We start from the raw sequence: 55,542 nt of genomic DNA, 5'->3' as shown, positions 1-55,542 counted from the left end.
CGCCACCCGCTCGAACAGCGCCGCGAGACCCTGACCCCCGCCGACGCACATCGTCTCCAGCCCGTACCGGGCGTCCCGCCGCACCATCTCCCGGCTCAGGGTGGCGAGGATCCGGCCTCCCGTCGCGCCGACCGGGTGGCCGAGCGAGATGCCCGATCCGTTGACGTTGAGCCGGTCGAAGTCCGCCGGGGTGAAGCCCCACTCGCGGGTACAGGCGAGCACCTGTGCCGCGAAGGCCTCGTTGAGCTCGATGAGGTCGACGTCTTTCAGCGCGACCTCCGCCGCATCCAGGGCCTTCTCGACGGTCGGGACCGGGCCGATGCCCATCGTCTTCGGCATGACGCCGCCCACGGCCCACGAGACGAGCCGCACCAAGGGACGCAGGCCGAGCTCCTCGGCCTTCTCCGGCGTGGTGACGAGGCAGACGGCCGCGCCGTCGTTCTGCCCGGAGGCATTGCCGGCAGTGACCGTGGCGTCGGCATCGGTCCTGACGAGGATCGGCCGAAGCCCGGAGAGCACCTCCACCGAGGAGTCCGGTCGGATGTGCTCGTCCGTGTCGACGACGACGTCGCCCTTCCGGCCCCGCACCGTGACCGGGATGATCTCCTCGCGAAACAGACCCGCGGCCTGCGCCGCAGCCGCGCGATGGTGCGAGCGGACCGCGTACTCGTCCTGTTCCTGCCGGGGGATGGAGTAGTCGCGGCGCAGGTTCTCCGCGGTCTCGATCATCCCGCCCGGAACCGGGTGGTTCACCCCGCCCGCGGTCGTGCGACCGCGGGGGAGGGAGTCGTGGAGCATCACGCCGGGGCCCGCCTTGGCTCCCCAGCGCATCGCGGTGCAGTAGAAGGGCGCGTTCGACATGGACTCCGCACCGCCCGCCAGGACGACCTCCGACGCACCGGTCTGCACTTGCAGCGCTGCGTAGAGCACGGCCTGCAGGCCCGATCCGCAGCGTCGGTCGATCTGCAGTCCGCAGACCGTCACCGGGAGGCCCGCGTCGAGCGCGGCGACCCGACCGATCGCCGGCGCGTCCATCGACGGGTAGCAGTTCCCGAGCAGGACGTCGTCGACGACGTCGGGTGCGAGGCCCGTCCGGTGCAGGAGCGCCCGGATCACGGTCGCGGCGAGCTCGTGCGCGGGCACGCTCCGCAGCGACCCGCCGAACCCGCCGACCGGCGTGCGGATCGGCTCGCAGATGACGGCATGACGCATCAAGGGTCCTCCACTCGGTGGTCGGTGGCGGGTCAGAAGACCCGGCGCATCAGCTTCTTCTCGCGCTCGCTGTAGGGCGGGTAGAGCAGGGCCGGGTCCGGCTTCGCGGGCTTGGCCAACACCGACTTGCGGTGGCTGAACGTCTGGAAGCCCCATTCGCCGTGGTAGGTCCCCATGCCGCTGTCCCCGACCCCGCCGAAGGGCAGTTGGGGCGCGAGGCAGTGCATCGCCAGGTGGTTGATCACCACGCCGCCGGAGCTCGTTCGCGCGAGCACGGCCTTCTTCACCGTCGACGACCCGGTGAAGAGGTAGAGCGCCAGCGGCTTGGGCCGCGCGTTCACGAAGTCGATCGCGTCCTCCACCGAGCCGACACTCAGCACCGGGAGGATCGGGCCGAAGATCTCGCCCTCCATGACCGCCGAGTCCGGCTCCGGGTCCACGACGACGGTGGGCTCCAGCGCGGGCGGCTCGGACTGCACACGGCCGCCGAGCGCGATCCTCCCGCCGTGCCCGTCGAGCAGCGAGCCGAGCCGTGCCAGCTGCCGCTCGTTGACGATCGGCTGCAGCTCGGGCTCGCCCTCCTGCATGGCCCCGACAGCCTTCACGATCCGCGACACGAACTCGTCCCGGACCGACTCGGCGACGAGGACGTAGTCCGGGGCGATGCAGGTCTGCCCGGAGTTCAGCAGCTTCACCCAGGCGATCCGTTTGGCCGCGACGTCGAGGTCCGCATCCTCCGCGACGATCACCGGGCTCTTCCCCCCGAGCTCGAGAGTGACCGGCGTGAGGTGCGCCGACGCCGCCTCCATGATCTTCTTCCCGATCTCGGTGCCGCCGGTGAAGAAGGCGTGGTCCAGACCCTGGGCCAGGAGTTCCTGGGTGATCCCGGCGTCTCCCTCGAGCACCGCGACCGCCGTCGGGTCGATGTACTTCGGGAGCAGCTCGGCCAGGGCGCGCGAGGTCGCGGGCGCGTGTTCGGAGGGCTTGACGACGGCAGTGTTCCCCGCCGCCAGCGCGCCGACCAGGGGGCCGAGCGTCAAGTACACCGGGTAGTTCCAGGGCCCGATGATCAGCACCGTCCCGAGCGGCTCGTACTGGTAGAAGCCGCGACCGGGCTTCATGATCATCGACACCGGTGTGCGCCGTCTGCGCATCCACCTCTTGAGATGCTTGCGCGCGAACTTCGCCTCGCCCGCGGTCGAGGCGAAGTCGCCGAACCACGCATCGTGGGCGCTCCGGCCCAGATCGGCCGCCAGCGCAGCGGCCAGCTCCGCCTCGCGCTCGCTCAGCAGGCGCTCGATACCCTCGAGCTGGCGCAGCCGCCACTCGATCGGCCGGGTCCGGCCACTCCGGTAGGTGCTCCGGAGCCGGGCGACAGCCGCCGCCGCGCCCTCCGCCGGAGGAACGGACCCCGCGATCTCCGACCGCGGTGCAGTTGACGTCATCGAAACCCCGCCCTCCTGAAAAACAACCTCGTTGACTTTAATCTATATTAGAGAAAAGGCCGAGGCTGCAGCCGGGGCCCTCGGGCCGACGCTCAGCCGACCGGATTGGTGCCCGGCACGGCACCGTCGAGGTCCACGACCTCCGCCCAGCGGTCCGCGACCTGCTCGATGGTGGGGATCTCGGCGAAGGCCACGCCCTTCGTCTGGAACTGCCGGACCCGGTGTACCTGGCCGCCCCCGGCGACGATCACCGTGCCGGTGTCCTCGCACTCATCCGTCATCAGGTAGCCGACGACCGGCGCGACGTGACCGGGCGCCAGCTTCGCCAGGACCTCGGCGGGCGCGATGTCCTCGGTCATGCGGGTCGCGGCCATGGGCGCGATCGCGTTGGCGCGGATGTTGTACTTCGCTCCCTCGATCGCCAGGGTGTTGATCAGCCCGAGCAGGCCGCCCTTGGCCGCGCCGTAGTTGGCCTGGCCGAAGTTGCCATAGATCCCCGAGGTCGACGTGGCGACGACGACCCGCCCGTGCTTCTGCTCACGGAAGTGCGGCCAGGCCGCGTGCACGACGTAGAAGCCGCCGTAGAGGTGCACCTGCTGCACGGCGTCCCACTCCGCGGCGCTCATCTTGTGGAAAGCCTTGTCGCGCAGAATGCCCGCGTTAGAGACGACGCCGTCGACGCGTCCGAAGGCGTCGAGGGCGGTCTGGACGACGGCCTTCCCGCCCTCCTCCGAGGCGACGCTGTCGTAGTTCGCCACGGCCTCGCCACCCGCAGCGCGGATCTCGTCGACCACGGCATCCGCGGCCGCCGACCCGCTCCCACTCCCGTCCCGGGCACCGCCCAGGTCGTTCACGACGACCTTGGCCCCCGACCGGGCGAGCGTCAGGGAGTACTCCCGCCCGAGGCCGTTGCCCGCGCCGGTGATCGCGACGACGCGACCCTCCACACCAGCCATGTCCTGCTCCTCTCTCAGCGACCCGTGAACCGGGGCGCGCGACGTTCGATGACGGCGGCCAGGCCCTCGCGGGCGTCCGCGGTGCCGGAGAGCTCGGAAACCGTCCGCGACTCCTCCGGCAGTTGGGCCTCGACCCGACCGCCGAGCCCGGTCCACACCAGTCTCTTGGTGGCGCCCTGCGCCCGGTGCGCTCCCGCCGCCAGCTCCTTCGCCAGAGCGAACGCCGCGTCGTGCAGGGACTCGTCCGGCACCACGCGGGTGATCAGGCCGATCTCCAGAGCGTCGGTGGCGCTGAGAGTCGGATTCGTCAGGAAGATCTCCAGTGCCTTCCGCACGCCCACGATCTGGGCGAGCGTCACGGTGGAACCTGCATCCGGCGCCATCGCGACCCGGGTGGCACCCGACATGAACTTCGCCGACTCGGCGGCGATGACGATGTCCGAGGCGCACACCAGGCCGAAGCCGCCGCCGCCCGCGGCGAACCCGTGCACCGCGGCGATCACCGGGGCCTGCAGGTTCAGCAGCGCCGAGGCGCACGACCCCAGCCAGGTGGTGGCCTCGCGCAGATAGTCCGGCAGGTCCTCGCCCTTGCTCGCGAACGTCTTCACGTCCCCGCCCGCGCAGAAGTTGCGTCCCTCACCGGTGATCACCAGGACGGCGAGGTCGGCGCGTCCGTGGGCGACCATGATCGCGTCATGGAGCGCCCGCAGGAACGGCACGTCCATGCCGTTCGACGCCTCGGGTCGGTTGAGCACCAGGTGACCGACACCGTCCTCCAGCGTCAGCAGCACCTGCCCGCTCTCGATCAGCTTCATGACCGTCCCTCTCTGAACCGGGCGATCCCGGCCGCCGCCTTCTCTCCCGCGAGGTGCGCGAGGGTCTCCTCGGTCTCCGCCCGCAGGCCCGCGCCGAGCGGGCCGGGCCGCCGGACCAGCCGCTTGATCCGTGCGAGCGCGTCCCGGTCCTTGCCCAGCAGACGATCAACGACGTCGGTGACCGCAGCGTCGAACCCGTCGGCCGGGGCCGACCGGTAGGCGAGGCCCCACTCGACGGCCTCGGCACCGGAGAGTCTGTCCCCCAACAGGATGTGGCCCAACGCCCGCTGCGTCCCGACGATCCGGGGCAGCCGCTGTGAGCCGCCGCCCCCGGGGATCATGCCGAAGTTGGAGTGGTTGTCCGCCAGCACCGCGTCCTCCCGGACGACCGCGACGTCCACGGACTGGATCAGCTCGAAGCCGCCGGCCATGGCGTAGCCCTCGACGGCGGCCACGACCGGCACCGGCAGCTCCGCGATCAGCTCGCAGGCGCCGATGAACGTCTCGAACAGCGGGCGCAGTGCCTCGGGGCCCTGCTCGCGCAGCCGGGACACCTCGTGGAAGTCCCCACCCGCGCAGAAGTGCCCGCCCGCGCCGCGGATGACGACGACGTCCGCTCGCTCGGCTCCCTCGGCGAGTGCGTCACGCAGCCGCGCGGCCAGCGCCACGGTGATCGCGTTGCGGGCCTCGGGCCGGTTGAGCACGATCCGGGCCACCCGCTCCTCGACGGTGAGCAGCACCGGCTCCGTCACTCGTTGTCCTCCCGCCAGCGGTCCGCGGAGGGGTCCAGCAGCTTCTGCAGGTGCCCCGGCGGCAGCCAGACCAGGGTCTCGAGCTCCAGAGCGTCGAGATAGCGGACCTTGCCGCTGCTCAGGTCCTCGAGGCGGACCCGACGGCTGTTGGCCTCGCCGTCGATGGTCACCCTCACCTCGGCGAACTCGTTGCCGACGACGTCGGCGGGCACGTCGGTCCGTCGGTTCGCCATCAGATCAGGAAGGACAGGCTGGAGATCGCCCGTGCGTTGTCCACCAGGGCGACCTTCTTGTAGGACATCCGCAGCTCGCCGTCGACGATCCGCAACCGGTAGGTGTACCGGCCCGCCCACAGCTCCTTGCCCCGCTCCCGGGACTCCACGAGGACGAAGTTGGCGCCGACCTCGACGTCGCCCTCCCGCTCCCCGAGGAGCTCGACGTTGGACACGACCCGACGCAGCCGGGACCGCGGCTCCTGGGAGAGCCTGCGGCCGGTGTTGAGCTGCTTGATCCGGGTGCGGATCCGGCTGCGGTTGTCATGGATGATCGACATCTGCGTCATCGGGTCGATGTCGTCGGCGTTGGCCGGCACCCAGTACAGGCCGTCGTCCGTCCAGAGCGACTCCCACTCGTCGAAGTGGTGCTCGTCCGCGAGCCGGGCCTCCCGGAAGAGGAACTGCTCGATCGTCCGGATGTCCGGCTCGAGAGCGGTCGTCATCGTCCCGCCTCCATCAGCGCCTGGTAGTGCTTCCAGAACCCGCGCATGCCCGTCTCGTCCGTGGCTCCGCCGACCGTGAGCCCGCGCTCGTCGACCGCTTCGCGCTGGACACCGCGGCGCACGTCGAGCCACTCCGGGCGCAACTCGGCCACGCCGGCCTGGTTGCGCTCGTACATCTCGGTGTCGTCGGCGAGCAGCATGCCCGCAGGCCCGACCGAGCCGATGCACTGCTGCAGCATCCGCCTGTTCATCTCCGGCGCGCCCTTGAACTGGATCGCCGTGACGTGCTGCACCGTGTGGTCCGCGGCGAGCGGCTGGATCGTGAAGAGCTGGATCTCCGCGATGAACAGGTTCGGGAAGATCATCACGTGCGGCGCGCCCTCGACGAGGATCTCCTCGGCGGCGGGGCCGTGCAGCTCCCGCATCTTCCGCGAGTAGTCCGGCACCTTCTCCTCGGTGGTGCCGAACCAGCCCAGCGGCACGCCGAGCCTGCGGAACTCCGGGCGCAGGTCGTTCTCACTGTGCCCGTTGCCCAACGCGCGGGTCACGGCGGTGGACTTCTCGCCGTACAGCGCGCCGATCCCGCTCTGCGCCACGCTGAAGATCGACGCGTGCACGAACTGCGGGTGGTAGCCGTCCGTCTCGTTCTCGGCCAGCAGCTTCCAGTTCGCCTTCGCCTTGTGCTTGAGGAACCCGGCGGTCAGCTCGATCTCGCCCTCCGGGGAGAGGCGCACCAGCCGGTCCAGCTCGCCCTTGGCCTCGCCGAGGTGCTCCTCCAGCGGGATCCCGTCCTCGGCCATGCTGCCGAACACGAAGCCCTGGTAGACGCCCACCCGCGGGACCCGACCGAGCCCGAGGTCGAGCTTGCCGCGGCCCCCGTAGCCCTGGTGGAACGGATAGCCGAGCATCGAGCCGTCGTTGCGGTAGGTCCACCCGTGGTACGGGCAACGGAACGAGCTGGAGTTGCCCGCGTCCGCCTCGCACACGAGGTTGCCCCGGTGCGCGCAGCGATTGAACAGCAGGTGCACCTCACCGTCCGCGGTGCGCGTCATGATGACGTCCTGCGGGCCGATCGACTTGCGCACGTAGTCGTTGGGCTCGGCGATCTCGGAGACGTGCCCGACGTACACCCACGTCGAGTACCAGATCTTCGCGAGCTCGTCGGCGAAGATCTCCGGTGAGGTGTACAGCGAGCCGTGCACCCTCTCGGGCTGGATCAGCTCGTCGTAGCGGATGGGTGGGCGCTCCGCTGCGGTGGTGGTCACGATGGACTCCTCCTCAGGCGTAGAGACGCCCGACGCTCTCGACGACACAGGCCGGCTTCTCCTGGCCCTCGATCTCGAAGGTCGAGGTCACGACGCTCTCGACGAACCCGTCGCCGAGCCGGACGTCCGACAGCACGGCGTGCAGCCGGACCCGCCCCCCGACCGGGACGGGCGCGGGGAAGCGCACCTTGTTCGCCCCGTAGTTGATCCCCATCCGCGCGCCCCGCACCTCGTAGAGCGAGTTCAGCAGGGACGGCAGCAGCGACAGTGTGAGGTAGCCGTGGGCGATGGTCCCGCCGAAGGGACCCGCCTTCGCCTGCTCCGGGTCGGTGTGAATCCACTGGTGGTCATCCGTGGCGTCCGCGAAGCGGTTCACGCGCTCCTGGCCGATCTCGACCCAGTGGCTGGGGCCGAAGGACTCGCCCTTCGCCTGGGCGAACTCCTCCGGGGACTCGAACGTGCGCACTGCTCAGTCCTCGATCCTGATCGCCTCGGTGGGACAGGCGCGAGCGGCCTCCAGCAGCTCCGCACGCTGGGCCTCGGCGGCATCGGACTGGAGCAGCTCCAACGAGCCGTCGTCCTGCACCTCGAAGAACTCGGGGGCGATGGACTCGCAGAGCCCCAGCCCCGTGCACTTGTCGTAGTCGACACACACCCGCATGGCGGGTCTCCTCTCTACAGGTTCAGGGTGCACGGCATGGACTTCACGCCGTCCACGAAGTTGCCGACCAGTTGGACCGGCTCTCCGGTCTGCAGGTCCGGCACACGGTGCAGCAGCTGATGGAAGATCGCCCGCAGCTGCGTCTTGGCGAGGACGTTGCCCATGCAGAAGTGAGGCCCGCCGCCGCCGAACCCGACATGCTGGTTCGGTGTCCGCCGCACGTCGAAGGTGTTCGGCGAGTCGAACACCCGGTCGTCCCGGTTACCCGACGCGTAGTACAGGACGACCCAGTCGCCCTCGTGGATGGTCTGTCCGTGCATCTCGAAGTCCTCGGCCGCCGTGCGCCGGAAGGTCATGACCGGGCTCGCCCAGCGCACGAACTCCTCGATGGCGACACCGATCGTGCCGTCGAAGTCCGCCTGCAGGATCTTCCGCTGGTCCGGGAACTCCGTCAGCGCCTGCATGGTCCGGCTGATGGTGTTCCGCGTGGTGTCGTTGCCGGCGACGGAGAGCAGGACGAAGAAGGCCGCGATGTCCTCGTCCGTGAGCTTCTCCCCGTCGACCTCGGCCTGCACGAGGTTCGTCATGAGGTCGTCGCGCGGGCGGGCACGCCGGTCCTCGGCCAGGTCGATGCCGATGTTGATCAAGGTGATGAGCGAGTCGTTGAGCAGCTCGGCGGGCTCCTTGCCCTGCCGGACGTCCTCGTCCGACCACGAGACCATGCCGTCCGCGGCGTGTGCGGCGGGTTCACGGTGCTCCTCGGGCAGCCCGCACATCTCGTAGATCGTCCACATCGGGAGCTTGCGGGAGACCTGATCGACGAAGTCGCAGTCGCCGACCTCGACGAGCTGGTCGACGATGACGCGCGCCTGGTTCTTGATCTGGTCCTCGATCCGCCGCACCTGCTTGGGAGTAAAGGCGGCACTGACGAGCCTGCGCAGCTGGGTGTGCCGCGGGGCGTCGGTGGCGAGGAAGGACGACGCCGCCTCGAGGATGTCCTCGGGCACGTCCTCCACCATGATCCCCTGCCCGGAGCGGAAGACCTGGGCGTTCTTGCTGACCGCCTGGATGTCCGCGTGCCGGGTGACGGCCCAGAAGCCCGCGCCCTCCTCCTGCGGGAGCATGGACCCCTCGGCGGGCCGCTGCCAGCTCAGCGGACGCTCGTCCCGGAGGATCTTGAGGTTCTGCTCTCGCCCGGCTGGTGTCCGACCCCAGAACTCCAGCGACCCGACGGACACGTCGTCGTAGCCGGGACGGGGGTGCGTCATCGTCGACCTCCTACCTGCCGGTGGTGGAGCGGCACCGGAGTTTTTAACAGCGATTAATCTCAGGCACGATGACACCACGGCGGACTGAGGCCGTCAAGTCGGCACGCGCCACCCACTCGATCTGTTTTAATCACGGTTAGAAGAAGGAGGGGTCACGGTGGATCTCGGACTGCAGGACGCTCGGGTGGTCGTCACCGGCGGGGCGGCCAACATCGGCCGCGGTATCGCGCACGCCTTCGCGCGTGAGGGCTCCCGGGTGCTCGTCGCCGACATCGACGAGGACCGCGCGAAGGGCGTGGCCCACGAGTTGATCGCGGCGGGTGCGGCGGACGCGGCGGCCCTCGGCGTCGACCTCACCGCCGAGGGGGCGGGCGCCGCCGTCGTCGGACGCGTCACCCAGCTGTGGGGCGGGATCGACACACTGGTCAACAACGCGGGCTGGAGCGAGCCGGGCTGGTTCGCCCAGCAGACCGACCGGGCGCTCTGGCGGCGCACGATCGAGGTGAACCTGTTCTCGGCCATCGACTGCACTCAGGCCGCGCTCGAGCCGATGCGCGAGGCGGGCCAGGGCGCGCTGGTGTTCCTGTCCAGCGACTCCGCCTTCGGCGCCGTCCGACAGGGGATCTACGGCAGCACGAAGGCCGGACTGATCTCGTTGGCCCGCACGATCGCCCGCGAGCACGGCAGGCACGGGATCCGCTCCAACGTCGTCGCACCCGGCCTGGTGCTCCCCCCGGCCGACGTGCCGGTGGGCGATCACAGCGTCTGGGCCGCCGGGGTGGACTCGATGTTCACCGCGGAGCAGGTCGACTCGGTGGTCGGCACGCAGGCCCTGCGCCGGGCCACCACCCCCGACGACATCGGCAACGCCGTCGTCTGGCTCTCCTCCGACGTCGCGGCCCGCCAGGTCACCGGCCAGGTCGTGGCCGTCGGCGGCGGATCGTCGATGCCGTGACCACCCGATCCGGGCGCGCAACGGGCCGTACCTCCCGCCGTGGCGATCGCAGCAAGTCGGAGCGGACCCGGGCGCGGATCCTCGATGCGACCGCGGCCGTCCTGGCGCGCAACGGGTACGCCGGGACCCGACTGTCCGACATAGCCGAGCAGGCCGGGGTGCAGGCGCCCGCGATCTACTACTACTACCCGTCCCGGGAACGTCTGGTGGAGGAGGTCGTGATCACCGGTCTCGTCCGCCACCTCCAGCACGTCCGGGACGCGCTGGCGGCCCTGCCCGAGGACACCCCGGCGCTCGACCGGATCGGGTGCGCGGTGGAGGCCCACCTGCAGGTCATCCTGCGGGTGTCGGACTACGCGACGGCCGCCATCCGCAACACCTCGCAGCTCCCGCCGGACATCCGGGCCCGCCAGCTCGACGAGCAGCACCGTTACGGCGACATCTGGCGCGAGCTGCTCGAGGCCGCGCAGGCGGCGGGCGATCTCCACCCCGACCTCGACCTCAGCGCGAGCCGGATGCTGGTGCTGGGCGCCCTGAACTGGGCCTGCGAGTGGTGGAACCCGCGGCAGGGCTCGCTGGCGTCGGTGGTGTCCACGGCCCAGCTGCTGGTGCGACACGGGCTGGCGGGGCCGCCAGCAAGAACACCGACGAGGACATCCGTCACCCCAGCCGCTGCACCGCCAGCGCCGACAGCTTGAACTTCTGCACCTTGCCGGTGGGGGTGAGCGGGAGCTCGCTCCCGTCGATGACCAGTACGTGCTTGGGCACCTTGAAGCGCGCCAGCTTCTCCCGGCAGGCCGCGAGGATCGCGGCGGGGTCCGGTTCGGCGCCGGGCTCCGGGACGATCCAGAGGCAGCCTGCGTCCCCCCAGCGGTCGTCGGGCACGCCCACGGCGTAGGCCTGGGAGACCCCGGGCAGCGGCGTCACCAGCTCCTCGATCTCCTTGGGCATCACCAGCTCACCGCCGCTCTTGTAGAGCTCCTTGCTGCGGCCGGTGATCTGCAGGTACCCGTCCGGTAGCACGCGGCCCAGGTCGCCGGAGTAGACCCACTCGCCGCGCCGGGCCGCCGCTGTCTCCGCCGGCTTCTCCCAGAAGCCCGGCATGTGCGTGGGGCCCCGGGAGATCAGCTCGCCCTCGGCACCCGCGGGCAGCTGCTCACCGGTGAGCGGGTCGGCTGTGCGGTACTCGCAGAGGTGCCCGTCGGCGAGCCCGGCGGGTCCGGACAGTTTGGGCCGTCCCACCGTCATGACGTGCCGCTCGATCGGATCCTCGGGCAGGGTGTGCGTCATGCACCCCCCGGTCTCGGTCATGCCGTAGCCCGTGGTGATCTCGGTGATGCCCAGCTCGTCCCGCACCCGATCCCAGAGCCAGGCGGGCCCGGGCGCCGAGCCCGAGAGGATCGCGAACACCGACGACAGGTCCCGGGTGTGGCGGTCCGGGTGCTCGAGCAGGGCCACCGTCATCGTCGGCACGCAGAGGATCTCGCTCACCCCGTGGCGCGCGATCCCGGCGAAGTAGTCGGCGGCCGAGAACCGCAACCGCGGCACGATCGCGCCACCCACGTACATGGCCGCCACGAGGCCTTCGACATAGCCGAACATGTGGTAGCAGGGCAGGGAGAACAGGATCCGCCTGCCGTCCTCGAACGCCCTGGTGAGGGCCGAGGCGAAGCCGGTCCGCCGGATCGCGTCGTGGGTCACGGTGACGCCCTTGGGCGATCCCGTGGTCCCGGAGGTGTACAGGATGTCGGCCAGGTCGTCCGGAGCCGCGGGGGTGGCCCCGCCGGGGTGGGCGTCCCCGAGCGAGAGGAGGTCCTCCACGGTCCCGGCGCCCGCCCGGGCCGCGATCCCCTCGGTCGGCAGTTGGACGACGTGCCGCAGCTCGGGCAGCTCCGCGGTGGGTCCTCGCTCCCACCCGGGCGCGACGGCGTCGAACATCGCCGGGTAGTCGAGATCCCCGAAGCCGGTCATGCTGATCAGCACGGACACCCGGGACTGCCCGAGGACGTAGGCGAGCTCCTCCGCGCGATAGAGGAAGTTGAACGGCACGGCGATGCCGCCCGCCCGGGCGATCGCGAACTTCAGGGGCGCGAACTCGACGTGGTTGGCCATCAGCAGCCCGACCCGGTCCCCCGGCCGCACCCCCAGCGAGGCGAGCCCGTCCCCGAGCCTCCGGGAGAGGTCGGCCACGTCCCCGTAGGTCAGTACCCGATCGTCGGTCACCACGAATGCGCGCTCGCCGTACCCGGCGGCGCACTCGTCCAGCAGCCCGTCCAGGGTACCGGGTGTCCAGGTCGGCCTGCGGGCCAGCAGAGCGGATCGGCGCTGTTCCGGGGTGGGCGTCATCGCCACTCCTTAATCTTCACTAGATTCGGTGAAACTAGTGGCTCGCTCCGACCACGGCAACGGTCAGTCGCCGGCGGCGACGGCGGCACCCGAGCGGAGCAACGCCTCCACGTCGACACCCGCCTCGCGCAGCACCTCCGCTGTGTCCGCCCCCGGGCGCGGGACGCCTCCAGGGGTCGCGTCGGCGTGTGCGGAGAAACGCGGGGCGAGGCCGGGCTGCAGGATCCCGTCCCGCTCGACGACGCTGCCGCGGGCCGCCACATGGGGGTGCGCGGGAGCCTCGCGCAGCGACAGCACCGGGGCCACACAGGCGTCCGTCCCCTCGAACACCGCGGTCCACTCCGCCCGGGTGCGCCGCGCGAAGGTCTCGGCGAGCAGAGCCCGCAGCGCGGGCCAGCGCGACCGGTCCTGTTGGTCGGCAGGATCGGCGACCTCGCGGGGGATCTCCAACAGACGCAGGAGCTCGGCGTAGAACTTCGGCTCCAACGAGCCGACGGCCATGTACCCGCCGTCCGACGTGGCGTAGACCGCGTAGTACGGCGTGCCGCCGTCGAGCATGTTGACCCCGCGCTCGTCCGTCCACCGGTCCGCCGCCAGCAGGGCGTGGATCGTGGCGAGCAGGTGCGCGGTGCCGTCGACGATGGCGGCGTCGACCACCTGGCCGCGCCCGGTCGCCCGGGCCTCCGTGAGCGCGGCCAGAATGCCGACGACGAGGTAGAGCGACCCGCCGCCGAAGTCGCCGACGAGGTTGAGCGGGACCTGCGGCGGACCATCGGCGGGCCCGATCGCGTGCAGGGCTCCGGTGAGGGCGATGTAGCCGATGTCGTGGCCCGCCGTCGGGGCGAGCGGGCCGTCCTGGCCCCAGCCCGTCATCCGCGCGTACACCAGTGCCGGGTTGCGCCGGGCGAGGTCCTCGGGGCCCAGGCCGAGCCGCTCCGCCACGCCCGGCCGGTAGCCCTCGACCAGGACGTCGGCACGCTCCGCCAGGGCCAGCACCGCCTCGACCGCGCCGGGATCCTTGAGGTCCAGCACGATCGAGCGCTTTCCGCGGTTGTAGACGTCCACGGGCCTGCCGGTCGGCGCCGCCCCCTTGACGGGCCTTTCGATCCGGATGACCTCCGCCCTCATGTCCGCAAGCGCCATGCACGCGAACGGGCCGGGGCCGACCCCCGCGAGCTCCAGCACCGTCACCCCGGCCAGCGGACCCGCCACCGATCCCATCGCAATCCTCCTCGAGTGCACGCCGGCGCCTCATGGCGTCGTCCGACAATGTAATCTATCTTGCGTTAAAAGATGGCCGGGCGGACGGAGACCACCATGCGACGGGCGCTGTACACCGAGGACCACGAGCAGTACCGCGAGACGGTCCGCGAGTTCCTGGCCCGCGAGGTCGAGCCCCACTTCCTGAGTTGGGAGGAGGAGGCGCAGATGGACCGTTCCGTGTTCAAGGCGGCGGCTGCGCAGGGCGTCTATGCCCTCGCCGTCCCCGAGGAGTACGGGGGCGCGGGCGAGACCGACTACCGCTACCGCATGGTGGTCAACGAGGAGATCGCGCGGGTCGGGGCCACCTCCTTCGGGATGACCCTGGGTCTGCAGGACGACCTCGTCCTCGCCTACCTCCTGGACCTCACCACCGAGGAGCAGAAGAAGCGCTGGCTGGCGCCCTTCGCCCAGGGCGAGATGCTCGGTGCGCTGGCGATGACCGAGCCCGGCACCGGCAGTGACCTGCAGGGCATTCGCACCTCCGCGCAGCGAGACGGCGACGGTCCGAACGCGGACTGGATCCTCAACGGCCAGAAGACCTTCATCTCCAGCGCCATGAGCGCGGACTTCGTCATCGTGGCGGTACGCACCGACCCCGGAGCCGGATCGCGCGGGTTCAGCCTGCTCGTCGTCGAGAAGGACATGGCGGGCTTCCGCCACGGTCGCAAACTGCGCAAGGTCGGCCTGCACGGCCAGGACACGGGTGAGCTGTACTTCGACGACGTCCGGGTGCCGGCCGCCAACCTGATCGGCACCGAGGGCCGGGGCCTCCAGCACCTGATGAGCCATCTGCCCCAGGAGCGCCTCGGGCTGATCTCCGGCGGGTACACCGCCGCGCGCGCGGTCTACGAGGAGACCGCCCGGTACTGCTTCGACCGCAAGGCCTTCGACCAGGCGATCGGGGACTTCCAGAACTCCCGGTTCGTCCTGGCCGAGATGGAGACGGAGCTCGACGTCGCCGAGGCCTACGTCGACCGCTGCGTGGTGGCGTTCAACACAGGCGAGCTGACGCCGGTCGAGGCCGCAAAGGGCAAGTGGTACATCACCGAGCTGCAGAAGCGGGTCACGGACCGCTGTGTGCAGCTCTTCGGTGGGTACGGCTACATGCTCGAGTACCCGGTCGCCCGCGCCTACGCCGACTGCCGGATCCAGACCATCTACGGCGGCACCACCGAGATCATGAAGGAGATCGTCGGGCGGGACATCGCGGGCCGCCATCGCGGTTGATCCGCACGTGACCGCGCGCCTTCAGCGCTGTCGAAGCCGCGTTCGAATATCATGCCGGTGTGGCCCGCAAGACCGAGGTGCAGGACGCCGAGACCGCCGGATCGAAGTCCGCCCGAACCAGGAAGCGACTGCTCGACGCAGCCGCGGTGGTGTTGGCGCGGCGCGGCTATGCGGGCACCCGGCTGTCCGACATCGCTGAGGAGGCGCACGTCCAGGCCCCGGCGATCTACTACTACTACCCCTCCCGCGAGGACCTCATCGAGGAGGTCATGCACGTCGGTGCGGCGGCCATGTACTCGCACCTGCGAGACGCCATGGATGCCCTGCCGCCGGGAGCGCCACCCCACACCCGGATCGCTGCGGCGGTCGAGGCGCACCTGCGCAACGAGCTCGAGCTCTCGGACTATGCGCGCGCGATCATCCGCAACGGGAACCAGCTGCCCGAAGTGGTCGGGAAGCGGGCCCGCGCGCAGATCACGGCCTACAACGACATCTGGCGCGGGTTGATCGCCGACCTGGCGGAGGCGGGCCAGTTGCGGGACGGTCTGGACGCGAGCGTGGCGAGGATGCTGGTGCTCGGGGCGCTGAACTGGGCGGCGGAGTGGTTCGATCCGGAGCGGGGCTCGCTCGAGGAGGCCATCTCCACCGCCCAGTCGATGGTCCTCTACGCCTTGCGTCCTTGAGACGACAGAACGGCAGGTCCGACGGACCTGCCGTTCTGCTTCTTCAGCGGATCAGAGACGCTCGATCACCGTGACATTCGCGGTGCCGCCGCCCTCGCACATCGTCTGCAGGCCATACCGGCCGCCGGTGCGCTCCAGCTCGTGCAGCATCGTGATGAACAGCCGGGCACCCGAGGCGCCGAGCGGGTGACCCAGCGCGATGGCGCCCCCGTTGGGGTTGACCTTCGCCGGATCGGCACCGGTCTCCTGCTGCCAGGCCTGCACGACCGACGCGAAGGCCTCGTTGACCTCGAACACGTCGATGTCGCCCACCGACAGCCCGGTCTTCTTCAGCGCGTACTCCGTCGCGGGGATCGGGGCCGTCAACACCCAGGTCGGGTCCGCGCCGCGCACGGACAGGTGGTGGATGCGGGCCCGCGGGGTGAGCCCGTGCTGTCGCACCGCCTGCTCTGACGCGATCAGCACGGCGGCCGCGCCGTCGGAGATCTGGCTGGAGACCGCCGCGGTGATCCGACCGCCCTCGGCGAGCGGCTTGAGCCCGGCCATCTTCTCCGGGGTGGTGTCCCGGCGCGGCCCCTCGTCGATGGTGACGTCGCCGTAGGCCACGATCTCCCGGTCGAAGCGCCCCTCGTCGATGGCCCGGAGTGCGCGCTGGTGGCTCTCGTAGCCGAAGGCCTCCATGTCCTCCCGGCTGATTCCCCACTTCTCCGCGATCCGCTCGGCGGCCGTGAACTGGGAGATCTCGGCGTCCCCGTAGCGGGCGCGCCAGCCTGGCGAGGTGCTCCAGGGGTCCGGGTCGCCGAACTCGGCGCCCGCACGGAAGCCCGCCATGATCGGGTAGCGGGACATGTTCTGCACCCCGCCCGCGATGACGAGGTCCTGTGTGCCCGACATGACCCCCTGGGCGGCGAACGCGATGGCCTGTTGGCTCGAGCCGCACTGCCGGTCGATCGTGGTACCGGGGACCGACTCGGGCAGCCCGGCGACGAGCGCGCAGGTGCGGCCGATGTTGCCCGCCTGCGATCCGATGTTGTCGATGCAGCCGTAGACGACGTCCTCGATCGCCTCGGGATCGACGCCCGTGCGCTCGACCAGCGCGCGGATCGGGGCCGCGCCCAGGTCGGCCGGGTGCTCGCCGGACAGGCCGCCCTTGCGGCGCCCGACGGGCAGCCGCGCGGCGTCGACGATGTACGCCTCGCCCATGGTTCCTCCTCCTCGTTGTTCCGGTTCGCCCTCAGGCCTTGGCCACGGCGGCGGCCTCGCGCTTGGCAGCGAATTCGAGCGCGTCCTCCCAGGAGGCGCGCTTGCCGATCTGGACGCGGTACTTCATGACGTCCGCACGCTTGTTGAGCGTCAGTGCCCCGGTGAGCCGGTCGCCGCGGCGGTACAGCGCCACGAATCGGCCCGCGGCGACGGAGCCGGACACGACCCGCACCTCGTCCGCCCCGGGAATCCCGACGAACTGGATTCGGCTGTCGTACCAGTCCGACCAGAAGTAGGGCACGGTCTCGTACGGCTGGGCCGCGGCGGGGTCGAGCGCGTTGCGTGCCGCCCGCGCGCCCTGCTCGGCCGCGCTGGTCCAGTGCTCGATCCGCATAGGGACGTCGAACAGCGCGTTGTGCCAGCGCACGACGTCCCCGGCCGCGTAGACCCCCGGGACAGCGGTGGCCAGCTTCTCGTCCGCCACGATGCCGTTGTCCAGCTTCACCCCGGAGCCCTCGAGCCACTCGGTCTCGGGGATCCCTCCGATGCCGACGACGACGAGGTCGGCGGGCAGCACGGTGCCGTCCGCGAGGCGGACCCCCGTGACCCGGTCGGTGCCCTCGAGCGCCTCGACGGCCACGCCGCACCGCAGGTCGGTGCCGTTCGCGGTGTGCAACGCCGAGAGCGCCTCGCCCATCTCCTCGCCGATCGCGCGGACGAGCGGAGTGGGCAGGGCCTCGACGATCGTGGCGGACAGGCCGCGCTTGCGGGCGCCGGAGGCGATCTCGGACCCGATGAACCCGGCACCGATGACCACGGTCCGGGCCCCGGCGTCGAGCGCGGCCCGGACCGCGACCGCGTCGTCCAGGGTGCGCAGCGTGTGCACCCCGGCGAGGTGGTCGGTCCCGGGCAGGGTGCGCGCGCGGGCTCCGGTGGCGAGCACCGCGGCGTCGTACCCGACGCGCCGGTCCCCCACGACGATCTCGCGGGCGTCGGCATCGAGCCCGGTCGCGGGTGCGCCGAGCACCAGCTCCACGCCGAGCTCGCGCAGGTGCTCCTCCTCGCGGAAGCGCACGTCGGGAACCTCACCCTCGTCGAGGTAGGCCTTGGAGAGTGGCGGGCGGTCGTAGGGCAGGTGCGGCTCGGCGCCGACCAGGACGACGGGCCCGTCGTGTCCCGCGTCCCGAGCGGCCTCGGCGGCCCGCAGGCCGGCGAGCGAGGCCCCCACGACCACGAGTCGGGGGCTGGACGTCATCGGCTCCTCCTGTGTCGGCGGGGTCTCATAATTGAATATAGACTAAACTCTGCCAGGGTCAACGCCGGCCTGAACGCCGGTCCGCCACCGACACCTGGGAGGTCATCGATGTCCGAGTCCGTGCCGTCGACCGCGTACCGTGATGTGCGCTACGAGGTCCAGGGCGCCGTCGCCCACATCGAGCTGCACCGACCCGAGGCGCTCAACGCGTGGACCCCTGAGATGGGCCGCGAGCTGCTGGACGCGGTCCGCCGAGCCGCCACGGACGACACCGTCCGCGCCGTCCTGATCACCGGTGCCGGACGCGCCTTCTGCGCGGGTGCGGACGTCAAGAACGCACGAGAGCAGACCTCGACGGGCGAGGCGGATCTCACCACCCGGCTCCGCGAGATCTACAACCCGATCGTGCTCGCGGTCCGGGCCGCGCCGAAGCCGTTCGTCGCCGCGGTGCACGGCGCCTGCGCCGGGCTCGGCGCCTCACTGGCCCTCGCCTGCGATCTCCTGGTCGCCGCGGAGGACGCCTACCTGCTGCTGGCCTTCATCCGGATCGGCGTCATGCCGGACGGCGGAGCCACGACGTTCCTCGCCGAGCGGGTCGGGCTGTCCAGGGCCGCGGAGCTGTGCATGCTGGGTGACAGGCTCTCGGCCGCACGCGCCCTGGACTGGGGCCTGGTCAACGCCGTCCACCCGGCCGACGAGCTGCTCGCTGCCGGACGGGCGCTCGCCGAGCGGCTCGCGGCGGCCCCCACCGCGGCGCTGGCCAGCGTCAAGACCGCGCTCAACGCCGCCGCCCATCCCAACCTCGCCACCCACCTCGAGATGGAGGCCGACCTCCAGCAGCGCCACGCGGCGACCGCGGACTACGCCGAGGGCCGCGCCGCCTTCGCCGAGAAGCGCCAGGCCCGGTTCACGGGGCAGTGAGGTCGACGCCGAGGCCCGCACCGATCTCCGCCCGCAGGGCGACCTTCAGGATCTTGCCCGCGGCCGAGATCGGCAGCGCCGAACGGAACTCGACCGAACGCGGGCACTTGTAGTCCGCGATCCGCTCGCGGCAGTGGGCGATCAGGGCACCCGCGTCCACGGTCGCGCCCTCCCGGGTGACGACGACCGCGTGCACCTGCTCGCCCCACTGCTCGTGCGGCAATCCGATCACGGCCGCCGACACCACGTCCGGGTGCAGGACCAGGACGTTCTCCACCTCGGTCGAGTACACGTTCTCACCACCAGTGATGATCATGTCCTTCATTCGGTCGACGAGGTGGACGAATCCCTCCTCGTCCATCCGGGCGCCGTCACCGCTGTAGAGCCAACCGTCCCGGATGGTCGCGGCGGTCTCCTCAGGGCGGTTCCAGTAGCCCGCCATCACACTGGGGCTGCGCACGGTCAGCTCGCCGACCTCGCCCCGGGGCACCTCGCGGCCGTCCGGGTCGCGGATGACGACGTCCGCCAGCGGCAGCGGTCTGCCGATCGAGGAGGTCTTGCCGCGCTTGCGGCCCTCCTCGGTGTAGAACTCGGGCGGCAGCATGATCGTGAGCGCGGTCTCGGTCATGCCGTAGCCCTGCACGAACCCGCAGCCCGGGACCGCGTCCATGGCGCGGGCGACCAGCGCCTCGGTCATCGGGGCCGCGCCGTAGAAGATCCGCTGCAGCGACGAGAGGTCGTACTTCTCGCGCTCCGGGTGCCCGAGCACCATCTGCATCATCGTCGGCACCAGCATCACGTCGGTGACCCGGTGCTCCTGGATCAGCCGCAGCACTGCGACAGGGTCGAACCCTGGCGGGACGATCTGTGGGCCGCCCGCGCCGAGGAAGTGGCCGGTCATGACCTGGATGCCCGCGATGTGGAACAGCGGCGGGCACTGCAGGTAGACCTCGCCCGTGCCGCACCCCGCGGCCAGCATGCTCACGCTCGCCGTCATCAGGTTGGCGTGGCTCACCACGACGCCCTTGGGCTGTCCGGTGGTGCCGCCGGTGTAGAGCAGGTAGGCGGGATCGTCCCCGGAGCGGCCCGCGTCGGGCACCGGGTCCACGGCCAGGTCGTCCACCGCCGTCAGACCCTCGGGAGCCGGACCGCCGGCCAGGTGGACGACGTGCCGGATGTTCGGCGCAGCGGACCTCAGCCCCGCCACCGTCCCGGCGAAGGCCGGGTCCACCACGAGCACGGCTGCGCCGCTGTCGACCAACGCCCGGCCGAGCTCGTCCGCGGTCCAGCGCGCGTTGAGCGGCGCGGCGATCGCGCCGGCCCACAGCGTGGCGTAGAACGTCTCGACCATCCGGTCCGAGTTCGGCGCGACGATCGCGACCCGGTCACCCGGCTCGAGCCCGAGGCCCCGCAGCCCACCCGCGAGCCGGGCGACGCGGTCGGCGAACTCGGCGTTGGTGCTCCGGCGCTCGCCGGTGACGAGACACCACCGGTCCGGGGACAGGCGGGCCCGCCGGTGCACGCTCTGGGTCAGGTACGGCTGGACGGGGCTGTTCCGAGTCGACATGGCACTCCGATGGGCATGAGGACGCATACGAGTACGCGAAGCGTAATCGAATTTCAGTTAAGCAGGAAGCCGACGTGGTGACACGGCCTCGGCCGTCCCGTTCAGCACCGTATCGGCCACCAGGTCCGGATCATCGGACATCGGGACGTGCCCGACGTCCGCCAGCGCGACGACCCGCGCCTGCGGCAGTGCTCCGAGCATGGGCCTGCCGTAGCGGGCCCATGGGATCACCCGGTCGTTCACCGCCCACGCGAGCGTGACCGGACACCCGCCCTCCGGCAGCGGGACGATCGGCCCGGTGCGCACCGCGGAGCCGATCAGCTCCCCCAGCACGGCACACCCGGCCATGTCGTCGACGAGCCTGCGGGCGCGCACGGGATCGATTCGCTCCGGGCGCCGGACGACCCGGCCGAGCGCGGCCCGCCGGACCAGTGCGCATCCCATGGACCACCGCCCGAGCGGGTGCGCCGCGATCGAGCCGCCGAGGCGCACGGAGATCGCCAGCCGGTGCATGTCCCGGGTGGCGGTCCACGCCCCGGCGGGCGAGAGGGCGACGACCGACCGGGCGCGCCCCCGGCGGGCGAGCTCGAGTGCCAGCCACCCACCGAACGAGTTGCCGGCGACGTCGACGACGGGACGGTCGATCTCGTCCAGCCAGCTCTCGACGGCGTCGGCCAGCGACGACACCGTGACCGGGCCGGGTGGGGCAGGCGGCCCGCCCGCGTGTCCCGGCAGAGTGGGCGCGATGACCTCCCGGGTGGCGGACAACCGGGAGAGCACGGGCTCCCAGGCGTGCCAGGTCATGCCGATCCCGTGCAGCAGCAGCAGGGGACGGCCGCCCCCTCCGCGGTACACGGTGGGGCGGCTCGGCTGGGAGGGGGCGCCACTCACATGTTCTAATCTAGCTTCGAAATGCGGTCGAGCACAGGGGGATCGTCGATGCAGCTCGTGCCGCCGATGGATGCCGTCTACCTCCTGGGTGAGTCGCGGACGAGTCCGAACCACGTGGTCGCCCTGCAGATCTTCCAGCCGCCGGAGGACGCGCCGGAGGACTTCCTCGACACGCTCTACGAGTCGATGACGGACACCTCCCGGCTCAAGCCCGCCTTTCGCCGTCGCCCCCACCGCTCCCTCGGCACCGCCGGCTGGTTCGTGTGGGCGCAGGAGCCCGAGGTCGACCTGACCCTGCAGGTCAGGCGGGCCGGGCTGCCCAGGCCGGGCCGGATCCGCGAGCTCCTGGAGCTGGTGGCCACGTTTCACGAGACGCCGCTGGAGCGCGACCGGCCGCTGTGGCAGGCGCGCCTGGTCGAGGGCCTGGACGACGGGCGGTTCGCGCTCTGCACGAAGATGCACCACTCGATGTTCGACGGGGTGAACATGGGCAGGCACCTGCTCGGCGGACTGTCGCCCGACCCCGCCGATCGCTCCGGCACCGCCCCGTGGATCACGCCGTCGGCCTCCCGCAGCCCCCGCACCGCCTCGGAGACGTCACCGGTGGACGCCGTCCGCGGCATCGCGAGTGCGGTCCGCGGGATCGTCGACTCGCTGCCCACGCTCGTCCGGGCGGGCCGCGAGGCGCTCGGGCCCGACGCCAACCCCCTGCCCTTCACCGCCCCGCCGACGATGTTCAACACCCGGGTGAGCTCGGCCCGCCGGTTCGCGGGGGACGCCTGGCCGAAGGCACGGCTGCGGACCGTCGCCAGGCGTGCGGGGACGACCCTCAACGACGTCGCGGTGACGATGTGTGCCGGCGCCCTGCGCCGCTACCTGATCGAGCAGCTGTCCCTCCCGGCCGAGCCGCTGGTGGCCATGATCCCGGTGTCCGCGGACCCTCGCGAGGGCGGCGTCGCGCGGGACGGCAATGCCTGGACCGCGGCCCTCTGCGACCTGGGCACCGAGACGAACGACGTACACGAGCGGTTGCGGCGGATCCACACGTCGATTCGGCGCAGCAGGCGGCTGGTTTCCGAGCTGGACCCGATCACCGCAGGCGCGCTGAGCGCGGCCGTGCTCGGCGGACAGGCCGCCAATCTGGTGCCCGGCCTGCCCACTACCCCGCGCCCGCCGTTCAACGTGGTGCTGTCCACGGTCCCGGCGATGTCGACCCGCCTCCACCTGAACGGCTGCGCCCTGACCGACAACTACCCGCTGTCGGTCGTCGTCGACGGGCAGGCGCTCAACATCACGATGATCTCGTACGTGGGCGAGCTCGCGTTCGGCATCACCGGCTGCCCTCGGTCGGTGCCGCACCTGCAGCGCCTCCTCGAGCACCTGGAGGCATCACTGCGGGAGGTCGAGGAGGCAATCGGCGTCTGAGCGCCTACCGGAAGGCGGCGATGGCGTCCACGTCGTCGATCGCGGTGCCGATCCGCTCGACGATCGTCCGCGCCACGTCCGGCGGCTGGGTGTCCGGCATCCACGAGGGGGCGCCGAGGACGGTGGCCCAGCAGTAGTGCGGGTACATCAGGCTGCGGCGGTACAGGTCGAAGGCCGCGGTGAACTCGGGCGCCTTTCCCCCGTGACGGGCGAGTTCGTCGAGGTAGTGCGCGAGCAGGTCCCGTTCCCAGGCTCGCCGGTCCTCGACGGTCAACGCGGTCGCCACGGTGTCGGCGAAGTCGTAGGCCCAGGTCCCCCGCATCACGACCTGCCAGTCCGCGAACGCCACCGTGCCGTCGCGGGTCCGGTAGGTATTGCCGATGTGCGGGTCGCCGTGCAGCAGTGTCTGCGGGCCGCCGTGGCTGAGCTCCCGCATCGAGTCGACCAGCGCCCGCCACAGCTCGTCCTGCCGGGAGCGCAGGGCCGCGGGGAAGCCCGGGGTGCGGTCGACGCCGACCATGGCCTGCTTGCGGGCGTTGAGGAACAGGCCGATGTTGGCCTGGTGGTCCTCCGGGCGCTTCAACGTCGAGCCCACCACGGCGGGATGCTCCCAGTACTGGCCGTGGTAGGCGGCCATCGTGGAGAGCAGGGACTCGATCGCGGGCCGGTCGATCGCCGTCGTGGCGTGCTGGAAGGTCGCCCCGCGGGTGGCGGCGACGTCCTCCATCACCACGACGCTGGCCCAGGAACGGCGATCCACCCGCCCGTGGTAGCCGAGCGGGCACTCGAAGTCAGCGAGCCCGCGTAATGACGCGTAGAACTCCGGCTCCCCGTCGAGGAACTTGACGAGCCCGGCGAACACCCGCTGCTGGACGGTCTCGGTGAACTTCACGAAGACGTCGGTCGGCAGGCTCTCCGGTGCTCCCGCCGAGTAGCCGAGCCGCAGAGCGACCCGGCTCGTCGTCTGGCTGCTCCGGTTCGACGCCTCGACCTCGGTCACCCGGACGCCCGGGTAGTCCGCGCAAAGCACCGACGTGAGCCACTCCGGCGTGACGGCGGCCGGTCCCGGCGGGATGTCCGCCGCGGTCCGGGCGGGCGTCCGCCGGACGCGCTCGACCACACGGGAGCCGACCGTGGCGGCGACGCGCCCGGCCGCCCAGCCCACCGGGCCCAGGCCTGCCATGGTCAGATCCTCTCGATGATCGTGGCGTTGGCCATCCCGCCGGCCTCGCACATCGTCTGCAGGCCGTAGCGGCCACCCGTGTCCTCGAGGTGGTGCAGCAGGGTCACCAGCAGGCGGGTGCCGGAGGAGCCCAGTGCGTGGCCGAGCGCGATCGCGCCGCCCCGGGGGTTCAGCTTCTCCGGGTCGGCACCCAGTTCGTGCGCCCAGGCCAGCGGCACGGGGGCGAAGGCCTCGTTGACCTCGTAGGCGTCGAGGTCGGCCATCGAGAGCCCCGCCTTGGCCAGCACCTTGTGCGTGGCCGGAATCGGCGCGGTGAGCATCAGCAGCGGGTCGTCACCGGTCACCGCGAACGCGTGGAACCGGGCCCGCGGGCGCAGGCCCAGCTGCTCGGCGCGGCGCTCGCTCATGATCAGCACCGCGGACGCGCCGTCGGACAGCGGCGACGAGTTGCCGGGGGTGATCTTCCAGTCGATGTCCGGGAACCGCGCGACGGCCTCGTCGGATCGGAACGACGGCGTGAGCCCGGCCAGGCCCTCAGCCGTGGTTCCGGCTCGCACGGTCTCGTCGACGCGCAGTTCGGGCGCGTCGGCGAGGGTGACGACCTCCCGGTCGAACAGGCCGTCCGCCCAGGCCTGAGCGGCCCGGCGGTGGGACTCGGCGGAGTACGCGTCCAGTGCCTCGCGCTCCAGCTTCCAGCGCTGCGCGACGAGCTCGGCGGAGATGCCCTGGTTGACCAGGCCCTCCGGGTAGCGGCGGGCGGTGCGGACGCCACGGCTCGCGGGACGCGAGCTACCGAGCGGCACGGCGCTCATCGCCTCGACCCCGGCCGCCACAACGACGTCGTAGGCGCCGGCGGCGACGCCCTGGGCCGCGAACGCCACCGCCTGCTGGCTGGACCCGCACTGCCGGTTGATCGTGGTGCCCGGGACGGTCTCGGGGAAGCCCGCAGCGAGCGCGGCGTTGTGCCCGATGTTCCCGGACTGCTCGCCCACTTGCTGCGCGCACCCGGTGATCACGTCCTCGACCAGCGCGGGGTCGATGCCGGACCGGGCCACCAGGGCCTCCAGGGTGCCGGCCAGCAGGTCGATCGGATGGACCCCGGAGAGACCACCACCGGCCTTGCCCCTCCCCACCGGGGTCCGTACGGCTTCGACGACGACGGCGTTCTGCACGGGGTGTCCTCCTCGACTGGCTACATCGTTTAATCTAGATTAGACATGGTCCGGCCGCTGGACAACACGGCCACCCCCTCACCACCGCCGAGAGGAACGACATGGACGTCAAGGACCTGCGCTGCCTGGTGACGGGCACCGCGTCGGGCATCGGCGACGCAGTGACCCGCCGGCTGACCGCGGCGGGCGCGAGCGTCGTGAGCCTCGACCGCCACAAGCCCGAGGCGGACGTCGAGCAGCACGTCGAGGTCGACCTGGCCGACCCGGCGAGCATCGACTCGGCCTTGGAGCAGATCGACGGCTCCTTCGACGCGCTGCTCAACATCGCCGGCATCCCCGGCACCGCCCCCGCCGAGCGCGTCTTCGCGGTCAACTTCCTGGGCATGCGCCACCTCACCGAGTCGCTCTTCGACCGGTTCAACCCGAGGGCCTCGATCGTCGTCGTGTCGTCGACGGCGGGCTTCCAGTGGGCGCGCCGGCTCGACGCGCTCAAGGAGGTCGTCGCGACGGAGTCCTTCGCCGAGGGTGCGGAGTGGTTCCGCACGCACCCGCAGGAGGGCAACGCCTACAACTTCTCGAAGGAAGCGGCGACCGTCTACACCATGGCGATGGGGGCGGCCGTGCGCGAGATGGGCGAGCTGCGGATCAACGCGGTGCTGCCCGGCCCCGTCGAGACCCCGATCCTCGCCGACTTCGAGCAGTCGATGGGAAAGGAGACCCTCGACGGCGTCAAGGCACTGCTCGGGCGCCACGCGACCCCGGACGACATCGCGCCCACGATCGTCTTCCTGGCCTCCCGCGACTCGGGGTGGATCAACGGCACCACTCTCATCGCGGACGGTGGAGTGTCCGGCGCCGTGTTCGCCGGGCTGGTCCCCGCCCCGGAGATCTGAGCCGCTCACCCCACGGGAGGGGCCCGCACCGAGCTCGGTGCGGGCCCCTCCTCCGTGTCGGCTACGCGCTCAGACCTTGGCGTACCGCTCCTTCAGCTCGCGCTTGACCAGCTTGCCGGTCTCGGTGCGGGGCAGCGAGCCGACGAACTCGACGGCCCGCGGCGCCTTGAAGCTCGCGATCCTGGACTTCACGAACGCGATGATCTCCTGCTCGAGCTCCGGGCCCGGGGTCGCGCCCTCGGCGGGGTGCACGAAGGCCCGCACCGACTCCCCCATCTCCGGGTCCGGGACGCCGATGACCGCGACGTCGTGGACCGACGGGTGCAGGGCCAGCGCGTTCTCGATCTCCTGCGGGTAGATGTTGACCCCGCCGGAGATGATCGTGAAGGACTTCCGGTCGGTGAGGAACAGGAACCCGTCCTCGTCCAGGTACCCGATGTCGCCGAGGGTGGTCCAGTTGTCGTGCTGCGGGTGCTGCGACTCCCGGGTCTTCTCAGGGTCGTTGTGGTAGACGAACGGAGTCTGCTCCCGTTCGAAGTAGACGTTGCCGATCTGGCCCGCCGGCAGCTCCGCGCCGTCGTCCCCGCAGATCCGGACGGTGCCGAGCACGGCCCGACCGACGGTGCCGGGCTTCGCGGCCCACACCTCACTGTCGATCATCGTCATGCCGTTGCCCTCGGTCCCGGCGTAGTACTCCGCGAGGATCGGACCCCACCACTCGATCATCTTCTGCTTGACCTCGACCGGGCACGGCGCCGCGGCGTGCACCGCGAGCCGCAACGAGGACACGTCGAAGCTCTGCCTCACGAGGTCTGGCAGCTGCAGCATCCGGACGAACATCGTGGGCACGAACTGGGCATGGGTCACGCGGTGGTCCTCGATCGCCTTCAGCGACCCCTCGGCGTCGAACTTCCGCATCATCACCACGGAGCCACCGTGCGCGTGCACGGCGCCGCACCAGCGCAGCGGGGCGGCGTGGTAGAGCGGCGCCGGGGTGAGGTAGACGGTGTCCGCCCCGACGCCGAACACCTTCCCCACCAGCCCGACGAGCGCGTCCCCGAGCTCGCTCACCTGGACCGGCGGCAGCGGCGGGCGGACCCCCTTGGGGCGGCCCGTGGTCCCGGACGAGTACAGCATCGGCGCCCCGTGCGGCTGGTCCGCGAAGGGCTCCGGCGAGGCGGCGGCCAGCGAGTCCTCGTAGGACGCGAAGCCCTCGACCGGACCGTCGTAGGCCAGCCGGACCGCGAGGCCGGGAGCCTTGGCCGCGACGGCGCCTGCGACCTCGGCCTTGCCGTGCGAGGCCACGAGCGCGCGCGCCCCGGAGTCTTCGACGATGTACGCAACCTCGTCCGCGGACAGGTTGTGGTTCACGGCCGTGATGTACAGCCCGGAGCGGATCGCCGCCCAGTACACCTCGAACGCGCGCAGGTTGTTCTCGGACAGCAGGGCGACCACGTCACCGGGTCGGAGTCCGGCCTCGTGGAGCACGTGGGCGAGCCGGACGGACCGCTCCTCCAGCTGCGCGTACGTGACGCTCTCCCCCGTCTCCACCAGAGTGGCCGCCACCTTGTCCGGCGTCTCCGCTGCGTACTTCCCTGGGTACATCGGCAAGCCTCCACGTCGGTGTGAGGGGACATCGTGGGCGTCCTGCCCATCTTTTAATGTAAAATAAGCCACGTGTCCACGGGGGACAAGTCCCTCGTCACGGCCCGCTCTCGGCGAGGTACGCCGAACGGGTGTAGACAAAGAAGCGCGCGTGTCCACCCGCCACGTCGGCCGTTGGGGTGAGTGGTAGGCGGGGCACGCCCCGACGGGTGACTTTCTCATCCATCTTCAGAACTGCGATCGCCAACGGAGGTGCGGCATGCCGGGAGTCGAGGTCAAGGTCGAGGGGCTGTCCAAGTCGTTCGGCCGGGCCAACATCTGGTCGGACGTGACCCTGACGCTGCCGCCCGGTGAGGTGTCCGTGCTCCTCGGCCCGTCCGGTACGGGCAAGTCGGTGTTCCTGAAGTCCCTGATCGGGCTGCTCAAGCCGGAGAAGGGCTCGATCGTCATCCACGACACCGACCTGGTGCGCTGCAACGAGTCCAAGCTCTACGAGCTGCGCAAGCTCTTCGGCGTGCTGTTCCAGGACGGCGCCCTGTTCGGGTCGATGAACCTCTTCGACAACATCGCCTTCCCGCTGCGCGAGCACACCAAGAAGGGCGAGGCGGAGATCAAGGACATCGTGATGGAGAAGATGGATCTCGTCGGGCTCAAGGGCGACGAGATGAAGTTGCCCGGCGAGATCTCCGGCGGGATGCGCAAGCGCGCCGGTCTCGCCCGCGCCCTCGTCCTCGACCCGGAGATCATTCTGTTCGACGAGCCGGACTCCGGCCTCGACCCCGTGCGCACGGCCTACCTGAACCAGCTGATCATCGACCTGAACGCGCAGACGGACTCCACGTTCCTGATCGTCACCCACGACATCAACACCGCGCAGACGGTGCCGGACAACATCGGGATGCTGTACCGCAAGCACCTGGCGATGTTCGGCCCGCGGGAGGTGCTGCTGACCAGCGAGGACCCGGTGGTGGCGCAGTTCCTCAACGGCCGCCGGCAGGGCCCGATCGGCATGTCGGAGGAGAAGGACACCGCCCAGGCGGCCCGGGAGATGGCCGAGGTCGACGAGCTGTCCGGGCTGCCCCCGATCAAGCCCCAGCTCGTCGCGACCGCGGGCCTGCCGGAACGCAAGGCCGTGCAGCGGCGCCGACAGCGGGTTCGGAACATGATGCACACCCTGCCGCCCGCTGCCCAGAAGGTCATCCGGGACTCGTTCGCGGAGGACGGGGAGCCCGAGGGTAGGCACCGTCTCGCCGGCGCCGCCCCGTACGGCCGCCCGGACGAGCCGACCCAGTCGATCCCGCGCGTGGGCTGACGGCGGTCAGTCGGCCACCCGCGCGTACAGCGCCCGCCAGACGACCCCTGCCCCCGACTCGGCGAGGGCGGCAGCGGCGTCGGCGTCGGTGACCGCGACCCCGGTCGCCACCCGCTCGATCATCACGGTCAACCACTGCGCGGTCTCGTCGGCGAGCAGGACCGAGTCGATCCAGCCGCCCTCCTGGCCGTGGCGCACGTGCGCGGCGAGCTGCCGGACCCGGAGGGCGTGCTCGGCCTCGACGACCTCCCGCAGCCGGGGGTCGAGCGGAACCATCTCCTCGACGGCGGCGAAGACCGTGCGGTGCCGCTGGTAGACCGCGAGCACGGCCGCGAGGGTGGCGCGCACCGTGTCGGGCGTCACCGGCTCGACGGCTCCCCACCACGGCTCGCCCGCCTCGGTGATCCGCTCGGCGAGCTGCGCGAACCAGGACGTGACCAACTCGGCCTTGTCCTCGAAATAGATGTAGAAGGTCGCCCGGGACATGCCCGCTCCGGCGGCCAGCCGCTCCACCGGCAAGGCGCTGAAGGAGCCGCCGTCCGCGGTGAGCGACTCGGCGGAGCGCTGCAGACGATCCAGGCTCTCGGTCCGCCGCTCCGCGCGGCTCGACCGGCCCCGCCGACCCGGACCGGTGCTCACGGTGCCTCGATGTGCACCGCGCGCCACACGATCTCGGCGGCGGCAGCGAGATGGCGTTCGAGCGCGGCCTCGTCCGCCCGTGCGACGAACCGGGCCTGCCCGTCCTCCAACATCCAGGTGAGCCACACTGCGACGGTGCCCGGGTTGCCGTCGTCCCGTCCGGACCACACCCGCCCGATGTGGGCGGCGATGGCCTCGACGAAGCCGTCCATCATCCGCCCGAACCGCTCGGCGACGGCCGGGTCGTGACGCGCCTCCTCGCTCAACGACCACATGGCCACCCGGTGCCGCCGGTAGCCCGCGAAGACCGCGCGGAAAGCCGCGCGGTAGTCCTCTCGGGTCGCTTCCGGGGGCAGGTCCAACAACACGGCCGCGGCGGCGAGGAAGTCCGCCTGCACCTCGTCGGACAGGGCCAGCAGCAGGCCACGCTTGTCGCCGAAGTACTTGTAGAAGGTCGACCGGGCGATTCCCGCCCGGTCCACCAACAGTTCGACGCTGAGTCCGGAGTACGTCTGCCCGTCGGCGACCAGATCCTCGAGGGCGGCGGACAGCCGTCCCTGCAACTCCGACCGGGTGTCCCGGCGGCCCCGCCGAGACACACGGCGGGCGGGCTGGTCGGACACGGGACCGATCCTATCCGCGGTGCTCCTCACCCGGCCCCGTCGAGCGCGTCCAGGGTCTCGAGGTCCACGACCGCCTGTGCGGTGCGGCGAATCAGGATCCGCACGTGGGCGTCGCTCTGGATCTCCTGCACCCGCCCGACGAGCACGGTGTAGAGCCAGAGGATCAGGCCGTGCAGGGTCTGCTGCCGGTAGGCCAACCAGGCGTCCTCGAACGAGGGTGGCTTGCCCCCGGCGTCCCCGAGGAGCTGCAGGTACTGCTCCAGCAGGTCGTGCTCCCATGCCCGCCGGTCCTCCGGCTCGAGCGCGGCGGTGATCGCGTAGCTGAAGTCGATCGCCCAGTTGCCCTTGGCGATGCCCTGCCAGTCGTAGAGGTTGAGCGACCCGTCCGGCAACCGGAACCAGTTCCCGGGGTGCACGTCGTGGTGGACCAGCGTCTTCGGCCCGCGGGCGTTGATCGCCAGCGAGCGGTCGAAGGCCTTGCGGACCTCGGCCTTGCGATCGTGCAGCGCGCGCGGGATCTCGTCCGGCGCGATCCGGAAGCCCAGCATGGCGCCGGAGTCGAAGCGGGTCCGGGTGTTGAACGTCCGCTGCCACGTGTGGGTGTCGACGAGGTCGGTCCACTCGTGATCGAGCCGTGGGTCCTCCCAGAGGCCGCCGTGGTAGCGCGCGAGCTCGCGGACCATGCTCTCGGCCCCAGCGCGGTCGACGTGGATCGTCGTCGCGTCACCGAACACCGCACCGCGGGTGGCGGTGATGTCCTCGGTGAGCACGAACGAGCGGCAGGTGCGCGGGTCCCAGGCGCCGTGGTAGCCGGCGGGCGCGCCGATGTCCAGGTGGGGGCGGATGCGACCGTAGAAGAGCGCCTCCATCCCCGCCGCGCCGGTGACGCCGACCAGCAGCCGGTTCAGCAGCGTGGGCGTCATCTTCGAGTACAGCGCGGTCGGCAGGCCCGCCGCCTGTCCCGCCTCGTTGTAGGCCACCGTGATGGCCCGCCTGCTCGCGGTCCCGTCCGAACCTCCGCCCAGGTCGAAGGACGTCACCTCGGCACCCGGGACGTCGGCGCACAGCGCGCCGGTCAACCACTCGGGGGTCAGCTCGGCCACCGTCGCGGGGACCACGGAGATGTCCGTCGCGGGCGGGCGAGGGCGAATCCGCTCTGCGGCACGGACACCCGTCACTCGCAGTACGGACCCGAAGAAGTCGAGCTGGTCGGATACCCCCATCGGGTCCTCCACGTCATCGTCGAGAAGTTCGCGGACATCGTGTCTAGTCAAGTTGACCGCGTCAAGTTAGGATTCAAAAAGAGACCTGAGCGACCCCCTGAACCTCGGGTCCGGACATCTCCCACGGAAGGAAGGTCGCGATGCCCAGCTTCGCCAACGAGGACGAGCTGTACCGCTACGTCGGAGGCATCTTCGAGAAGGGGTTCGCGGACCCCGAGCTCGGCCCGAAGATGGAGGCCACCCAGATGGTCTTCGAGAGCCGCTGCACGGACCCTGAGTCGTCGATCATCGTCGACATGACCAACCGGAAGGTCCACAAGGGCCAGGACGGCCCCACGCCGGATGCCGTGCTGACCATGTCGACCGAGACCGCGAACGCCTACTGGCAGGGCAAGGTCAACCTGCCTTTCGCGATGGCGCGCGGCAAGGTCAAGGTCGAGGGCAACGTGGCCAAGCTGCTCGCGCTGTCCCCGCTCGGCAAGAAGCTCTACCCCCAGTACGTCGACCTGCTCAAGGCCGACGGCCGGGACGACCTCGTCGTCTGACCTCTCGTACTCCGGGAAGGAATCCTCCATGCCAGCGAGCACCCCAGGCAGCGCCACCCGGTCCGCCGACGTCGTCGTGGTCGGCTCCGGTCACAACGGCCTCGTCGCGGCCGCCTACCTCGCCCGCGCGGGTCTCGACGTCCTCGTCATCGAGGCGTCGCCGACGGCCGGCGGGATGACCGCCACCAACGAGATGCTCCCCGAAGCCCCCGGGTACATGATCAACGAGGCCTCCATCCAGGCGTCGCTGTTCCGCACCACGAACATCGACCGGGAGCTGGGGCTCAGCAGGCGTTTCGGGCTCCGCCAGACGATCATCGACCCCGCTCACTTCCAGCTGGCGGCAGACGGCTCGTCGCTGGGTCTGTGGCGCGACCCGAACAAGACCGCCGAGGAGCTGCGGCACTTCTCCCGCAAGGACGCCACGGCGCTGCTGGAGCTCTACGAGGTCATCGACGCTGCGGTCGAGATCGGTCTGCCGATGATGCAGACCAACATCACCCGGCCAGAGCTCGTCAAGATCATGAAGGCGGTCAAGGCCGTCGCCAAGAACCGCAAGCAGCTCACCGCGGTCGGGCGCTGGATGGCCTCCTCCCAGGCGGAGGCCATCGAGGAGAGCTTCGAGCACGACATGATCCGTGCTCCCCTGCTCACCTCGCTGCCCTTCATGCCGTTCGACGTGGACCTGTCCGGCTGGTCGCTCATCTATCTCGGGGTGCTGAGCCGCTACGGGGTCGCGATGTTCCATGGCGGCACGGGTGCCCTGCCCCGGGCGCTGCTGGCCAGCATCCGCCAGGACGGCGGCCGACTGATCACCGACTCTCCGGTCGAGGAACTGGTCGTCACAGGCGGCAAGGTCACCGGGGTCCGCATCCGGGGCGGCGAGGAGATCCACGCCCGCAGGGGGGTCCTCACCGCCTGCAGCCCACGGACCACGCTCACCAAGCTGCTCCCCAAGGGCGTGCTCTCGCCGAAGCTGCAGAACGCGGTCGACCACATCCCGACCATCAAGCGCGGCATCAGCGACTACAAGCTCAACGTCGCGCTGTCCGGCCGGATCCGGATGACCAGGCACGAGAAGTGGCGCGGGGACGGCATCGACCTGCGGCTGGCATGCAACTGCTACCACACCTACGAGGAGGCGCTGCAGGCCGCGAGGGACAGCGTGCGCGGAGAGGTCTCCGCACACATCCCGGGACTTGCCCAGGTCACCACGGCCTTCGACCCGTCGATGGCCCCCGAGGGCTGCGACCTGTTCTGGTTCTGGACCGGGCTGGCCCCGAGCGTGCCGCGGGTCGGGTGGGAGGCGGCGCGCAAGGACATCACGGAGAAGGTCATCCGGGACTCGGAGCTGTACTACGAGGGCGTCGAGGGGCTCGAGGTCGCTCGTCGGCCGCTGGCCCTGCCGGACCTCGAAGAGCGGTTCTGGGCGATCGACGGCAGCGTCTACCACGTCGATCCGACGATCACCCGGTTCGGCCCGCGCAAGCCCGCGCCCGGGTTCGCGGGTTACCGCACGCCGGTGCCGGGGCTGTTCCTCACCGGGTCGGGTACCCACCCGGTGGCCGGGATCAGCGGCATGCCGGGCCAGAACGCCGCCCGAACGATGATCAAGATGTTCAAGGCCGAGGACGGTGGCGGCATCAAGCACGCCGTCACCGCGGCGCGGACGCGGGACCGCTTCCTGGAGTCCACCGAGCGTGAGGACGTGTTGCCCACGCCGGGCCGCGTCGACCACGCGAATGCGCTGGTCGGTGACTGACCGGACGCACACGTGAGAGGGGGGGCCGGCGCGCGCCGGCCCCCTCCCTCGTTCTGGGGAGCGGATCAGATCGTGGTGATCTCGCGGACGAGCCAGTGCCCGTCGGATTCGGTCGCGGAGACCTGGACGCGGCCACCCGAGAGCACGGGCTGCGGCGCGGCCGCCGAGGTCTCCGTCCGGTCGAGGAACAGCAGCAGCGTGACCTCTCCGCGGGACTCCGCGACCACCGCGGTGTCGGCCACTCGCGTACGCACGACGGAGGACTGGGCGTTCGCGGCAGGTGTCACCGTGTCCCGCACGGAGGAGGCGTAGCGGTCCCGGAACTCCGGTGCGACCAGCGCAAGTCTCCCGTCGATGTCGGCGTCGCGATAGTCGAAGCTCAGCAGCTCCTCGACCGAACGGGTGGTCTCGGCGACGGCAGTGGCCCGCTGGTCGTCCACCCGGCCCGACCACCACCAGAACACCGTCAGCGCACCAGCCAGGACCACCCCGACGACGGCGGTCACGAACAGCCGGCGTCGAGTGGTCTCCGGCCGGGCCGCCGCGGCACGGATGGGGGCCGTGGCGATCTGCCGAACCTGCCGGGCGGCCGACCCCGCGACGGACCCCACGGAACCGACGACCGTCCCGAACGTGATCGTGCGCCGACCCCGGCGGCCCTGCGGCGGCGTGGATCGCTCGTCCGGGCCGCTCTGCTCGGCCGGCTCGGCCTCGTCGGCCGGGTTCAGCGGCCGAAGTCGATCCGCGACACGAGCCATCGTCCGCCCTCCTTCCGCATCTCCTCGCTGAGGCGGTAGCTCCGCTTCTCCCCGTCCGGGTGGTCGACGTCGTGGGAGGTGACCCGCACCGCGGTCAGCACGCGCGCGGCGTCGCCGTCCACGCTCACCACGCCGGTGAGCACGGAGTCCACCGTCATCCGCACCTGGCCGTCCCGCACCACCGACACGTACTGATCGCCGTTGCGGCGGTACAGGTCGGCGAACTCGCCCGTCGAGGCGTCGAGTACGGCACGAGCGTCGTCGACGGACCGCGCCGGGTCGATCGTCATGAGCGCCCGGGCGTGGTCCTGGGCCGCCGTCTGCACGGCCGTGCGCTCGCTGTTCGCCCACCACTGGGTACCGACAAGGGTCGCGGCACCACACGTGAGCAGCACTGCCACTGCGGCCAGCAGCGCAGGCAGGCGCAGCCGTGGACGTAAGACCCGGGGCGGGACCGGGTCGCCGTCCGCGTCGAGCCTGGGCAGCTCGGTGGTCGGCGGGTCGTCGACCCGCGTTCTGGTGGGAATCGTCATCGACTCGTCCTCTTACAGCGGTGTGAAGCCGGAGATCTTCCAGGTTCCCTCGACGTTCTCCATGGCCACCCGGACGCGGCTGCCGGACGGAGCGCCCGCGGGCGAGTTCCCGGCTTGCGAGGCCTGGTTGACGAACATCAGCACGTTCACCGTGTCGCCCTCGCGACCGATGACCGACGAGCTGACGACCTCGGTGCGGGTGGAGACCTGGTCCCGCTCGGCGGCGGGCACGACGACGTTGCGCAGCAGGTTCACGTAGTCGTCGCCGAACGGCCCGGTGACCAGCCCCGCGTACCGGTCGACGTCCTTCGCGACGGTGGTGTGGTCGTAGGTCAGCAACTCGCTGACGGCACGGTCCGCCGCACCGTGCGCGTCCGCCTCCTCGGCCGCCGCGGTGGAGTGTCGCACGTGCAGGACGAACAGCGTTGCCGCCGCGGCTGCGAACACCGCGATCGCGACCAGCAGACCGATCCGGACGGCCCTCGGCTTCCGCTGGGCCAGCCGGCCCGCACCGCGGGCCGGGGCACCGACCTTCTCGAGAACCCCGTTCACGGCACGAACTCCACGTTCGAGACGAGCCAGCGGCCGTCGTCCTGGTGCTTCATCTCGATCATCATCCGGTAGTACCTCTGCTCCCCGTCGGGGACCGTCTTGTTCTTGACCGTCGAGCTCACGGCGACGAGCGTCTTGGCGGTGTCGCCGTCCAGGCTCTGGATGCCGGCCTCGTCCACCTTCCCGGTGGAGGTGACGGCGCCGTCCTTGATGACGCCGACGTAGGCCTGGGTGTTGGAGCGGAACAGGTCGCCGAAGTCGCCGGTGGAGGCGTCGACGACCCGCTGGATGTCCTGCTTCGCGGTGTCGTGGCTGATCGTCGTGAGCGTCGCCCCCACGGTCCGGGCCGTGTCCAGCACTGCCGCCTTCCGTTGGTCGGTCGCCCGGTCCCCGAGGAACAGCGCCCCCGCCCACACGGTCGCGCCGAGCAGGAGGACGGCCGCCGCCGCGAGGGCGACGAGCAACCGGCGCCGGCCACGCCCGATACCGCGCCGCGGCCCGAGGGTCGCGCTGTCGGGCGTGTCCGCGGTGTCGGCCACCTCGTCCTGGTCCGTTGCCTCGGTCGTCGCGGCCTCGTCGACCGTGTCGGCCTCGTCGACCGTTTCCGACTCGGTGGTCGACCTGGTCTCCGCCGGAGGCTCCGGACAGCTGTCGACCCGCTCGACGGGAGTGTCCTCCCCGACCACGCCCTCTTGCGCATCCTCGTCGACGACCCTGTCGGGCACGAGGTCGTCCACGACGACCCCGTCGAGTGGCTCCGCGCTCGCGCGGGCGTCCCGCGCAGCGGCTGTCACGGTCGTGCCGGGGTGGGTAGCAGTAGCCCTTCCCACGTCTCCTCCTCCGTGATCGGTTGGTTGTCCGAGGTCCCACCGACGCCGGCGAGCGGCTCGGCGAAGACCGGCTGGTCGTTGACCGGCGTCTGCAGGTCGATCCGGGGGTGGCCGAGGGTGGTCGGGCGGAACCCGTCCCCCACGCACTCCTGGATCAGCGCCGCTCGCCGTCCGGGCGGGGAGCCCGGCTCGAAGCACGGCAGGTTGCGCGCGCCCCGGGCCAGCGTCGGGTCGTTCTGAGGGATCTGGCAGTACGAGTTCGCGGGCAGGTCCTCGTCGGCGGTGTCGTACGCGTTGCGGGCGCCACCGGGCTTGCCCGGCGGGACCCATCCGTAGTTGCAGGCGGGCGGGTTGACGTTGGTCTGGATGTTGAGCCGGATGTCGCGCTCCTGCCCGGGCGGTGCCGCCGACCGCTCCGCGGCCATGATCATCGGGTAGATGACCAGGACCTGCTCGATCGGGGCGTGGTAGGCCTCCGCGAGGTGGGTCAGGATGCCGGTCGTGTCGAGGAAGTCCGGCACGGACCTGCCGAGCGACGAGATCAGGTCGTCGGCCTTGGTGGCGGCCCCCGGCACCGTCGTCAGGATCGACCGCAGGCTCCCGTCGCTCGCCCGCAGCTGGTCGGTGAAGACGCCCAGGTCGGATGCCCAGGATCGGATGGCGTCGCTGGACGCGAGCTGCGGGGCGGCGAACCGCGGGAAGTCGTTGAGCAGCCCGACGGTCTGGTCGTAGTTCTCTTGCGCGGTCCGGGTCAGCTCCGCGGTGTCGTCCACCAGCCGCCCCAGGTCCGGCCCGATGTCCCGGAAGGCCTTGTCGGCCTGGTCGAGCAACACGCTGAGCTGCTCGTTCGGCACCGACGTCAGCAGGGTGTCGGTCGTGTCGAGCACGTCCGCGATCGGCACGGGCACGTTCGTCCGGTCGAGGGGGATGACGTCCCCGTCGGCGAAGGCCGGGCCGTCGTCCCCGATGAGATCCACGTACTGCTCGCCGATCGCCGAGACGCTGCGGATCTCCGCCCGCGAGTCGGCGGCGGGCGCCTGCGAGGCGTCGATCGACATGTCGACCTCGACTCCCGCGGGCACGAGCCGCACCCCGGTCACCTTGCCCACGGTCACTCCGCGGGCCGTCACGTTGGCGTTCGGGTAGATCCCACCGGCGGCCGGGAACTGCCCGGTGACGGACACGTGCCCGAGGCCGAGCAGGCTCGGCACCCGCACGTACACCAGAGCGATCAGGAGAGCCGCGACGATCGTCAGCACGGTGAAGATCACCAGCTGGACGCGTACGAAGCGCGTGATCACGGGTCAGCCTCCGTTCCGGGCGCCGGGCGGCATCTCGCCGGGCTCGAGCAGCGGGACGCCGTCGATCCGGGGGATGAGCGGATCGATCACCTGGCTGGTGGCGCCCCCGTGCTGGAGCGCGGTCTCGACGGCGCCGAGCTTCCCCTGGAACGGGGTGCCGGTCAGCAGGCCCTGGTCCAGGCTGCTGAGGGTCACGTCGAGGGTCACGTAGAAGTTGATGTAGTCGCCCTGGAAGACCTCGTCGAGGTTCTTCAGCGGGAACAGGATCGTGCCCAGCAGCCCGAGCGAGCCGGTCAGCGAGGTCCCGGCGTCGGCCAGTCCGCGCAGGGCCGGCTCCAGGTTCGCCACGTTGGTGGCGATGTCGTCCGCGGAGCGCTGCACCACCTCGTCGGTCGCGTTGCCGAACTCGCTCAGCGCCGACAGCGTGTGGGTCAGTTCCTTGCGCTGGTCCTCGAGCACCGCCAGAGCGGGCGGCACCGTGTCCAGCGCCGTGTCGATGACCTGACGCTGCTCGGCGATCCGACCCGACAGCCGGTTGAGACCGTCGATCGCGCGGATGATGTCGGCCTTCTGCTCGTCGAGCCCTCGCGCGAACGTGTTGAGCTGGGTGAGCAGGTCCCGGAAGTCACCGGTTCGCCCGTCGAGCGCCTTGTTGACCTCGTAGGAGATGGTCTTCAACTGCTGGAGGCTGCCACCGTTGAGCAGGGTCGCCGTGGCGGCCAGCACCTCCTCGGTCTCCGGGTAGGCACCCGAGTGGCCGAAGTCGATCACCGAGCCCTGCGCGAGCCGCCCCTGCGGGGCCTCCCCGGCGGGCGGGGGCGCCAACTCGATGTACTTGGCGCCCAGCAGGCTGACCTGCCCCACCTTGGCGACGGTGTTGGCCGGCAACGTGATCTCCGGGTCCAACCCCACGGTCACGACGGCCGTCCAGTCGTCCAGCCGGATCGAGCGGATCGAGCCCACCTCGGTGTCCCCGACGCGGACGGGGTTGTTCGGCACGAGGTCACCCACGTCCTGCATGTGGATGGTCACCTCGTAGGCGCCGTCGGCGTGGCCGCCCGTGCCCGGGAGCTGGAAGTCGTTCAGCCCGGTGTAGTCGCAGCCGGCCAGCACCGCGCCGACCCCGACCAACGCCACCAGCCTGACGATCCCCTTGGCGAGGCGTCTCATCAGTTACCACCTCCTGGGAACTGCAGGCCACCGAGTCCCGGCACGTCCGGGTTGAGCGGCAGTTGCTTGGCGGCCGGGGGCTGCGGCTCGACGGGCCCGGGGTTGCGCTCCGGGGCGCCGCCGCCCTCGACGGCGATCGGGTTCGGCCCGGCAGGCAGCGGGCTGACCCGCAGCATCTGCAGGATCGGGCCGAAGTAGCCCTTGCAGGCCTTGGCGCCGGTCTCGGGATCCGCGGCGGCACCGGCGATCGCCGTACAGGCCAGGTCGGCGGGCGAGTTCGTGTTGTCGACGACGACGGCGCCGCCGATCGCTCCCGTCCGGGCGCTGAAGATGTTGAAGAAGTTCATCATCGTGCTCGGCCCGACATGGAGCACCTGCGCCAGATTGTCGCGGGACGCCGCGAGATTGCGGGTGACCTCGCCGAGCCGGTCGACCGACTCGGTCAGCGGCCCGCCGGTCTCGTCGACGAAGGCGTCCACATCGCGTGCAGCGCGGTCGATCCCCGCGAGCGCCTGCCCGAGGTCGCCGCTGGAGTCCGCCAGCACCCCGGACACCGACGCCAGGCGGGTGTTGAACTCGGCGATCTGGCCGTCCATCTGGCCGAGGGCGGACACGAACACCTGCAGGTTGCGCACGGTGCCGAAGAGGTCCTCCCGGCCGTCGGCCAACGTCTGGACCGCTGCGGAGGCCTGCTTGACCATCTCGTTGAACTTCTCGCCGTTGCCGCCGTCCGCATTCGCCGCGGCGACCTGGACGAAGCGCCGCAGCGCCCCGTCGGCGTCGACACCGTCCGGTCCGAGCTCCTTGCCGACCCGCTGCAGCTGGTCCTTCAGGTCGTCGTACTCCAGCGGGGACACGGTCTTCTCGACCGGGATCACGCCGCCGTCGTCGAACTGTGGTCCGCCCTTGTAGGCGGGCGCCAGCTGCAGGTACCGCGTCGCGACGAGGGTGGGCGTCACGATCGCCGCAGTGGGGTTCGCGGGCACCGGGTACTTCGCATCCCACGAGAAGTCGACGCGGACGCGCCGGCCCTCGGGGACGATCGCGTCGATCTCACCGACGTCGACGCCCTGGATCCGGACCCGGTCACCCGGGTAGATGTTCTTCACGGACGCGAAGTACGCCGTACCCTTGTTCGTGCCGCCGCCCAGTACGAGCACGAGACCCGCGACGATCAGCACCGCCACGACGGCGACGGTGAGGATGCGGCCGGCGGCGGTGGCCAACCGGCCCTTCACAGCGGTCATTCCGCTCATCGGTCGTTGCCTCCCAGGCCGACGAGGTCTCCGACGCCCGGCAGGCCGCCGAGGGTCTCGCCGTTGAACGTGTGGCCGGGATCGGGCAGCGCCAGCCCCGGCACGAAGTCGTTGACCGGAAGCACCGTCAGCGGGATGCCTGCGAGGTCGGCGTGCCCGTTGAACCACGGCCCGCTCGCCAGGCCCTCACCGAGGCCAGTGATGAAGCCCGCGACCCGCTCGATGGCCGAGCTGATGTTGCCGTTGTTGCGCTGCAGGATCGCCAACACCTGGTTCAGCTCGGTCAGCGTCGGCGCGAGCCGGTCGTGCTGCTCGTCGACGAAGCCCGAGAGCTGATCCGTCGCCGCGGTCGTGCGGACCAGGAGCTCGCGGATGATCGCGCGACGGGCCTGCAGCTCGTCGAGCAGCGCGTTCCCGTCCGTGATCAGGTTCTGCAACTCGCCGGTGTGATCCTTCAGCACGCCGGTGACCTGCTCGGCTCGCGCGAACAGGTCCCGCAGGGCCTGGTCGCGCGAGGCCAGGGTCTCCGAGAGCCGGGCCACGCCCTCGAATGCGGGCCCGATCTCCTCGGGTGTGCCGCGGAACGCGTCGGAGATGCTGTCCAGGGCGTTGCCGACCTGCGCCATGTCGACCTCGCCCGTCGTCCGGCTCAGGTCCTCGATCCCTTCGGTGAGGCTGTACGGCGACGTGGTCCGCTCGACCGGGATGGTGTCCCCCGCCGACATCGACTCCGCCCCGCGCGACTCGACGTTCAGGTACCGCTCCCCGAGCAGCGTCTGTGTCTTGATCGCCGAGGAGGTCAGGTCGCCCAGCCGGACGCCCTTCGCCGTGAACGTGACCACGACGTCGCCGTCCTCCAGGTCCACGTCGGTGACCTTGCCGATCTCCGAGCCCGACATCCGGACCTTGTCGCCCGACTTCAGGCCGCCGCCCTCGGCGAACCGAGCGTGGTAGGTCGACCCCGCGAAGAGCGGGATCTCGGCCAGTTGGAAGGACCCGAACAGCAGGGCCGCCAGGCCGGCCAGCGTCACCAGGGCGATGACGACCGGGCTCTTCTCGCGGAACCTGACCTTCATCGGTCACCCCCTTGGGCCGCTGCTTCCTTCGCCTCGCGCTGCTCGGGCGTCTCCAGCGGGTTCGCGTCGTAGTTGCAGCGCGCGACGTTGTCCGACGGCCCGATCCACGGCGTGAACCGCGGATTGCCGTCCGGCCCCGTCACCTTCGCCCGCAGCGAGCAGACGAAGAGGTTGTAGGTGGAGCCCCGGGACCCGACGCGGGCGATCCGGAGGTACGCCCCCGGCAGCATCCGCAGCGACTCGTCGATCGTCGTGGCCCCCTCGTTGACCTGCACGGAGGCCCGCTTCAGCTGGTCGACGGTGCCGACCAGCGGCCCCCGCACCTTGCCGAGCAGGGTGTCGATGCCGCCGACGAGCCGGTTCGTTCCCTCGAGGGACTCCCCGATCGTCTTCCGGTCGGAGGCCAGGCCCGTCGTCAGCCGCTGCAGGTTGGTGATCGTGGCCGCGAGCTCGGGCGAGCGGCGGTCGAGTGTGTCGAGCACCTGGTTGAGGTTGTCGACCGTCTGGCCGATGGCCTGGTCACGGTCGGCGAGGGCGTTCGTCAGGGACGCCACCCTCGACAGCAGCGACTCCAGGTTGCCGCCCTGCCCCTGGAACACGGCCACGATGTTCGAGGTCAGGCCGTTGATGTCCTCGGGGGACAGTCCTTCGAGCAGCGGGTGGAAGCCCGCCAGGAGGACGTCGAGGTCGAGCGCACCCCGGGTCTGCTGCACCGGCAGCTCACCCCCGGCGGCGAGCGGGGCCCGCGATCCCTCCGTGCCCGGGGAGATTTCCAGGAACCGGTCACCGGTGAGATTGAGGTACTTGACGGCGAGCTGCGCGTTCTGCGGGACCGAGCGGGTCTCGGCGACGTCGAAGCTGACCCGGACACGGTCCTGGTCCTCGACCACGACGTCGTCGACCGTTCCGACCTTCACCCCGGCGACCCGCACCGAGTCACCGGCCTGCAGGCCGGAGGTGTCGGCGAAGATCGCGTCGTACCGCGCGGCCTTCGGGCCGACGAACCCGGCCCCGAGCTCGATCGCGACCAGGGCGAGCACGGCGAGCGTCGCCACCACGAAGAGGGACGACTTGATCAACGGCCCCAGGACCGCCTGGGACGACTGTCTGCTCATCGGTTACCTCCCAGCAGTCCGCCGAGCAGGCCGTCGGAGCCCTGCTCCGGGGTGGGCTCGCCCGCCGGGGCCTGCGGGTGAGCCGGAGCCGCGGGCTGGGCCGGCGCCGAGCCGGAGGGGTCCGCGGCACCCGGGTCCGTCACCGGCGGGTTCTCGGGGGCACCCGGCGCGGGGGTGCCCGCCGGGCCCTGGCCGCGGTCCGACACCGGCCCGAACAGGTAGGCGTATGCCGGCGGGTCGCCGAAGCGCAGCGTGCTGTCGCCGCCGTCGGGGTTCGGCTCGCCGCCCTTGTCGACGTTCTCGACCAACGAGTCCGGCCAGCGCAATCCGTCGAGGTCCGGCAGGCCGTGACAGTTCGGGCCGTTGTCGGCACCGACCACCGGCAGCTGTCCGGGGTTGTCGTACGGCCGGGCGCCGGGCTGGAGCGTCACGTCGGCGCTCACGCCGGGGACCTGCCCACCCTGGTTGGCCTCCATCAGCTGGCGATTGACGTCCACCCCCTTGAGGAAGCAGGCGAACTCCGGCGAGTACTCGCGGAGCAGGTCCGTCGTCGGCAGTGCGGTGCGCATGACGTCCGTCAACGGGTCGCCGTTGCGCAGGAAGAAGTCCCGACCGGTGTCGGAGAAGCGGGTCAGCTGGAAGAAGAAGCTGTCCAGGTTCGCCTGCTGCTCCACCACGGTACGGCTCGTGACCGTGACATCGTCGACCAGCTTCAGCAGGTCCGGCGCCACGTCGGCGTAGAGGTTGGTCAGGTCCGCGCCGTCCTTCACGGTCTCCTGCAGCTGGGGCAGGTTCTCGTTGAACCTCCGCAGGTAGGCGGCCAGCTCGGTTGCCGTCTCGCCGATCTTCTCACCGCGGCCCTGCAGCGCGCTCGAGGCGTTGCCGAGCACCGACGCGACCTGCGAGGGCTTGAGCGTGCGCAGCACCTCGTCGAGGTGCTGGAACAGTGTGTTGACCTCGACGGTCACCCGCTGGGCGGACAGCGAGTCGCCGGCCGCGAGCGTCCGCCCCGACGGCGTGTCGGGCGCGGTGAGCGAGACGGTCTTCGCCCCGAACGCCGTGAGCTGCTTGAGCTGCACGCGCGCGTCGGCCGGGACCATCGAGAGGGTGTCGGGGTTCATGTGGAGGGAGATGTCGACGGCGTCACCGCCGTCGACGACACGGACGGCGCCGACCTCGCCGACGTCGACCCCGCGGAGCTGAACCCGGTTGCCCGGGTACATCTGCAGGCCGGAGCGGTCGGCTCTGAGCGACACGTCCGCGTAGGGCACGAACGCCTTGGCGTAGACGGCACCGCACAGCGCGAAGAAGCCGAGCACGATCGCGAGCAGGACGAGTGCGCCCGCGCGGTGCTTCGTTCGGGAGACGAGGGAGGCCACGGTGCTACCCCGAGATCCGGAAGGCGTCGGAGTCGCCGTAGAGCGCCATCGCGATCGCGAGGTTGACGGCGAGGACGGCGATCAGCGAGCTGCGCACGGCCTTCCCGACCGCCAGGCCCACTCCCGCGGGCCCGCCCGAGGCGGTGTAGCCGTAGTAGGTGTGGATGAGGATCACCACGACCGCGATGCCGATCGCCTGGGCGAACGAGTAGAGCACGTCCTGCCACTGCAGGAACGTCGTCATGTAGTGGTCGTAGGTACCCGCCGAGAGGCCGAAGAAGTCGACCTGGGTGAGCTGCCAGCCGATCCAGCCGCCGACCATGGCCATCGCGAAGATCGGGATGATGGTGATCATGCCGGCGACGAGACGGGTCGTGACCAGGTACGGGAGTGAGCGCACCCCCATGACCTCGAGGGCGTCGATCTCCTCGGACACCCGCATGGCGCCGAGCTGGGCGGTGAAGCCCGAGCCGACGGTCGCCGCGAGGGCGGCCCCGCCGATGATCGGGGTCAGCAGCCGCGGGCCGATGATCGCCGAGGCGAACCCACCGAGTGCCTCGAGGTTGAGGTTGCTCAGCGCGTCGAACGTCTGGACGCCGCCTGTGACGCCGGCGAACATCGTGATGAAGAACGTGATGATGGACGAGCCGCCGATGACGGCGAGCGCGCCGGTGCTCATGCCGACCTCGGCGACGAGCCGAACCTGCTCGGTCTTGTAGCTCTTGATCGCCTTCGGGGTCCACGCGATGGACTTGCCGTAGAACGCGGCCTGGTCGCCGAGGTCATCGAGCAGTCGCACGGGCACCCGGAGGACCGAACGCACGGACATCAGTGGCCTCCGACGATCCCGAGCGAGTACGGGATCTGGGTGAGCAGGATGTTGATCGGGAAGAGGGCGAGGAAGGTGTAGACGACCGTCTCGTTCACCGCGTTGCCGACGCCGCGAGGGCCTGCCGCACAGGTCATTCCGCGGTAGCAGCCGATGAGCGCGCCGACCATGCCGAAGACGACTGCCCGGACCTCGCCGTGGACCAGGTCGGGGAACCCGACGAGGAGTTTGAGCGAGTCGACGTACTGTCCGGGGCTCGCGCCCTGGAGGTAGACACCGAACACGTAGCCGCCCGCGAGGCCGATGAGGATCATGACGCCGTTGAGCAGGAAGGCGTTGACCGCCGTGGCGAGAACACGGGGCACGACGAGGCGATGGATCACGTCGATCCCGAGCACCTCCATCGCGTCGAGCTCCTCGCGGATCTTCCGCGCCCCGATGTCGGCGCAGATCGCGGTGGAGCTCGCCCCCGCGATGATGAACGTCGTCGCCACGGGGCCGATCTGGGTCACCGTCGCGAAGCCGGAACCGGAGCCCGACAGGTCGATGGCGCCGATCTCGACAAGGATCAGGTTGAACTGGAAGGTCACCAGCGCGACGAACGGGATGCCCAGCAGGATGGCCGGGCCCAGCGACACGCTTGCGACGAACCACGTCTGCTGAACGAACTCGCGCCAGTGGAAGGGCCGCTTGAACATCGCGACGAAGGTGTCGGCGACGAAGGCGAAGAAGGCGCCCATGGGGCGCACGGCCCGCCCGAGGATGGGCGGCGCCGTCATCCGTCCCCTCCTCGGGCGAGCACGATGCGGACGTCCTCTAGCACGTCTGCCTCCTCTTCGAGACCGGATTAAGTTGACGGCGGAATCGGGGAGCGCAGCCGCCGTACGAGTGCGGACCCAACCGGGTCCTACAGGAGGCAACGAGCCGAGCAGTGACAAGTCACGGGCCCTGTAAACCCCCTCCGCGAGTTCACTCGAATGGCGGTTAAAAAACCTACGTCCGCTCAACGCATCGTCCGCAGGGGCGGGTCGGCACGCACGACGGCGGGGGCCGGTTCATCCGGCCCCCGCCGCTTTGGGCTGCAGAAACGTGACGCTACAGTCTCGCCTTCGACTTCGCCTGTGTCCCCACGGCCGAGCCACTGTCTGAGGACTCGCCGTCGATGCCGACCACGACGCCGGTCGAGTGCGGTGCCTCGGCCACGAGGTGGCGGCCGAGCAGACGCACCGTCGCCGCGATCCCGCCGACCACGGTGAGCGCCGCGAGCGAGACGAGCCACATCGGAGGGTCGTCCACGGAGTGCCGCACCGAGAGGTAGAGGATCCCGGTGCCGAACAACCCTGCCGCGAACGCCTGCGGGATGATCGCAACCAGCGACAGTCGCTTGCCAAAGGTGTCGAGCAGCGGCACGAGCCGGTAGACGATAATGCCGCCCACCAGCGCCGACATGGCGTTCGTGAAGCCCAGGAAGATCGGGTAGCCGAGGACGACGAACGGCTGGCTGTCCTGGTACCCGTACACGCCGAGCACACTGACGAACGTCATCTCGGCGACGATCGCCATCCCCACGATCGCGCCGTACATCCGCCAGACGCTCCGCATCGTCGGACGGCGGGCGAGCGACCGTGCGACGAAGACGGCCGCGCAGCCGTAGAACGCCGAGTAGCAGATCGGGACCCACACCGGCTGGGCGCTGCCGAAGGTGGTGTAGAGGTTCCACTGCCCTTCACGGTTGAAGTGCAGGCCGTACATCAGGTCGAAGAATGGCTCCATCAGCGAGGTGACGACGCCTGACGCCAGAACAAAGAACGGCCAGACGATCCGCTCCCTGCGGTACAGGGTGACCACGTAGGTCACCGCCGCCACGGCCAGCACACAGGACAGGATGACCGCGATCAGCTGCCCGACGGGCGGCACGGGCGTGTCGACCGCCTGGGATCCCAGGGGTGCCATCATGGGCTCAGCCCACCGCAGGCAGCAGGTAGGACGGCAGCTCGGCGACCGAGTCCGCGTGCAGCCCGATGTATGCAAACGGCACGTGGTAAACCACGAGCAACACCGTGAAGCAGTACCCGACCACCGCGAGCGTGGAGACGGTCTCGCGCCAGCGCGGCGACACCCGGTCCAGCCCGTACTCGACCGGACTGCGCCCGTCGGGCGACTCGCTCGCCCGCATGTACAGCCACGTGAAGGCGAGCCCGACGAGTGCGACCAGGAAGGCTTCGCTCAACGGGTACTGGAAGTGCGAGCCCGCAAAGAGCGTGATCGCGCCGACCGTTCGCGGGTACCCGTACGCCTCGGTGAGCCGGATGATGATGTTCTCGACGACCAGGTCGAACAGGAACGCCTCGACAAACAACAGCAGGTAGACCTGGGGCCTACTGAGGCTCGGGAACCGCCTACGCAGGAACCTCGCGGTGTTCAGGGCCATGAGCGCCACGAACGCGCAGAAGTAGATGTACATCGGGAGGCCCCAGAGGAACGACTCCGCGTACTGCCCCGGCGCGTCGGACTGGTGGAGCGGGAGCCATGGCGACCAGACACCGGTGTTGATGTTGTTCTGGTTCCAGGCGAAGAGGTACTCGTTGTTGTTGAGGAAGGCATCGAGAACGAAGCCGACGACACCCCCCAGGATCATCTTGCCCATCAGACTGATCCGGCCGTCTCGACGCAGCGGCTTCACGATGCCGGACCAGAGGAAGGCGACCAGCACGATCACGCTGACCGCCTCGACGCAGCGGAGCGCGACCAGACGCCACGTCGCCATCTCGTCGGGCCCCTGGACCGGCACCGGGGTGAACGAGTCGGAGGCGATCCAGTTCGAGTACGCCCACACGGACAGGATGATTCCGAGGAGGCCGATGGTCGCCCAGACGCCGACACCGCCTCGGCGTCCGTACTTCGTCTCCTCAGCCGTCGCGGATGCGGCGGCCGGCGCTGGCAGCACGCCCGGCGCCGGTTCCTGGGTCTGTGTCATGGTCTGCCCCTCACCTCCTGGAGAACGGCGCCCGAACAACGCCATCCCCATCTCATCAAAATTTACGTTAAATTATAGTTCGTGCCGACTCATCACTCGCAGGTCGGCCCTGCCGAGTCCTCCGCGGCCATGCTGAGCGAGGTCAGGACGAAGCGAGTGATCATTACGCGCTCGGTCGCCTCGTCAAGTGACCGGCGGAGGATGATCGACGCGTAGACCGTCTGCAGCCAGTCGGCTAGATCGACATCGGGAACTCCCGCCCTCAGCAGCCCGGACACGCGTGCACGCCGCAACCAGGGGAGCCAGAATCCCACGCCACGAGCACGAACGGAGTCCAACCAGAGCACCTCGTGCAGCGACACGGGACTCTCCTCGCCGAGCAGCCTTCGCAGCTCGGCGTCCAGGCGAATGCCCCGGATCACCCCGATCGACGCGGCGACGAAGGAGTCAGCGTCCAGCCCCACGCCCCAGTCGTGCGGAGCGAGCTCGTCGGCGAGTTCCCCGACCCGCTCGGCAGCAGCCGCCTCGATCAGATCTCGCCTGTTCGCGAATATCCGGTAGACGAGCTGGCGGCTCACGCCGCTCTCGTTCGCGACGTCCGACATCGTGGTCCGACGGACTCCACGGTCGGAGAAGCACCGGCGTGCAGCAGCGACGATGCGCTCCCAGGACGGCGGACGATCCACCTGACCGGAGTCAGGTCGCACCGTACCGCCCGGCGGCAACGCCGCGACGCCGTCGGTTGGCTGCCGCTCTTGAGTTGCTCGCATTGGTCCCCTTCGATGACCCCGACCCCGGGCCGTCCGCTTACCTCGACGGCGCTCAGCCGGACTTGACGAGCCGGCAGATCTCCGCCGACGCCTCGACCGTGACCTTTGGATCGGTGGGGATCAACAGCGGCGCGAGGTCTGCGATCAAGTTCAGCGAGGCGCCTGCCTCCGCGAAGGGCCGCACCTGGTCAGCGATCTGTCGGGGAGTGCCGTGGAAGAAGGTCTTCCGCACCATCTCCGGAGTTACCTGGTCGATGATCTCGGCGATGTCGTGGGGCGACATCGCGTTCGGCTTCATGTGGAGCGCGTAGTGCCAGTCCAGCGGCATGACCGGCTCGACCCCCTCCGGAGCCCAGTCGGCCATGTTGATCCGACCACCCGTCGCCGCGTACCACTTGAGCAGCGGACTATCGACGTAGCGCTCGAAATCGTCGTCCTCATCGAGAATGAAGACGATGTGGTGGAGGGCGAACGTGAAGCTCTCAGGGTCGCGGCCGATCTCGGTGAGGGTACGGCGATGCCCCTCGATCGCCTGCCCGTACTGGTCGGGATCCGCGTACACGAACGGAGCGCCGGTGCCGAACCCGTCGGCGTACCGCAGGGCCATCTCCGTGAGCTTCGGACCACCGCCCATGGCGATCACCTCGGGGAGGCGGTCCTTCCCCGCGTTCCCCACCCAGGCGTCCCTCAGCTTCCACAGCTCACCGTCAAAGTCCACCAGGTCGCGCTCCTTGAGCAGCAACCGGAGGATCTGGAACGTCTCATCGAGCCGTTTGAGGCCGAGAGACCGCTTGCGACCGAACGGCGCGATGTGCCGAACCTCCCCGGCTCCCAAACACAGCGACGCCCGCCCCTCGGTCGCCATCGCCAGCGTCAGCATCGTCTGAGCGAGCTCAGCCGGCTCACGGCGGGTGGCATCGGTGCACACGGCGAAACCGAGCCGATCCACGCCCGCGAGGGCGAACGCCGCGGTCGCGAACGGGTCCTGCAGCGAGTCCATATCCGGGATCATCGCCGCAAGCGGAGTGTTCTCCGGCGTCCAGAGGCTGTTGGGCCACCAGCTCGTCATCTGGTCCCAGAGGACGAACTGGTCGATCTGACCGGTTGCCTCGAGCGCCTCGGCGTACTCCGAGGCACCGCGGGGGTCGAGGTACCGGGATGCCCAGATCCCGATCCCGGTGCGAACGTCGTTGGTCATCGTCACCGTCCTTGTCGGCCCGCTCAGGGCATGTGGAGTTGACAACTGAGCCCTTTTGTCAACCATGACGGCTTAATATGTATTCGATACGGAGGCAGGTGTCAAGCAGGTCACACCGCTGGGCCAAATGGACGTTACGGATGGTCAGCCCTGAGGAGGTGCGCCGCCAGCCATGCTCAGCGAGGTCAGCACGAAGCGCTCGATCATGGCCCGCTCCGACTCGGGGTCGATGTGTCGACGCAGGATGATCGACGCGTAGACGGTCTGCAGCCAGTCACCCAGGTCGTCGTCCGAGAGGTCGGCGCGGAGCACGCCCGCCCGGCGGGCCCGCTCGAGCCAGGGTGCCCAGAACGCCACCCCCATCTCCCGCACCGAGTCCAGCCACAGCACCTCGTGGAGTGAGACCGGGCTTTCGTCACCGAGCAGGTTCTGGAGCTCGCGGTCCGTCCGGATTCGCCGGATCACAGCGACAGAGACGGCGACGAACTGCTCTGCACCCGACCCTTCCTCCCAGTCGTCGGGCGTAAGATCCGCCGCGAGCTCGCGGATCCGAGCGATCGCGGCAGCTTCGATGAGCTCTCGACGGCCGAGGAAGATCTTGTAGACGAGTTGCCTGCTGACGCCGCTCGCAGTCGCAACATCCGACATCGTCGTCCGTCGGATGCCGCCCTCGCGGAAACACTGGCGCGCTGCGTCAAGGATGCGGTCCTGCGAGGCAGGCCGCCGGGCCTGGTCAGCCTCGCCGTCCACCACGACCGTGAACCTCGCTTCGATCATCCGGCCGCGCCCGCGGCAACATCACAACGACGGGGACGTTACCCGTCGCCAGGAGCGATGCCCCAGCCACCCTCTGTCACTGAGGCCCGCGGTCACCTGGCCTCAGCCACCCGGACGCTCGGACAGAGCCGCGCCATGCAAGAACAATCGCGTGACATGCTCGATGATGGCCCCGCGCTCGGGGCGCCGACTCGGGTCCGCCGGCAGGAAGATTCGATGCAGGACAGTCACCGACATGATCGAGCCGAACAGGAGTCGCAGGGAGAGCTCCAGACTCTCCGGCGGGACCCACCCTCGCCGGTCGGACTCCGGCTGCACCGTCCTGACAAGATCATCGAAGTGCCGGCCGACCGTAGCCAGCACGCGGTCGGCCGTCTCCGGATCCAGCCGGTCCTCGGCCGTAATGAGGCCAAGCATCGCCTCCCGATGAGAGGCACAGATGTCCACGATCACAGTGACCAGCCCGCGCATGTAGCGCTCGTCGTCCCACGGCGCGTCGACCTGCTCGCGCCAGAGGTGCAGGTATCTCTCCTGGAAGTCGACGAGTGGTTGCAGGACCGCAGCGACGAACAGCTCCGACTTGTTCGGGAAGTGACGATAGAGGGCTGAGCGAGCCACGCCCGCCCCGCGGGCGATCTCGTCCAGCGTGGCGACCTCGAATCCTCGCTCCGAGAAGATTCGCACAGCGCTCTCCACAACGAGTGCTCGCACTTCGGCGGGAGTCCTTCTCCTGCGCGCGATGGGGGCCTCCACGGGCCCCGAGCTTAGAGGTCGCGCGGATTGATCACGTCTCGGTCGCGGCCGGGTGTCGAGGGGAAGGAGCGGGCACGGGCCTGCCGATCATGAAGTTGTCTACGCTTCGTGATCGCCTGGAGGCCACGTGCCCGCCCTGCCATCATGGCTGGCCGAACCACTGTGGGACCAGTTCGCCGCGCTGCTACCCGTACGTGACGAGTTCGATCCCACCCATCCGTGGGGCTGCCACCGCGCCGGACCGGCGACCGGATCGTGTTCGACAAGCTCATCCAGGTTCTGCGGTTCGGCTGCTCCTACGAGGCGATCGCCGAGGCCACCTGCTCGGCGAGCACGCTGCGCGCCCGCCGCGACGAGTGGATCCGCCTCGGCGTGTTCGCACAGCTGCGGCGGATCGCCCTCGACGCCTACGACCGCATCGTGGGCCTGCTACTCGACGACATCGCCGTCGACGGCTGCATCACCAAAGCCCCCGGCGGCGGCGAGTGCGCCGGGCCTTCCCCGGTCGACCGGCGCAAACAGGGTCTGAAACGCTCACCCCTGGTCGAGGCCACCGGCATCCCACCGGGCCGGGTGCTGGCCGGGGCCAACCGCAACGACTCCCCGCTGCTGGGCCCAACGCTGGACCGACTCCGCCGAGCTCGCCCCGCTCCCCGACCACGTCACCGTCCACCTCGACGCCGGCTACGACTCGCACAAAACCCGGGACCTGCTCGACGAACGTGGCCTGCACGGCGAGATCGCGCACAAAGGCGAGAAGGCACCGATCCAGCCACCCGACGCCGGCACATCGAACGGACCAACGCCTGGCACAACGCGTTCAACCGGCTGCAGCGCTGCTACGAACGACGCGAGATCGTCCTCGACGCGTTCTTCGACCCCGCCGACGCGATCATCACCGTCCGTAGCCTGATCCGACAAGCCTGGACCACCCACCGCTGGAACACACGACCCGTCCGCCGCCCATGATCAACACATCAATTCGCGCGATCCCTTAGTCGCCGCCCCGGGGCAGCGGCACGACGTCAAGGGACACTCTGTCCCTTGACAAGGGACAGAGTGTCCCTTCTACTTCTCCGGTACACGTCTGTGTCCACAGCCGAAGGAGGATCGATGACGATCAAGGTGGTCCAGTGGGCAGTCGGCTCGATCGGCAAGGAGGCGGTGCGGCAGATCATCGCGCACCCTGATCTTGAGCTGGTAGGTGGCCTGGTCTACTCGGAGGACAAGGACGGCGTCGACCTAGGAGTCCTGGCAGGGATCGAGCCCATCGGCGTAGCCGCGACGACGAGTCGAGGTGCGATCCTTGCGCTCGACGCCGATGTGGTGCTGCACATGCCGATGATTGGCCCCCGCGGCGGCGAGAGCGGCTCGTTGATGGAGCAGAACGACGCCGACGTGGAAGCCCTCCTGCAGTCGGGAAAGAATGTCATCTCGATCTCGGGCTACATCTGGCCCGGAATCCGCGGCGAGGAGGCCACGGCCCGGTTCCGACGCGCCGCCGAGGCCGGGGGCGCGACGCTGTTCGGGACCGGCATCAACCCGGGCTTCATGATGGACCGGCTCGGTCAGGTCGCTGCGAGCCTCTGCCGCAAGGTCGACTCGGTCGCGGTCACCGAGTGGTGGGACACCAACACCTACCCGGCTATCGACGTGCTCCGGGATCTCATCGCGATGGGGCGGCCGGCCGATTGGATCTCGAGCGACTCGCCTCTGGGCGATGTCATCGGGCAGTTCTTCTACGAGTCGCTCGCCCTCGTCGCGACGTCGCTCGGCGGTCGCGTCGAGCGCTTCGAGCGCTCGCTCGAGGTCGGCCTCGCAACCCGCGACATCGTCCTCCAAGCGACCGGCCTCGAGGTGGCCAAGGGCTCCATCGGCGCCGTGGCGTGGACATGGAGCGCCGTCGTGGACGGGAAGCCGTTCGTGTCGATCCAGGACAGGTGGATCGGCGACCACGAGATCCCAGGCTGGGGACCACGCCGACACGATCACTGGGAGGTTGTCGTGAGCGGCGAGCCGGACGTGACGGTCGCTGTCGACCTGCACCATCCGAAGAGCAACGCCGGCACGACTGACCCGCTCGTCTGCAGCACCGTGGCTATCGTCCTCAACTCGATCTCCGCAGTGCAGGCCGCACCCGCGGGCCTCATGTCCTTCCAGACGCTGACCCCCGCGTTCCGATCGAGCGCTGCCGTTGTGGGCTGACGTCATGATCCACCGGCACCGACTCGACTGGACCGTGCTGAGCAACCCCGGGCGGCGAGGACGCGGAGCCAGATGTTGATCACCGCGATGGGCATGGTGTCCGCGTAGCGCAGGGCGAGCTTGTCGTACCGGGTGGCCAGTGCGCGGTGCTGTTTGAGCACGTTGATGCTGCACTCGACCGCGACGCTGCTTGCAGATCTGCTCGCCGACGACCGGTGGAAGGCCGCCGGCCGAGCCACGTTCGCGCCGGTGGGCCTGCTGGTCGACCTTGATCTGGATCGTTGCGGCGATCTTGCGCTCGCGCAGGCAGGTAGACGCGGTTGTACCCTCGAGGGCCTCGATCGAGGTTCCGCGAATTCTGCGAACGTGAGATGGGCCGGCTGGCGATCATGCACCTCAGCTTGCCATCCATCGGCCTCAGGACGAGAGACGAACCGGGCCGGTTGAGCGGATCGGATGCGAGTGTCGACACCACGGGAGGCGAGCCTCGAACCATCGTGACGTGGCCGGGCCCATGCCGAGCATACGGGCGGCGAGGAGCGAGCTGTATGTGTCGACATCGTGCCTCAGCCCGGGCATCGCCCCTCTGAGCGGACAGAACCCCGCCTCGACGTGTCGGACGAACGAGTCGGCACCGAAGTGGGTCGTTGGCCCGTGTTGTGAGCCGAAGCTCAAGAAGACGGTTCCCGCGCCGTCGCGGTCGGAGCACACGACAGGCTGGGAACCCGCCTCCCGCAGTGCCCGGTCCAGTTCCCAGTGCTGCAGGCAGGGGAGATCGGCAAGAAGGACCGCCGCTGGAGAGTCGTCGGCGCGGGCCGACAACGCCCAGGCCAGCGAATCGTTCAGGGACTGCGATCGAGGTTCGAGCAGGACCGAGGCGCCGCAGACCCGCGCCTGTCGGGCGACGATCACGTCAGGAGTCACGACGGTGACACCGTCGACGCGCCGTGCACGCCGCGCGGCCGCAATGGTGTCGGCGAGCATGGCCAGAACCAAGGCTGCCTTTGCGGGGGCGGCTTCGGCGGGAAGTTCGAGTCGACTCTTCGCGGCGGCGAGATCCTTCACTGGAACGAGCAGTTCGACTGCACGTGTCTCCGGCCGCCGACGCGCCAACGACACGGTTGAAATCACCGCAACGCTCTGAGCCTGGGCAGGACGTCCTCGGAGAACTGGGTGAGGAACCGCTCCTGGTCGCGGCCCGGCCCGTGGAACACCAGGTGGTTCAGGCCCGCGTCGAGGTACGGCTTCATCTGCGCCATGGCCTCGTCGGGATCCGAGGCGATGATCCACCGTCTGGCGACCTGCTCGATCGGCAGTTCGTCCGCGAGGCGCTCCATCTCCTCCGCCGAGTCCACAGTGTGCTTCTGCTCGGCGCTGAGCGACAACGGGGCCCAGAACCTGCAGTTCTCCAGCGCCAGGTCAGGGTCCCGGTCGTAAGAGAGCTTGACTTCGATCGTCCGGTCAATGGAGTCCGAGGCGCGCTCCCCCTTCTCAGCGCCTTCTGTCACGGCCGGCATCAGCTTCTCGGTGTAGAGGTCCATACCCTTGCCCGACGTGCAGATCATTCCGTCCGCGACTCGACCGGCGTAACGGGCGACCTGAGGACCACCCGCGGCGATGTAGATCGGGATCGGTCGCTCCGGACGGTCGTATATGGACGCGTTGACGAGCTTGTAGTACTCCCCCTCGAAGTCGACGTGCGACTCGGCCCACAGGGCGCGCATCAGCGACACCGACTCACGCAGTCGCGCAAAACGCTCCTTGAACTCCGGCCACACCATGCCGGACACGGCGACCTCGTTGAGCGCCTCACCAGTGCCTGCGCCCAGGATGACGCGGTCGCCGGTGAGCAGCGCCATGGTGGCGAAGGTCTGCGCCATCACCGCTGGGTTGTAGCGGAACGTCGGGGTTGTCACCGACGTGCCGATCAGCACCCGCCCGGTGCGCTCCCCCACCGCCGCCATCCAGGTCAGGGCGGATGGTGCGTGCCCGCCCCGATGCCGCCAGGGCAGGAAGTGGTCCGACACCCAGACGCTGTCGAGCCCGACCTCCTCTGCGCGCACGGCGTACTCCACGAGGTCCCGCGGGCCGAACTGCTCCGCCGAGGCCTTGTAACCGATCTTCAGGTTCATGGCTTTCCTATCGTGCGGCGATCAGAGGGATGTGCGTGCAATCGAGAGCAACGACGGGCTCGCGGTAGGTCGTGCTCCGCTGGCGCACCGGGCGCCCGGCGGCGGCGGCGATCGCCGTCAGCTCCTCCACCGAGCGTTCGGAGCCA

The 55,542-nt window shown here is 70.1% G+C and carries 55 protein-coding genes and 1 pseudogene; 12 read left to right on the top strand and 44 right to left on the bottom strand.

The features are described 5' to 3' along the window. From ACL02T_RS31900 to ACL02T_RS31850, 11 genes are all read right to left on the bottom strand, one after another. The coding region (locus tag ACL02T_RS31900) for an acetyl-CoA C-acetyltransferase (protein WP_412834530.1) at positions 1 to 1,212 on the bottom strand (1,212 nt) is incomplete at its 3' end. 32 nt (positions 1,213 to 1,244) lie between these two features. Continuing rightward, on the bottom strand, positions 1,245 to 2,657 hold the full coding sequence (locus ACL02T_RS31895; protein ID WP_412834529.1) for an aldehyde dehydrogenase family protein: 1,413 nt from the start codon (positions 2,655 to 2,657) through the stop codon (positions 1,245 to 1,247). A gap of 92 nt (positions 2,658 to 2,749) precedes the next feature. Next, entirely contained in the window at positions 2,750 to 3,613 is an 864-nt protein-coding gene (locus ACL02T_RS31890; RefSeq protein ID WP_412834528.1) for an SDR family oxidoreductase, read from the bottom strand. 14 nt (positions 3,614 to 3,627) lie between these two features. Further along, positions 3,628 to 4,428, bottom strand: a complete 801-nt coding sequence (locus tag ACL02T_RS31885) for an enoyl-CoA hydratase/isomerase family protein (RefSeq protein ID WP_412834527.1) — start codon at positions 4,426 to 4,428, stop codon at positions 3,628 to 3,630. After that, positions 4,425 to 5,180, bottom strand: coding sequence for an enoyl-CoA hydratase/isomerase family protein (locus ACL02T_RS31880; protein ID WP_412834526.1), 756 nt, complete (start codon positions 5,178 to 5,180; stop codon positions 4,425 to 4,427). Before ACL02T_RS31880 ends, ACL02T_RS31885 begins: the two co-directional genes overlap by 4 nt. Further along, positions 5,177 to 5,413, bottom strand: a complete 237-nt coding sequence (locus ACL02T_RS31875) for a hypothetical protein (protein ID WP_412834525.1) — start codon at positions 5,411 to 5,413, stop codon at positions 5,177 to 5,179. Before ACL02T_RS31875 ends, ACL02T_RS31880 begins: the two co-directional genes overlap by 4 nt. Further along, a complete protein-coding gene (locus tag ACL02T_RS31870) occupies positions 5,413 to 5,898 on the bottom strand; it encodes an aromatic-ring-hydroxylating dioxygenase subunit beta (RefSeq protein ID WP_412834524.1) in 486 nt (161 codons plus the stop codon). Before ACL02T_RS31870 ends, ACL02T_RS31875 begins: the two co-directional genes overlap by 1 nt. After that, positions 5,895 to 7,163 (bottom strand): aromatic ring-hydroxylating oxygenase subunit alpha, encoded by a 1,269-nt coding sequence (locus tag ACL02T_RS31865; RefSeq protein ID WP_412834523.1) that lies wholly within the window; start codon positions 7,161 to 7,163, stop codon positions 5,895 to 5,897. Before ACL02T_RS31865 ends, ACL02T_RS31870 begins: the two co-directional genes overlap by 4 nt. A 13-nt stretch (positions 7,164 to 7,176) precedes the next feature. Beyond that, entirely contained in the window at positions 7,177 to 7,629 is a 453-nt protein-coding gene (locus tag ACL02T_RS31860) for a MaoC family dehydratase (protein ID WP_412834522.1), read from the bottom strand. 3 nt (positions 7,630 to 7,632) lie between these two features. Continuing rightward, on the bottom strand, positions 7,633 to 7,824 hold the full coding sequence (locus ACL02T_RS31855; RefSeq protein WP_412834521.1) for a ferredoxin: 192 nt from the start codon (positions 7,822 to 7,824) through the stop codon (positions 7,633 to 7,635). A gap of 14 nt (positions 7,825 to 7,838) precedes the next feature. Next, complete coding sequence (locus tag ACL02T_RS31850; protein WP_412834520.1) at positions 7,839 to 9,092, bottom strand: cytochrome P450; 1,254 nt, start codon at positions 9,090 to 9,092, stop codon at positions 7,839 to 7,841. A gap of 157 nt (positions 9,093 to 9,249) precedes the next feature. Here ACL02T_RS31850 and ACL02T_RS31845 point away from each other — a divergent pair, with 157 nt between their 5' ends. Next, entirely contained in the window at positions 9,250 to 10,047 is a 798-nt protein-coding gene (locus tag ACL02T_RS31845; RefSeq protein WP_412834519.1) for an SDR family NAD(P)-dependent oxidoreductase, read from the top strand. Next, the gene (locus tag ACL02T_RS31840) at positions 10,044 to 10,745 is read left to right on the top strand and encodes a TetR/AcrR family transcriptional regulator (protein ID WP_412834518.1); all 702 of its coding nucleotides are present in this window, start codon (positions 10,044 to 10,046) and stop codon (positions 10,743 to 10,745) included. Before ACL02T_RS31845 ends, ACL02T_RS31840 begins: the two co-directional genes overlap by 4 nt. Here the strand turns inward: ACL02T_RS31840 and ACL02T_RS31835 are convergent. Beyond that, the gene (locus ACL02T_RS31835) at positions 10,708 to 12,393 is read right to left on the bottom strand and encodes a class I adenylate-forming enzyme family protein (protein WP_412834517.1); all 1,686 of its coding nucleotides are present in this window, start codon (positions 12,391 to 12,393) and stop codon (positions 10,708 to 10,710) included. The two genes, ACL02T_RS31840 and ACL02T_RS31835, sit on opposite strands and share 38 nt — an antisense overlap. Positions 12,394 to 12,456: 63 nt before the next feature. Next, complete coding sequence (locus ACL02T_RS31830; RefSeq protein WP_412834516.1) at positions 12,457 to 13,614, bottom strand: CaiB/BaiF CoA transferase family protein; 1,158 nt, start codon at positions 13,612 to 13,614, stop codon at positions 12,457 to 12,459. 96 nt (positions 13,615 to 13,710) lie between these two features. Between ACL02T_RS31830 and ACL02T_RS31825 the strand changes: the two genes are divergently transcribed. Next, entirely contained in the window at positions 13,711 to 14,883 is a 1,173-nt protein-coding gene (locus ACL02T_RS31825; protein WP_412834531.1) for an acyl-CoA dehydrogenase family protein, read from the top strand. A 59-nt stretch (positions 14,884 to 14,942) separates the two neighbouring features. Then, a complete protein-coding gene (locus ACL02T_RS31820) occupies positions 14,943 to 15,566 on the top strand; it encodes a TetR/AcrR family transcriptional regulator (protein ID WP_412834515.1) in 624 nt (207 codons plus the stop codon). 51 nt (positions 15,567 to 15,617) lie between these two features. On the opposite strand, the gene ACL02T_RS31815 is transcribed toward ACL02T_RS31820, so the two are convergent. Both ACL02T_RS31815 and ACL02T_RS31810 read right to left on the bottom strand, forming a co-directional pair. After that, complete coding sequence (locus ACL02T_RS31815; protein WP_412834514.1) at positions 15,618 to 16,769, bottom strand: acetyl-CoA C-acetyltransferase; 1,152 nt, start codon at positions 16,767 to 16,769, stop codon at positions 15,618 to 15,620. Between the two features lie 31 nt (positions 16,770 to 16,800). Next, positions 16,801 to 18,024, bottom strand: a complete 1,224-nt coding sequence (locus ACL02T_RS31810; RefSeq protein WP_412834513.1) for an NAD(P)/FAD-dependent oxidoreductase — start codon at positions 18,022 to 18,024, stop codon at positions 16,801 to 16,803. Between the two features lie 108 nt (positions 18,025 to 18,132). Here ACL02T_RS31810 and ACL02T_RS31805 point away from each other — a divergent pair, with 108 nt between their 5' ends. After that, complete coding sequence (locus tag ACL02T_RS31805) at positions 18,133 to 18,945, top strand: enoyl-CoA hydratase/isomerase family protein (RefSeq protein ID WP_412834512.1); 813 nt, start codon at positions 18,133 to 18,135, stop codon at positions 18,943 to 18,945. On the opposite strand, the gene ACL02T_RS31800 is transcribed toward ACL02T_RS31805, so the two are convergent. Both ACL02T_RS31800 and ACL02T_RS31795 read right to left on the bottom strand, forming a co-directional pair. After that, positions 18,932 to 20,512, bottom strand: coding sequence for a long-chain-fatty-acid--CoA ligase (locus ACL02T_RS31800; RefSeq protein ID WP_412834511.1), 1,581 nt, complete (start codon positions 20,510 to 20,512; stop codon positions 18,932 to 18,934). The genes ACL02T_RS31805 and ACL02T_RS31800 overlap by 14 nt on opposite strands. Positions 20,513 to 20,569: 57 nt before the next feature. Beyond that, positions 20,570 to 21,403, bottom strand: a complete 834-nt coding sequence (locus tag ACL02T_RS31795) for an alpha/beta fold hydrolase (protein ID WP_412834510.1) — start codon at positions 21,401 to 21,403, stop codon at positions 20,570 to 20,572. 48 nt (positions 21,404 to 21,451) lie between these two features. Here ACL02T_RS31795 and ACL02T_RS31790 point away from each other — a divergent pair, with 48 nt between their 5' ends. Further along, positions 21,452 to 22,828 carry a WS/DGAT/MGAT family O-acyltransferase gene (locus ACL02T_RS31790; RefSeq protein WP_412834509.1) on the top strand — a complete coding sequence of 459 codons (1,377 nt, stop codon included), beginning with the start codon at positions 21,452 to 21,454 and terminating at the stop codon, positions 22,826 to 22,828. 4 nt (positions 22,829 to 22,832) lie between these two features. Here the strand turns inward: ACL02T_RS31790 and ACL02T_RS31785 are convergent, their stop codons facing one another. Both ACL02T_RS31785 and ACL02T_RS31780 read right to left on the bottom strand, forming a co-directional pair. After that, positions 22,833 to 24,011: a phosphotransferase gene (locus tag ACL02T_RS31785; RefSeq protein WP_412834508.1), complete on the bottom strand. Its 1,179-nt coding sequence runs from the start codon at positions 24,009 to 24,011 to the stop codon at positions 22,833 to 22,835. Positions 24,012 to 24,013: 2 nt separating this feature from the next. Further along, positions 24,014 to 25,183 (bottom strand): thiolase family protein, encoded by a 1,170-nt coding sequence (locus ACL02T_RS31780; RefSeq protein ID WP_412834507.1) that lies wholly within the window; start codon positions 25,181 to 25,183, stop codon positions 24,014 to 24,016. A gap of 101 nt (positions 25,184 to 25,284) precedes the next feature. On the opposite strand from ACL02T_RS31780, the gene ACL02T_RS31775 reads away from it, so the two are divergent. Further along, positions 25,285 to 26,076: a coniferyl-alcohol dehydrogenase gene (locus ACL02T_RS31775; RefSeq protein ID WP_412834506.1), complete on the top strand. Its 792-nt coding sequence runs from the start codon at positions 25,285 to 25,287 to the stop codon at positions 26,074 to 26,076. 69 nt (positions 26,077 to 26,145) lie between these two features. Here ACL02T_RS31775 and ACL02T_RS31770 read toward each other — a convergent pair whose 3' ends face one another. Next, the gene (locus tag ACL02T_RS31770) at positions 26,146 to 27,681 is read right to left on the bottom strand and encodes an acyl-CoA synthetase (protein ID WP_412834505.1); all 1,536 of its coding nucleotides are present in this window, start codon (positions 27,679 to 27,681) and stop codon (positions 26,146 to 26,148) included. Between the two features lie 259 nt (positions 27,682 to 27,940). Between ACL02T_RS31770 and ACL02T_RS31765 the strand changes: the two genes are divergently transcribed. Beyond that, complete coding sequence (locus tag ACL02T_RS31765; protein ID WP_412834504.1) at positions 27,941 to 28,993, top strand: ABC transporter ATP-binding protein; 1,053 nt, start codon at positions 27,941 to 27,943, stop codon at positions 28,991 to 28,993. A 6-nt stretch (positions 28,994 to 28,999) separates the two neighbouring features. On the opposite strand, the gene ACL02T_RS31760 is transcribed toward ACL02T_RS31765, so the two are convergent. The 3 genes from ACL02T_RS31760 to ACL02T_RS31750 are packed head-to-tail and all read right to left on the bottom strand — an operon-like array spanning position 29,000 to position 31,373. Further along, the gene (locus tag ACL02T_RS31760; protein WP_412834503.1) at positions 29,000 to 29,632 is read right to left on the bottom strand and encodes a TetR/AcrR family transcriptional regulator; all 633 of its coding nucleotides are present in this window, start codon (positions 29,630 to 29,632) and stop codon (positions 29,000 to 29,002) included. Further along, positions 29,629 to 30,255, bottom strand: a complete 627-nt coding sequence (locus tag ACL02T_RS31755) for a TetR/AcrR family transcriptional regulator (RefSeq protein WP_412834502.1) — start codon at positions 30,253 to 30,255, stop codon at positions 29,629 to 29,631. Before ACL02T_RS31755 ends, ACL02T_RS31760 begins: the two co-directional genes overlap by 4 nt. A 26-nt stretch (positions 30,256 to 30,281) precedes the next feature. Then, the gene (locus ACL02T_RS31750; RefSeq protein WP_412834501.1) at positions 30,282 to 31,373 is read right to left on the bottom strand and encodes a phosphotransferase family protein; all 1,092 of its coding nucleotides are present in this window, start codon (positions 31,371 to 31,373) and stop codon (positions 30,282 to 30,284) included. 245 nt (positions 31,374 to 31,618) lie between these two features. On the opposite strand from ACL02T_RS31750, the gene ACL02T_RS31745 reads away from it, so the two are divergent. Further along, complete coding sequence (locus ACL02T_RS31745; RefSeq protein WP_412834500.1) at positions 31,619 to 32,023, top strand: SCP2 sterol-binding domain-containing protein; 405 nt, start codon at positions 31,619 to 31,621, stop codon at positions 32,021 to 32,023. Positions 32,024 to 32,051: 28 nt separating this feature from the next. After that, entirely contained in the window at positions 32,052 to 33,785 is a 1,734-nt protein-coding gene (locus ACL02T_RS31740) for a phytoene desaturase family protein (protein WP_412834499.1), read from the top strand. A 65-nt stretch (positions 33,786 to 33,850) separates the two neighbouring features. On the opposite strand, the gene ACL02T_RS31735 is transcribed toward ACL02T_RS31740, so the two are convergent. The 18 genes from ACL02T_RS31735 to ACL02T_RS31650 all read right to left on the bottom strand — a co-directional run bounded on the left by ACL02T_RS31735 (position 33,851) and on the right by ACL02T_RS31650 (position 50,990). After that, complete coding sequence (locus ACL02T_RS31735) at positions 33,851 to 34,543, bottom strand: hypothetical protein (protein ID WP_412834498.1); 693 nt, start codon at positions 34,541 to 34,543, stop codon at positions 33,851 to 33,853. Next, entirely contained in the window at positions 34,510 to 35,076 is a 567-nt protein-coding gene (locus ACL02T_RS31730; protein ID WP_412834497.1) for an Rv1363c family protein, read from the bottom strand. The genes ACL02T_RS31735 and ACL02T_RS31730 overlap by 34 nt, the downstream gene beginning before the upstream one ends. Before the next feature lie 12 nt (positions 35,077 to 35,088). Then, positions 35,089 to 35,628, bottom strand: a complete 540-nt coding sequence (locus tag ACL02T_RS31725; RefSeq protein WP_412834496.1) for an Rv1363c family protein — start codon at positions 35,626 to 35,628, stop codon at positions 35,089 to 35,091. Next, positions 35,625 to 36,422, bottom strand: a complete 798-nt coding sequence (locus ACL02T_RS31720; protein WP_412834495.1) for an Rv1363c family protein — start codon at positions 36,420 to 36,422, stop codon at positions 35,625 to 35,627. The genes ACL02T_RS31725 and ACL02T_RS31720 overlap by 4 nt, the downstream gene beginning before the upstream one ends. Continuing rightward, complete coding sequence (locus ACL02T_RS31715) at positions 36,419 to 37,759, bottom strand: MCE family protein (RefSeq protein ID WP_412834494.1); 1,341 nt, start codon at positions 37,757 to 37,759, stop codon at positions 36,419 to 36,421. The genes ACL02T_RS31720 and ACL02T_RS31715 overlap by 4 nt, the downstream gene beginning before the upstream one ends. Before the next feature lie 3 nt (positions 37,760 to 37,762). Continuing rightward, positions 37,763 to 38,929, bottom strand: a complete 1,167-nt coding sequence (locus tag ACL02T_RS31710) for an MCE family protein (protein ID WP_412834493.1) — start codon at positions 38,927 to 38,929, stop codon at positions 37,763 to 37,765. Next, a complete protein-coding gene (locus tag ACL02T_RS31705) occupies positions 38,929 to 40,176 on the bottom strand; it encodes an MCE family protein (RefSeq protein WP_412834492.1) in 1,248 nt (415 codons plus the stop codon). The genes ACL02T_RS31710 and ACL02T_RS31705 overlap by 1 nt, the downstream gene beginning before the upstream one ends. A gap of 5 nt (positions 40,177 to 40,181) precedes the next feature. Next, the gene (locus ACL02T_RS31700) at positions 40,182 to 41,261 is read right to left on the bottom strand and encodes an MCE family protein (RefSeq protein ID WP_412834491.1); all 1,080 of its coding nucleotides are present in this window, start codon (positions 41,259 to 41,261) and stop codon (positions 40,182 to 40,184) included. Then, complete coding sequence (locus tag ACL02T_RS31695) at positions 41,258 to 42,376, bottom strand: MCE family protein (RefSeq protein WP_412834490.1); 1,119 nt, start codon at positions 42,374 to 42,376, stop codon at positions 41,258 to 41,260. Before ACL02T_RS31695 ends, ACL02T_RS31700 begins: the two co-directional genes overlap by 4 nt. Beyond that, positions 42,373 to 43,755, bottom strand: a complete 1,383-nt coding sequence (locus tag ACL02T_RS31690) for an MCE family protein (RefSeq protein WP_412834489.1) — start codon at positions 43,753 to 43,755, stop codon at positions 42,373 to 42,375. The genes ACL02T_RS31695 and ACL02T_RS31690 overlap by 4 nt, the downstream gene beginning before the upstream one ends. 4 nt (positions 43,756 to 43,759) lie before the next feature. Then, positions 43,760 to 44,584, bottom strand: coding sequence for an ABC transporter permease (locus tag ACL02T_RS31685; RefSeq protein ID WP_412834488.1), 825 nt, complete (start codon positions 44,582 to 44,584; stop codon positions 43,760 to 43,762). Beyond that, on the bottom strand, positions 44,584 to 45,363 hold the full coding sequence (locus tag ACL02T_RS31680) for an MlaE family ABC transporter permease (protein WP_412834487.1): 780 nt from the start codon (positions 45,361 to 45,363) through the stop codon (positions 44,584 to 44,586). The genes ACL02T_RS31685 and ACL02T_RS31680 overlap by 1 nt, the downstream gene beginning before the upstream one ends. 316 nt (positions 45,364 to 45,679) lie before the next feature. Then, positions 45,680 to 46,540, bottom strand: coding sequence for a hypothetical protein (locus tag ACL02T_RS31675; RefSeq protein ID WP_412834486.1), 861 nt, complete (start codon positions 46,538 to 46,540; stop codon positions 45,680 to 45,682). A gap of 4 nt (positions 46,541 to 46,544) precedes the next feature. Further along, the gene (locus tag ACL02T_RS31670; RefSeq protein ID WP_412834485.1) at positions 46,545 to 47,561 is read right to left on the bottom strand and encodes a spirocyclase AveC family protein; all 1,017 of its coding nucleotides are present in this window, start codon (positions 47,559 to 47,561) and stop codon (positions 46,545 to 46,547) included. A 92-nt stretch (positions 47,562 to 47,653) separates the two neighbouring features. Beyond that, positions 47,654 to 48,331, bottom strand: a complete 678-nt coding sequence (locus ACL02T_RS31665) for a TetR/AcrR family transcriptional regulator (protein ID WP_412834484.1) — start codon at positions 48,329 to 48,331, stop codon at positions 47,654 to 47,656. A 52-nt stretch (positions 48,332 to 48,383) separates the two neighbouring features. Beyond that, on the bottom strand, positions 48,384 to 49,595 hold the full coding sequence (locus ACL02T_RS31660) for an LLM class flavin-dependent oxidoreductase (RefSeq protein ID WP_412834483.1): 1,212 nt from the start codon (positions 49,593 to 49,595) through the stop codon (positions 48,384 to 48,386). Between the two features lie 78 nt (positions 49,596 to 49,673). After that, entirely contained in the window at positions 49,674 to 50,282 is a 609-nt protein-coding gene (locus ACL02T_RS31655) for a TetR/AcrR family transcriptional regulator (RefSeq protein WP_412834482.1), read from the bottom strand. 126 nt (positions 50,283 to 50,408) lie between these two features. Next, positions 50,409 to 50,990, bottom strand: a complete 582-nt coding sequence (locus tag ACL02T_RS31650) for a TetR/AcrR family transcriptional regulator (protein ID WP_412834481.1) — start codon at positions 50,988 to 50,990, stop codon at positions 50,409 to 50,411. Between the two features lie 196 nt (positions 50,991 to 51,186). Here ACL02T_RS31650 and ACL02T_RS31645 point away from each other — a divergent pair. Next, positions 51,187 to 52,028 (top strand): annotated as a pseudogene (locus ACL02T_RS31645) (IS5 family transposase). A gap of 144 nt (positions 52,029 to 52,172) precedes the next feature. Beyond that, positions 52,173 to 53,264: an NAD(P)H-dependent amine dehydrogenase family protein gene (locus tag ACL02T_RS31640; protein ID WP_412834480.1), complete on the top strand. Its 1,092-nt coding sequence runs from the start codon at positions 52,173 to 52,175 to the stop codon at positions 53,262 to 53,264. Between the two features lie 2 nt (positions 53,265 to 53,266). Here ACL02T_RS31640 and ACL02T_RS31635 read toward each other — a convergent pair whose 3' ends face one another. The 3 genes from ACL02T_RS31635 to fgd all read right to left on the bottom strand — a co-directional run bounded on the left by ACL02T_RS31635 (position 53,267) and on the right by fgd (position 55,396). Further along, a complete protein-coding gene (locus tag ACL02T_RS31635; protein ID WP_412834479.1) occupies positions 53,267 to 53,425 on the bottom strand; it encodes a hypothetical protein in 159 nt (52 codons plus the stop codon). A 256-nt stretch (positions 53,426 to 53,681) separates the two neighbouring features. Next, positions 53,682 to 54,329: a 2-phospho-L-lactate guanylyltransferase gene (gene cofC, locus ACL02T_RS31630; RefSeq protein WP_412834478.1), complete on the bottom strand. Its 648-nt coding sequence runs from the start codon at positions 54,327 to 54,329 to the stop codon at positions 53,682 to 53,684. A 62-nt stretch (positions 54,330 to 54,391) separates the two neighbouring features. Next, positions 54,392 to 55,396: a glucose-6-phosphate dehydrogenase (coenzyme-F420) gene (gene fgd, locus ACL02T_RS31625; protein WP_412834477.1), complete on the bottom strand. Its 1,005-nt coding sequence runs from the start codon at positions 55,394 to 55,396 to the stop codon at positions 54,392 to 54,394. Positions 55,397 to 55,542: the final 146 nt, after the last annotated feature.

It is taken from the genome of Pseudonocardia oceanicola (genome assembly GCF_047200735.1).
Lineage (GTDB): Bacteria > Actinomycetota > Actinomycetes > Mycobacteriales > Pseudonocardiaceae > Pseudonocardia.
The sequence above is the reverse complement of the archived record's forward strand: the minus strand, read 5'-3'. Positions and strand labels throughout refer to the sequence as shown.

Excerpts from the sequence above, each read along its gene's own strand:
- ACL02T_RS31875 (WP_412834525.1), bottom strand. The coding sequence starts at position 5,413 with ATGGCGAACCGACGGACCGACGTGCCCGCCGACGTCGTCGGCAACGAG.
- ACL02T_RS31740 (WP_412834499.1), top strand. The coding sequence starts at position 32,052 with ATGCCAGCGAGCACCCCAGGCAGCGCCACCCGGTCCGCCGACGTCGTC.
- ACL02T_RS31665 (WP_412834484.1), bottom strand. The coding sequence starts at position 48,331 with ATGCGAGCAACTCAAGAGCGGCAGCCAACCGACGGCGTCGCGGCGTTG.
- ACL02T_RS31770 (WP_412834505.1), bottom strand. The coding sequence starts at position 27,681 with ATGTACCCAGGGAAGTACGCAGCGGAGACGCCGGACAAGGTGGCGGCC.
- ACL02T_RS31805 (WP_412834512.1), top strand. The coding sequence starts at position 18,133 with ATGTCCGAGTCCGTGCCGTCGACCGCGTACCGTGATGTGCGCTACGAG.
- ACL02T_RS31850 (WP_412834520.1), bottom strand. The coding sequence starts at position 9,092 with ATGACGCACCCCCGTCCCGGCTACGACGACGTGTCCGTCGGGTCGCTG.
- ACL02T_RS31890 (WP_412834528.1), bottom strand. The coding sequence starts at position 3,613 with ATGGCTGGTGTGGAGGGTCGCGTCGTCGCGATCACCGGCGCGGGCAAC.
- ACL02T_RS31895 (WP_412834529.1), bottom strand. The coding sequence starts at position 2,657 with ATGACGTCAACTGCACCGCGGTCGGAGATCGCGGGGTCCGTTCCTCCG.
- ACL02T_RS31855 (WP_412834521.1), bottom strand. The coding sequence starts at position 7,824 with ATGCGGGTGTGTGTCGACTACGACAAGTGCACGGGGCTGGGGCTCTGC.
- ACL02T_RS31775 (WP_412834506.1), top strand. The coding sequence starts at position 25,285 with ATGGACGTCAAGGACCTGCGCTGCCTGGTGACGGGCACCGCGTCGGGC.
- ACL02T_RS31830 (WP_412834516.1), bottom strand. The coding sequence starts at position 13,614 with ATGGGATCGGTGGCGGGTCCGCTGGCCGGGGTGACGGTGCTGGAGCTC.
- ACL02T_RS31785 (WP_412834508.1), bottom strand. The coding sequence starts at position 24,011 with ATGGCAGGCCTGGGCCCGGTGGGCTGGGCGGCCGGGCGCGTCGCCGCC.
- ACL02T_RS31885 (WP_412834527.1), bottom strand. The coding sequence starts at position 4,428 with ATGAAGCTGATCGAGAGCGGGCAGGTGCTGCTGACGCTGGAGGACGGT.
- ACL02T_RS31675 (WP_412834486.1), bottom strand. The coding sequence starts at position 46,540 with ATGATGGCACCCCTGGGATCCCAGGCGGTCGACACGCCCGTGCCGCCC.
- ACL02T_RS31705 (WP_412834492.1), bottom strand. The coding sequence starts at position 40,176 with ATGACCGCTGTGAAGGGCCGGTTGGCCACCGCCGCCGGCCGCATCCTC.
- ACL02T_RS31735 (WP_412834498.1), bottom strand. The coding sequence starts at position 34,543 with ATGGCTCGTGTCGCGGATCGACTTCGGCCGCTGAACCCGGCCGACGAG.
- ACL02T_RS31810 (WP_412834513.1), bottom strand. The coding sequence starts at position 18,024 with ATGACGTCCAGCCCCCGACTCGTGGTCGTGGGGGCCTCGCTCGCCGGC.
- ACL02T_RS31815 (WP_412834514.1), bottom strand. The coding sequence starts at position 16,769 with ATGGGCGAGGCGTACATCGTCGACGCCGCGCGGCTGCCCGTCGGGCGC.
- ACL02T_RS31825 (WP_412834531.1), top strand. The coding sequence starts at position 13,711 with ATGCGACGGGCGCTGTACACCGAGGACCACGAGCAGTACCGCGAGACG.
- ACL02T_RS31685 (WP_412834488.1), bottom strand. The coding sequence starts at position 44,584 with ATGTCCGTGCGTTCGGTCCTCCGGGTGCCCGTGCGACTGCTCGATGAC.
- ACL02T_RS31835 (WP_412834517.1), bottom strand. The coding sequence starts at position 12,393 with ATGACGCCCACCCCGGAACAGCGCCGATCCGCTCTGCTGGCCCGCAGG.
- ACL02T_RS31660 (WP_412834483.1), bottom strand. The coding sequence starts at position 49,595 with ATGGTTGACAAAAGGGCTCAGTTGTCAACTCCACATGCCCTGAGCGGG.
- ACL02T_RS31670 (WP_412834485.1), bottom strand. The coding sequence starts at position 47,561 with ATGACACAGACCCAGGAACCGGCGCCGGGCGTGCTGCCAGCGCCGGCC.
- ACL02T_RS31640 (WP_412834480.1), top strand. The coding sequence starts at position 52,173 with ATGACGATCAAGGTGGTCCAGTGGGCAGTCGGCTCGATCGGCAAGGAG.
- ACL02T_RS31680 (WP_412834487.1), bottom strand. The coding sequence starts at position 45,363 with ATGACGGCGCCGCCCATCCTCGGGCGGGCCGTGCGCCCCATGGGCGCC.
- ACL02T_RS31790 (WP_412834509.1), top strand. The coding sequence starts at position 21,452 with ATGCAGCTCGTGCCGCCGATGGATGCCGTCTACCTCCTGGGTGAGTCG.
- ACL02T_RS31800 (WP_412834511.1), bottom strand. The coding sequence starts at position 20,512 with ATGTCGACTCGGAACAGCCCCGTCCAGCCGTACCTGACCCAGAGCGTG.
- ACL02T_RS31870 (WP_412834524.1), bottom strand. The coding sequence starts at position 5,898 with ATGACGACCGCTCTCGAGCCGGACATCCGGACGATCGAGCAGTTCCTC.
- ACL02T_RS31745 (WP_412834500.1), top strand. The coding sequence starts at position 31,619 with ATGCCCAGCTTCGCCAACGAGGACGAGCTGTACCGCTACGTCGGAGGC.
- ACL02T_RS31765 (WP_412834504.1), top strand. The coding sequence starts at position 27,941 with ATGCCGGGAGTCGAGGTCAAGGTCGAGGGGCTGTCCAAGTCGTTCGGC.
- fgd (WP_412834477.1), bottom strand. The coding sequence starts at position 55,396 with ATGAACCTGAAGATCGGTTACAAGGCCTCGGCGGAGCAGTTCGGCCCG.
- ACL02T_RS31710 (WP_412834493.1), bottom strand. The coding sequence starts at position 38,929 with ATGAGACGCCTCGCCAAGGGGATCGTCAGGCTGGTGGCGTTGGTCGGG.
- ACL02T_RS31730 (WP_412834497.1), bottom strand. The coding sequence starts at position 35,076 with ATGACGATTCCCACCAGAACGCGGGTCGACGACCCGCCGACCACCGAG.
- ACL02T_RS31700 (WP_412834491.1), bottom strand. The coding sequence starts at position 41,261 with ATGAAGGTCAGGTTCCGCGAGAAGAGCCCGGTCGTCATCGCCCTGGTG.
- ACL02T_RS31695 (WP_412834490.1), bottom strand. The coding sequence starts at position 42,376 with ATGAGCAGACAGTCGTCCCAGGCGGTCCTGGGGCCGTTGATCAAGTCG.